This window comes from Vibrio sp. V04_P4A5T148 (assembly GCF_963875605.1).
Lineage (GTDB): Bacteria > Pseudomonadota > Gammaproteobacteria > Enterobacterales > Vibrionaceae > Vibrio > Vibrio anguillarum.
In genome coordinates this window covers 1-57,671 of sequence record NZ_CAWNMS010000017.1, presented here as the reverse complement: position 1 = coordinate 57,671, position 57,671 = coordinate 1, and the positions used below count along the sequence as shown (strand labels likewise).

Here is a 57,671-nt window from a genome sequence, read left to right as displayed (position 1 = left end):
ATTTGATACCGCAATATCCATTAATTCGCCATCAGAAGAGAGTGCTTGGCTATGTGAGGCGGCTTGCTCCTTTTCACGAGCAAGAGAACTGGTTGCGAGCAATGCATCCAATCCTTTTCCTAAACCACGTTTAGTCATGTAGACGAATTCCTTTAGTTGAGATTATGCGGGTATTTCTTCTCGACGAAGCATTTCGCCAGCTAAGGCGAGATACGCTTTTGCCCCAGCTGAATACTTGTCGTAGTACATTGCTGGCTTGCCATAACTTGGCGCTTCAGCAAGACGGACATTACGAGGAATAACGGTGCGATAGACTTTGTTTCCAAAGTGCTTTTTCAGTTGATCGGATACTTCATTGGCTAGGCGATTACGCGGATCGTACATCGTTCGAAGTAACCCTTCGATTTTCAGGTTTTCGTTGACTACCGCGGCTAACTTGCTGATGGTATCCATTAACGCCGTTAAACCTTCTAATGCAAAATACTCACATTGCATTGGCACTAACACAGAATCCGCTGCGGCCATGGCGTTGATTGTAAGAAGATTTAAAGAAGGAGGACAATCAATAAAGATGAAATCATAGTTATCACGAACTGGCGCGAGGGCATTTTTCAAACGCACTTCGCGAGCAAAGACTTCCATTAATTTGATTTCAGCGGCTGTCACGTCTCCGTTCGCCGCAATCAAATCGTAGTGTCCCGTTGTTTTGCGACACACGACTTCATCAAAAGGGGTGTCTTCGACCAACAATTCGTACGCGGTTGCATCTACTTGATACTTATCAACACCACTGGCCATCGTTGCATTGCCTTGTGGGTCGAGATCGATCACTAAAACTTTACGCTTAGTCGCCGCCATAGAGGCCGCTAAGTTAATGCACGTTGTTGTTTTTCCTACGCCACCTTTCTGGTTGGCGATTGCTACGATTTTGCCCACGGTATGCCTCGCTGTTATCCCTTGCGAGATAAGATTACAAGATGACGGTCACCTTCCAACTCAGGAACTTTCAAAGCTTTGACATCAGTCACAGAACACCACTCAGGTAGTGTGGCTATTTCCTCATCTGGCCGTTGTCCTTTCAGGGCTAAAAATCGGCCCGATGTTTCTTTTAGTAAATGGTGACACCATTCCACCATATCGAGCATTGAAGCAAACGCACGGCTCAGTACGCCATCAAATTTTACTTCCGGCTGAAACTCTTCGACTCGACTTTGAATCGTGGTCACATTTTTAATACCAAGCTCATGCAGAACTTGTTTAATAAAACGAATGCGCTTACCTAAACTATCGAGTAAGTAAAAGGTTTTATCAGGATTCATAATAGCGAGAGGTATACCAGGTAAACCAGGCCCAGTACCAACGTCGATAAAACGCTCACCCTGTAAGTGAGGACTTACCACTATACTATCTAAAATATGTTTCACCAACATATCCATAGGATCGCGCACAGAGGTGAGATTGTAGGCTTTGTTCCATTTATTCAGCAGTTCCACGTAACCGACTAATTGGCTACGTTGCTGCTCATTGACCTCGAGATCGGTTTGACCAATTAAATCATCGAGACGCGTTCTTAACTCGCTCATGCGGCGTCTTCCCCTTTCTTCAGTACACCTTGCTTTTTCAAATAAACCAATAAGATAGAAATAGCAGCTGGTGTAATACCAGAAATACGAGAGGCAATACCAACTGTTTCAGGCTTGGCATTGTTAAGCTTAAGGATCACTTCGTTGGACAAGCCTTTGACCTGTTTATAGTCAAGATCCAGCGGCAATTTAGTGTGCTCATGGCGCAATGATTTGTCGATCTCATCTTGCTGACGCTGAATATAACCATCGTATTTGATTTGAATTTCAACTTGCTCAGCCGCTTCACTATCGGTCAATGCTGGTGCAAATGACTCAAGCGACGTGAGCTGTTGATAGGTGATTTCAGGTCGACGTAGTAGATCTTCACCACTTGCTTCACGAGACATGGGTGTTTTGAGCAACGCATTCAGTGCATCAACACCGACGGAGTTCGGGTTCATCCACGTTTGTTTCAAACGTTGACGCTCGATTTCCATGTTTTCCATTTTTTGATTAAAACGCGCCCAGCGCGCATCATCGACTAAACCTAACTCTCTGGCTTTTTCGGTTAAACGCAAATCGGCGTTATCTTCGCGTAGCAGTAAGCGATATTCAGCGCGAGAGGTAAACATGCGATAAGGTTCTTTGGTACCCATAGTGGAAAGATCATCGATCAACACGCCCATGTAAGCTTGATCACGGCGTGGACTCCAGCCTTCTTTTTCTTGGCTAAATAAGCTTGCATTCAAACCAGCCATTAACCCTTGCGCTGCCGCTTCTTCGTATCCGGTGGTGCCGTTGATTTGACCAGCAAAGAACAAACCACTGATGAATTTGGTTTCGTAGGTTTGTTTTAAATCTTGTGGATTGAAAAAATCGTACTCAATGGCGTAACCCGGACGAACAATATGTGCGTTTTCAAACCCTTTCATTGAGCGAACGATCTGCACTTGTACATCAAACGGTAAGCTGGTGGAAATACCGTTAGGGTAGAGTTCTGTCGTGGTCAAACCTTCAGGCTCGATAAAAATTTGATGGCTATTTTTGTCAGCAAAACGCATGACTTTGTCTTCGATCGATGGGCAGTAGCGTGGGCCGATACCTTCGATGACACCTGCGTACATCGGACTACGATCAAGATTGGCACGGATCACATCATGCGTTTTATCGTTGGTATGCGTGATGTAGCATGGTATTTGACGTGGATGCTGTTCACGTTGTCCCATGAAGGAAAAAACAGGCGTTGGGTTATCACCGTGTTGTGTTTCTAACACTGAGAAGTCCACGCTACGGGCATCGATCCTTGGTGGCGTACCCGTTTTTAAACGATCGACTCGAAACGGCAGTTCACGTAAACGTTGCGCTAATGCGATCGATGGAGGATCTCCTGCGCGGCCTCCTGAGAAGTTTTCAAGACCAATGTGGATCTTTCCACCAAGGAAGGTGCCTACCGTCAATACCACCGCTTTGGCGTGGAATTTGAGGCCCATTTGAGTCACAACGCCCACTACACGATCATTTTCAACGATAAGATCATCGACCGCTTGTTGGAACAAAGTTAAGTTTGGCGTGTTTTCAAGCACATCACGCACATACGATTTGTAAAGCGCACGATCTGCTTGGGCTCGAGTCGCTCGAACCGCTGGCCCTTTTGAGGCATTGAGTGTTCTAAATTGAATACCTGCATGATCAATCGCTTGTGCCATTAGACCGCCCATGGCATCGACTTCTTTAACCAGATGTCCTTTACCAATTCCGCCGATCGCAGGATTGCACGACATCTGTCCTAGAGTCTCAATGTTATGGGTAAGCAATAGCGTACTTTGACCAGTACGAGCTGCAGCGAGAGCGGCTTCCGTTCCAGCATGGCCACCACCGACCACAATGACGTCAAATTTTTCGTGATAAAGCATGAACCGACCTCAGGTATTCAATGAAGCATGGACTGACAAAAGAGGCGTATTCTACCTGCTTTCCACTGGCTAGAAAATCGCTTTTCTGCTTTTTTAATCTGAGCTTGGTAAGTTAATAATATATAAGATCTATATAGAGATCTTTTATTAGATCTATTATTAGGATCGAGCATATCTGTGGATAACCGATAAATGATCAACAAGATCATGGTTTTTAAGAGGATCACAAGCTGTGATCCTGACATGATCTAATCGTGTATTAGCTGGGATCAAAAAGGCTAGTTATACACAGGGTCGTAAAATGAATAAGTTATTAATTGGATAACTATAGGTTAATCACCGAATAACAGCATAGTTATACACATTAAAATATTTAAAATGGACTTAACTTTTCTATGGCGAGTATTGAGACAGTTATACACAGAGCTTAAGGGTACAAAAAAAAGCGGCTCACAGGCCGCTTGGTGACTTTATGCTATTCGCTAGAATTGTTCGATGCGCTGTTTGAGCCATACTTCAGCGGCATCTTCAGGAACGGAATATTCTAATATATCTATGGTGAAACAGTCGCTAATTGGCGTTGCACCTATATCCTCAAGCAGTTGATATGCATGCTTACCTGCTGCGCAAAACGTGTCATAGCTTGAATCGCCAAGTGCTACCACGGCATATTTTAACTCGCTCGTGTTCGGTGGTGTTGATTGCAAAGAAGCGATAAAAGGTTGGATATTGTCTGGGTAGTCACCCGCTCCATGCGTGGAGGTGACAATGAGCCAAGTCCCTTGTGAGGGTATATCACTTAAGTTGGGTTGGTTGTGGATAGTCGTAGTATAACCTTGCTCTTGCAGTAGATCGTTGAGATGATCGGCGACATATTCAGCGCCTCCTAAGGTGCTGCCAGTGATGATATGGATCATGAGATATTCCTATAATTAAGAGTGATCAAGCTTCTCACTGCGATCATTTGCCAATACAGAACGACGAAAAGATGCGCCCTAACAAGTCATCGGAGCTAAATTCGCCCGTTATCTCGTTTAGATGTTGCTGCGATAAACGCAGTTCTTCCGCTAAGATTTCACCAGCCATGTAGCCTTCGAGCTGCTGCTGACCAATCATGAGGTGCTGTGCGGCGCGCTCTAGCGCGTCCAAATGGCGTCGTCTGGCCATAAAGCCGCCTTCATTGCCCCCAGCAAAGCCCATGCACTCTTTGAGATGAGTACGCAGAGCATCAACGCCCTCTCCAGTTTTTGCCGACAGGCGGATTAAGGTTGGAGAATTAACATGACAGATACCGAGCGATTCTTTGGTTTGATCGACTTTGTTGCGGATCACCGTCATGCCGATGTTTTCAGGCAATCGATCGACAAAATCTGGCCAGATTTCTTTCGGATCGGTGGCATCGGTGGTGGTGCCGTCAACCATAAAGAGCACACGATCTGCTTTTGCTATTTCATCCCAAGCACGCTCAATACCTATTCTTTCGACTTCGTCATTGGCATCACGTAAGCCAGCGGTATCGATGATATGCAGTGGCATGCCATCGATGTGGATGTGCTCTCGCAGCACGTCACGTGTGGTTCCTGCGATGTCTGTAACGATGGCTGAATCTTTGCCTGAAAGCGCATTCAATAGACTCGATTTGCCCGCGTTAGGACGCCCTGCTATCACCACTTTCATCCCTTCGCGTAAAATGGCCCCTTGATTGGCCTCTTTGCGCACGGCGTCTAAGTTGTCGATGATATTTTGCAGATCTGCGGCAACTTTACCATCGGCAAGAAAATCGATCTCCTCTTCAGGAAAATCAATCGCTGCTTCAACGTAAATTCGCAGGTGGATTAGGGAATCGACCAAGGTGTGAATGCGTTTGGAAAATTGACCTTGCAATGAATGCAGGGCGGATTTGGCCGCTTCTTCAGAGCTGGCATCAATCAAATCGGCAATCGCTTCCGCTTGGGTTAAATCCATTTTGTCGTTTAAAAACGCACGCTCAGAAAATTCACCCGGGCGCGCTGCGCGCAAGCCACTGATAGCCAAAATGCGTTTGATCAGCATATCCATGACGACCGGGCCGCCGTGTCCTTGTAGTTCGAGCACATCTTCGCCGGTAAAGGAGTGAGGGTTAGGAAAATAGATCGCGATGCCTTGGTCAAGTTCGGTGCCATCTTGATGCTTAAAAGGCAAGTATTCCGCATAACGGGGTTTTAGCGTTTTCCCGGTTACTTCAAGCGCGACTTGAGCGGCTTTCGGGCCTGAGACGCGAATAATCCCCACGCCACCTCGGCCTGGAGCGGTTGCTTGAGCAACAATGGTGTCTGTAGACATAAGGGTACCTAACATAGGGGTGTATGAGCGCAATTGTAATCAGCCAAAAACAAAAAGGCGACCTTTTGGTCGCCTTTGTTTCACTTGTCAGTGTGACTTCTTGCTGAAGTGGCTACTTAGAGTGTAAGCCTTTTTTCTCCAGCGCTTTGTAAATCAAGGTTTGCTGGATCAAGGTAACGATGTTCGATACCAACCAGTAAATCACTAAACCTGATGGGAAGAACAAGAAGAAGAATGTAAACATAACCGGCATAAAGGTCATGATCTTCTGTTGCATCGGGTCAGTGACTGTCGTCGGGCTCATTTTCTGGATCATAAACATACTCACACCCATCAGCAGTGGCAAGATGTAGTATGGGTCTTGTGCTGAAAGGTCATGAATCCAACCAAAGAAAGGTGAATGACGCAGTTCAACCGATTCCATTAATGACCAGTAAAGCGCAATGAAGATAGGCATTTGCAGGAAGATAGGTAAACAACCACCGAGTGGGTTTACTTTCTCTTTCTTATACAGCTCCATCATTTCTTGGCTCATGCGTTGGCGGTCATCGCCGATGCGCTCACGCATTGCTTGCAGCTTAGGTTGCAGCATGCGCATTTTTGCCATAGAGGTGTATTGTGCTTTGGTCAGTGGGTACATAGCACCACGAACAATGAAGGTTAAGCAGATGATTGCTACACCCCAGTTGCTAACGAAGCTTTGAATGAATGAAAGCAACATGTGCAGTGGTTTTGCAATAAACCATAACCAGCCGTAGTCGACAACTAGATCAAGATTTGGCGCAACAGCAGCCATCTCATCTTGCAGTTTTGGACCGACCCAAAGTGTGGCTAAGAATGTTGCTTTTTCACCGTTGGCGATGGTTTTATTTGGCATGCGAACACCAATATCACCTAAGTTGCCAATCACGCGAGTGTATAAGTTTGACCCTGCTGCATCACGTGGGATCCACGCGCTGGCAAAGTAGTGTTGGATCATCGCCGCCCAACCTTCACCGTTAACTAAAGGCAGTGACAAGTTACGATCTTGCATATCATCGAAACTGTATTTCTTATAACGTGTATCTTGTGTTGAGTAAGCACCGCCACGGTAAGTTGGCATAGCCAAGCTGCCACCAGCGTCCAATAAATTTTGGCGTAGGTGTGCGTACATACCCAGTGTCGCGTTATTACCAGATTGGTTGACTACATCAAATTCAACATCCAAGGCGTAGCTGCCACGTTTAAGGATGAAGGTTTTGGTGTATTCAAGGCCATTGGCTTGATAAGTCATGGGAATGCGCAGTTCGTCTTGACCATCCGCTAGAGCAAAGGTGTCGGCGCTAACAGTATAGTTTGGACGATTGTTGCTGCTTAAATCGATCCCTTGCGGTCCCACTAAACCACTTTGCGCGATAAACTGGTGACCAGGAATGTCTTTAAGTAGCACAAATGGGTCTTCTGAATTGAGTTCAGCATCGTACTTATTCAGCTCGGCCTTCACTACATCACCACCTACCGTGTCAATTGACAGAGTCAGTACATCAGTCTTGACGGTGATGGTTTTTGCAGACGCATTGGTTACTGCTGGTGCTGGGTCTAACTCATCAGCCATAGATGGTGCAGTTAAAGTGCTGCTATTTTGTGCCTGCTCAACCGCTTGAGGTGCTGGGTTCTTTGCTACTTGCCATTGCTGGAAAAGTAAAAAAGAAACGAGTGCCAAGGCGATTAACAGGATATTACGTTGAGAATCCATCGTTAATTATCTCTGTCTTGTTTTTGGACTGGTGGCGGAACGGGGTCAAAACCCCCTTCGTTCAAAGGGTGGCATTTTAATAGACGTTTGCCTGATAACCAACACCCTTTTACAAAACCGTGAGCTTTCAACGCTTCTATCGCATAGTTTGAACAGGTTGGAGTAAAACGACAGCGTGGTCCAAGCAGAGGACTGATGATTCCTTGGTAAAGGCGGACGAATCCGATTGCTAACCACGCGAAGGGCGAGACAGGCGATGCCATAATTTTTCAAATAGTTTGAACATTTCTTCATTGCTTAAATCTTGCGCGCTCTTTTTCGCAATCACAACAAAATCTTTGTTAGGAAGTTGATGCTGTTTATTACGGAAGCTTTCGCGAGCGAGGCGTTTGAAGCGATTACGGCCAACAGCTGTTTTGATCTGTTTTTTGGGGACGGCCAACCCTAACCTTGGGTGGGTAAGAGCGTTTTCGCGAGCAATGATAGTGAAATGGGGGGAGCCTGCGCTGTGCGCTTGCTGGAAGACTTTTTTATAATGTTCGGGAGTTAACAAACGTAACTCCCGATTGAACGCGTACGTATTCAAAATAATCGCGAATTATTTTGACAGGCGCGCGCGGCCTTTAGCACGACGTGCATTAATAACCTTACGGCCATTCTTAGTTGCCATGCGTGCACGGAAACCGTGAGTACGCTTGCGCTTTAGAACGGTAGGTTGAAAAGTGCGTTTAGACATGTGTAATTACCTTACTGATCAGTAGTTTTTAGGTTCAAATAAACCCGGCGTGGGCATATTTTCGCTTCTTTAAATAGAAAGAAAGGAATCCGACGCCTCTCAACAAAGAGGCGGAATTGTAATCACTGTCACAATAAGTGTCAACGATTGGGTTCACTAAAATTCCGGTCGGGGGATTATACGCAGTCTCCTTTAAATCACAAGGATCCTTCGTCGATCCCCACCTGATTTAAAAATTTCTTGAGCTTAGGATCCTGTGGATTACCAAAGATATCCTGTGGAGAGCCTTGCTCTACAATTTGCCCATCGGCCATGAAGATCACGCGATCGGCTACCTCCTTTGCAAACTGCATCTCATGGGTAACCACCAGCATTGTTTGGTGATGAGTGGCTAATTTCTTCATTAAAGCAAGCACTTCGCCAACCCATTCAGGATCGAGTGCTGACGTAGGTTCATCAAATAGCAGCAATTCTGGTTGTAGCGCCATCGCACGACCGATCCCAACGCGCTGCTGCTGGCCACCAGAAAGCGCTGCGGGATAACTATCTCCTTTATCCCCAAGACCGATGTCATCCAAAATCTGCTGCGCACGGGTCAGGGCGAGATCTTTTTTCCAACCGTGCACCGTAATGAGCCCTTCGGCGACATTTTGCCTCGCCGTCATATGAGCAAACAGCGCGTAGTTTTGAAAAACAAAGCCTGTTTTTCTGCGCAGTGCTAATACATCTGCTTTGGTCTGTTGCTGGGTGTCGACGGTGACATCATCAATAGTAATGGAGCCTTGGTCTGCGCGTTCTAGGAAGTTGACGCAGCGCAGTAAGGTCGATTTACCTGTACCGCTTGAACCAATAATGACGATGATTTCACCTTTTTCTATTGCTAAGCTGATTCCTTTGAGCACTTCAGTATCGCCAAAGCGCTTATGAATATTATCGAGTTTAATCATCGTACATACGCCTTATTGAGTCTCTCTTCAGCCCAAATTTGTACCCGAGTCAGTACCACCACTACGGCCCAGTAAATTAATGCAACGGCGAGGAAAGCTTCAAAGAAGCGAAAGCTTGACGAAGCTTCCATCTGCGCTCTGGCCATGATCTCAGCGACTCCTAATGTAAAAGCTAATGAGGTCGATTTGATCATATCAATGAAGTAATTCATTAATGATGGCAACGCGATACGCGTAGCTTGCGGCAAAATAATGCGGCGCATTGCTTGGCTTGTGGTCATACCCACAGACAAACTCGCTTCCATTTGGCTGCGATCAATACCCAAAATGGCGGCGCGAATACTTTCTGCCATATAAGCGGCGAAGTGAAGAGTTAGCCCGATCACCGCGGCGCTAAATGCATTTAAACCGACCATCCACGGTAACACTTGCGGCAGACCATAGTAGAGTAGAAAGAGTTGTACCAGCAGGGGAGTACCGCGGAAAAAGCTGATGTACAGCTGGCTTAGCGGATCCAAAATGGGCACTTTGAACACACGAATATTGGCTAAAATGACCGACAGGATCAAAGCAAACACTAAGCCCCAAGTCGCCATCTCCATGGTGGTGCCTAAATACCTGAGCAGTATTGGCATCAGCTCAAGCATATAGTGAAAATCAAATCCCATCGGCTTACCTTTTTAAAACAAAAAGGTGGAATGTGTGGTTCCACCTCAATCCTATCTTTTGATAATAGGGGAATTTACTTATTGGTGATATCGGCAGCAAACCATTTTTCAGAAATCGCACTCAGTGTGCCATCAGCGCGCATCGAGGCTAACGCTTGATTCACTTCAGCTTGCAGTTTTTGGCCTTGCTCGTTGTTAACAAACGGCCAAGCGTTTTCAATGGTTTCAAAAGGGTGACCAGCCAATTGTAACGGTAAGCCCGTTGTTTTAATCAATTCCAGAGCCGAAAGGCGATCCATCACAAACGCATCGGCACGGCCAAGAGCAACGTCATGTTCAATGCCAGTATCGTAAGTTTTGATGATGATTTTATTGTCTTTGTCAAAGCTGCGCAGTAGCTGCTCGAAGTTTGAACCTAAATTGACCGCGACCGTTTTGCCGGCAAGATCGTCAATCCCTTTAATGCTGTCATTACCTTTGCGAACGGTAATTTGTGCACCGTCGATGACATACGGGTCAGCAAATAAGTATTTCGCTTTACGTGCTTCTGTGACGGTGATTTGGTTTGAAATGGTATCAATTCGGCCAGTTTCAAGTAGGCCAAAGAGACCGGAGAAATTAGCAGTAACATATTTTACATCGTAATCATTGCGTTTACCTATCTCATCCCAAACATCCACTTCAAAGCCTTGCAGCTTGTCTTGTTTGACAAAAGTGAATGGAAAATAGCGCCCTGACATGCCGACTTTTATTTCCGTTGCCGCGTGTACGCTTGCAGCGGATAGTGCAATTGCAGTAATGGCGACTTTAACCCAGTTTTTCATCTTGAAACTCCTTATATTTATAGAGAGGGATGTTACTGGTAAAGCACTCAATAGAATAAATAACCAGTAGTTATTAACCATAACCGAACATAGTGACACAATTGGGGATAAGTATAGAGGATCCTTGTATATGTGGATCATCGTGTGGGTAAAGTGGTGCTAATTGTGAAGATCGACAAAAATCAAGCGCAAATTGTGTGAATAACTTCGATCTTATTCACTGGATCACGGATCAATCGCTGGCGATCTTGGTTATCAACAGGTAAAATCGCCAGTCTTTTCGATCATTTACTTAGGGTGAGGGCAACCGTGTCATCTTCGCTTTGGTTGCAATGTTTGCAACAGCTTCAAGAAGAGTTACCAGCAGCGGAATTCAGCATGTGGGTACGTCCGTTACAAGCGGAGCTCAATGACAATACTCTCACTTTATTCGCCCCAAACCGATTTGTGCTTGATTGGGTGCGCGATAAATACATCAACAGCATTAACCGACTACTGCAAGAGCATTGTGGCCACGATACCCCGAACCTGCGTTTTGAAGTGGGTAGTCGCCGGGTCAGCGCGCCTAAAGCTGCTCCCGTTCGTACTCAAGCGGATGTCGCGGCTGAATCTTCAGCTCCTGCACAGTTACAAGCGCGTAAACCAGTACATCGTACGTGGGAAAACGACACGGTTGTGGCAGACATTAATCACAGATCAAACGTTAACCCTAAACATAAGTTCAATAACTTCGTTGAAGGTAAATCGAACCAACTTGGTTTGGCTGCAGCGCGTCAAGTTTCCGATAACCCCGGCGCGGCCTATAACCCACTCTTCTTATACGGTGGTACAGGGCTAGGTAAAACACACTTATTGCACGCAGTTGGTAATGCGATTGTTGATAACAACCCGAATGCGAAAGTGATTTACATGCACTCAGAGCGTTTCGTGCAAGATATGGTGAAAGCGCTGCAAAATAATGCGATTGAAGAGTTCAAACGCTATTACCGCAGTGTCGATGCACTCTTGATCGATGATATTCAATTCTTTGCCAATAAAGAGCGTTCGCAAGAAGAGTTCTTTCATACCTTTAACGCATTGCTTGAAGGTAACCAACAAATCATTTTGACTTCCGACCGCTATCCGAAAGAGATCAATGGGGTGGAAGATCGCCTGAAATCTCGTTTTGGTTGGGGTTTGACGGTTGCGATTGAGCCACCAGAGCTAGAAACGCGTGTCGCGATCTTAATGAAGAAGGCAGAAGATCACCAAATTCATCTCGCCGATGAAGTTGCCTTTTTTATTGCCAAACGCTTACGTTCCAACGTGCGTGAATTGGAAGGTGCACTAAACCGTGTTATCGCCAACGCTAACTTTACTGGCCGCCCTATCACCATCGATTTTGTACGTGAAGCGCTGCGTGACTTATTAGCTTTGCAAGAAAAATTGGTCACCATTGATAATATTCAAAAGACCGTGGCGGAATACTACAAAATTAAAGTGGCGGATTTGCTTTCTAAACGCCGCTCTCGCTCGGTTGCTCGTCCACGCCAGTTGGCGATGGCACTGGCTAAAGAGCTGACTAACCACAGCTTGCCTGAAATTGGTGATGCGTTTGGTGGTCGAGATCATACCACTGTGCTGCACGCTTGCCGTAAAATCCAGCAGTTACGTGAAGAGAGCCACGACATCAAAGAAGACTATTCGAATTTAATTCGTACCCTGTCTTCTTGATGCACAACCTTCTTATATCAGCTATTTTAACCCTCACATTTGGGGTCGCCCGATAACATCGTAAGAGCTAACTATGAAATTTACTATTGAACGTAGCCACTTCATTAAGCCACTTCAGCAAGTATCTGGAACATTAGGCGGACGTGCGACTTTGCCAATTCTTGGTAATTTGTTGCTCAAAGTGGAAGAGAACGAGCTGTCGATGACGGCGACCGATCTTGAAGTCGAACTGATTAGCCGCGTGACACTTGAAGGTGAGTGCGAAGCAGGAAGCATCACTGTCCCTGCGCGTAAATTTTTAGATATTTGTCGTGGCTTGCCCGATAGCGCCGTGATCACTGTGGTATTGGAAGGCGATCGCATTCAGATGCGTTCTGGCCGTAGCCGTTTCTCTCTGGCAACCTTACCTGCCAGTGACTTTCCTAATATTGAAGATTGGCAAAGTGAAGTAGAGGTGTCGCTCACTCAGGCAGAACTGCGCAGTTTAATTGAGAAAACCCAGTTTTCGATGGCTAACCAAGATGTGCGTTATTACCTGAACGGTATGCTATTTGAAATCGACGGTTCAACCTTGCGCTCTGTGGCAACCGATGGACACCGTATGGCGGTTTCGCAAACGGCACTCAGCGCGGATTTTGCCAACAAACAGATCATCGTGCCGCGTAAAGGGGTACAGGAACTGGTCAAGTTACTTGATACGCCAGAACAGCCGGTTGTGCTGCAAATTGGTAGCTCAAATTTGCGCGCCCAAGTGAATAATTTCATCTTCACTTCTAAGCTGGTTGATGGCCGTTTCCCTGATTATCGCCGCGTTATGCCGCAGCAAACCACCAAAACCTTAGAAACGGGTTGTGATGAGTTACGTCAGGCATTTTCTCGTGCTGCGATTCTCTCAAATGAAAAGTTTCGCGGTGTACGGGTTAATCTTGCGGATAATGAAATGCGCATTACCGCCAACAACCCAGAGCAAGAAGAAGCGGAAGAGTTGTTGGATGTCACCTTTGAAGGCGACGCCATCGAAATCGGTTTTAACGTCAGCTATGTGCTCGATGTACTGAATACATTACGTTGTGAACAAGTTCGTGTATCGATGTCTGATGCCAACGCCAGCGCGCTGATTGAAAATCGCGATGACGACAGCGCGATGTATGTCGTCATGCCGATCCGACTTTAAGTTTGCGCAATGCCGCTGACTCGTTTAATCGTCCAACAATTTCGCAATATTAAAGCCTGTGATATCCCATTATCATCAGGCTTTAACTTTCTTATTGGCCCTAATGGCAGCGGCAAAACCAGTGTACTGGAAGCGATTTACCTGCTGGGTCATGGCCGCTCGTTCAAAAGCGCCTTAACCGGACGCGTCATACAAAATGAGTGTCAGGAGCTGTTTGTGCATGGGCGTTTTTTGACCTCGGATCAATTTGAGCTACCGATTGGCATTAATAAGCAGCGTGACGGTTCAACAGAGGTTAAAATAGGCGGTCAATCTGGACAAAAACTGGCGCAACTGGCACAAGTTTTACCTTTGCAATTGATTCATCCGGAAGGGTTTGATCTGCTCACCGATGGACCAAAACAACGACGTGCATTTATTGATTGGGGGGTATTTCATAGTGAACCTGCCTTTTATGATGCATGGGGGCGTTTTAAGCGCCTCAATAAGCAGCGCAATGCGTTGTTAAAAACGGCAACCCATTATCGTGAACTCAGTTATTGGGATCAGGAGATGGCGCGCTTGGCTGAACAAATCGATGCATGGCGCACACATTATGTGACGCAAATGAAGTGTGTTGCCGAGGCGTTGTGTCGCAGTTTTTTGCCAGAATTTGATGTGCAAATGAAGTATTATCGTGGTTGGGAAAAAGAGACGCCCTATCAACAAATCCTCGAGAAAAACTTCGAACGCGATCAATCGCTAGGCTACACATTCAGTGGCCCGAATAAAGCGGATTTAAAAATAAAGGTCAATGGAACACCGGTTGAAGATGTTCTATCACGCGGTCAGCTTAAATTAATGGTGTGTGCACTGCGCGTCGCACAAGGACAACACTTAACCGAGCTGACAGGTAAGCAATGCATCTATTTAATTGATGACTTTGCTTCCGAATTAGATAGCCATCGTCGTAAGCGTTTAGCGGATTGCTTAAAATCGACGGGGGCACAAGTTTTTGTAAGTTCTATTACGCAAGGCCAAGTTGCAGACATGATTGAGTCAAACAGCAAGATGTTTCATGTGGAACATGGCACAATAGAGCACGGATAAAATAGTGAGAGAGTAACTCATGTCGAATAATTACGATTCATCGAGTATTAAGGTACTGAAGGGTCTGGACGCGGTTCGTAAACGTCCAGGAATGTACATCGGCGACACGGATGATGGCACCGGTCTGCACCACATGGTTTTTGAGGTGGTGGATAACTCAATTGATGAAGCGTTGGCAGGTCACTGTAAAGACATCGTAGTGACTATTCACGAAGACAATTCAGTTTCAGTTAGCGATGATGGCCGTGGTATTCCTACCGACCTTCACGAAGAAGAACAAGTTTCTGCCGCGGAAGTTATTATGACGGTTCTGCATGCGGGCGGTAAATTTGATGACAACTCATACAAGGTTTCGGGTGGTCTGCATGGTGTCGGTGTGTCCGTCGTCAACGCGCTGTCTGAAAAAGTGCTACTGACTATCTATCGTAACGGCGCTATTCACACACAAACTTATTGTCACGGTGTGCCACAAGCACCGTTGGCTGTGGTGGGTGAAACCGATAAAACCGGGACAACCCTGCGTTTTTGGCCAAGTGCTGAAACCTTTACCAACATTGAATTCCATTACGATATTTTAGCTAAGCGTCTGCGTGAGCTCTCTTTCCTAAACTCTGGTGTATCCATCAAACTGTTTGATGAACGCGAAGAAGACAAAAAAGACCACTTCAGATATGAAGGTGGTATTAAAGCGTTTGTTGGCCATTTAAACCGCAATAAAACGCCGATCCATGAAAAAGTATTCCATTTCAGCTCTGAGCGTGACGATGGGATTACCGTGGAAGTGGCGATGCAGTGGAACGATGGTTTCCAAGAAAACATTTACTGCTTTACCAACAATATTCCTCAACGTGATGGTGGTGCCCACTTAGCGGGTTTCCGTGGGGCGTTAACTCGTACCCTAAACACCTTCATGGATAAAGAAGGCTTCTCGAAAAAAGCGCAAGCGGCGACCTCGGGTGATGATGCCCGTGAAGGCTTAACCGCGGTGGTTTCAGTGAAAGTGCCGGATCCTAAGTTCTCTAGCCAAACTAAAGATAAATTGGTTTCATCCGAGGTTAAATCTGCGGTTGAGTCAGCAATGGGTGAGAAATTGGCGGAGTTTTTGGCTGAAAACCCAAGTGAAGCCAAAATGGTCTGTTCAAAAATCATTGATGCGGCTCGTGCTCGTGAAGCGGCGCGTAAAGCGCGTGAAATGACACGTCGTAAAGGTGCGTTAGATCTTGCTGGTTTGCCGGGTAAACTCGCCGATTGCCAAGAAAAAGATCCTGCACTATCTGAACTGTACATAGTGGAAGGGGACTCTGCTGGCGGTTCTGCCAAGCAGGGACGTAACCGTAAAAACCAAGCGATTTTGCCACTGAAAGGTAAAATTCTTAACGTTGAAAAAGCACGTTTCGACAAAATGCTTTCTTCGCAAGAAGTCGCAACGCTTATCACCGCATTAGGCTGTGGCATTGGCCGTGATGAATATAACCCAGACAAACTGCGTTATCACAACATCATCATCATGACCGATGCGGACGTCGACGGTTCGCACATCCGTACGCTACTGTTGACCTTCTTCTATCGTCAAATGCCTGAGCTGATTGAGCGTGGCTACATCTACATTGCTCAACCGCCTTTGTATAAAGTGAAAAAAGGCAAGCAAGAGCAGTACATCAAAGATGAAGATGCGATGAACCAATACCAAGTTGCTTTGGCATTGGATGGTGCCTCACTGCATGTTAACCCTCAAGCGCCAGCATTAGCAGGCGAAGCGTTAGAAACCTTGGTTAAGCAATACAATGTCGCCATTAAGCTGGTGGAGCGCATGAGCCGCCGCTACCCTTACGCCTTGATCCATGAATTCATCTATATGCCGCGTATCATTGTTGATCAATGCGCTGATTCTGCAGTAGTAGAAGCGTGGGGCAAACAGCTGGTGGAGCAGTTAAATGCGAAAGAAGTTGGCGCAAGCCAATACAGCATTGAAACTGAGCACAATGCAGAGCTTGGTATTTATCAGCCTAAGATAGTAGTGCGCACTCATGGTGTAACGCACCAACATCTATTAAGTGCTGATTTGCTCAATTCGAAAGAGTACAGCAAGCTGGCGGACCTTTCTGAAGCACTTTATGGCTTAGTTGAAGAAGGGGCTTACATTCAACGTGGCGAGCGTATTCAACCTGTCGATAACTTTGTTGATGCGTTGAACTGGTTAATTAAAGAGTCTCGTCGTGGCCTAAGCCTACAACGCTACAAAGGTCTAGGTGAAATGAACCCAGATCAGTTGTGGGAAACGACGATGGATCCTGAATCTCGCCGTATGTTGCAAGTCACGATTGAAGATGCTGTTGGTGCTGATGAACTGTTTACCACCTTGATGGGTGATCAAGTTGAGCCGCGTCGCGCATTCATCGAAGAGAACGCCTTAAAAGTTGCCAACCTCGATGTCTAAGTCGTTGCTATAAAGCAAATCCCAAAAACACCGTTTCGCAAGAGCGGTGTTTTTTTATGGTCAATACAAAGTCACCCAACGTGGGAGCAACCATTTTTAGTATCAACACTTTCTACTTATCTTAGGTTGTCTTCAAGGATAAAAGGTCATAAACGTTTTTTTATTGGGATTTTCTCTCAATAAAAAAAAGTATCTACTATTTTATTTTATTCCATGTTTTTAGAGGTTTTTATAAGCTTGAATTATATTTTTTGGCCGATATAGTATTCATTAATTACTTTTTAGGAGATGTGGGTTTGTTATTTATCTTACAGTAATAAATCCGAAGGTCTAACTTTCGGATATTATCTAATCTATTTTTGGAATTATTGTAAGGAGTAATAAATATCAACTTATTTAAGTGTTGGCTTGTTTTTTTTAAAAGTAAAATAATAACAAGCTTATTTGTTACCTATCAGTCTCCACTGATTTTACTGACTCTTTTCGAGAGAATAGAAGCAGAATCATTGGCCAGATATTCTACGGCAGAGCGCCGAGTCAACGTTGGAGATAGGGTCAGCTTTGTTGATACAGAAAAGTGTCAACCTTATCAAATTATTATAGTGCTTGGTGAGCGGAACAACCCTAATGATGGTCTCGTATCACTTTACTCTTATTTAGGCGCTTCTATTTTTGGATTACGTGAACAAGAGTGTTTTAAATTATATATTTTAGGAAAAGAGCGAGAATATAAAGTGGTTAATATTCTTCCTGAAAAGTCACTAACGTGTGTAAATTAAATTTCTTCGTTAAAATAAGGAGATTACTATGAGTAAGAAAGATATGAAAAAAGCGCAACTTAGCCTAAAAGAAAAGCGGAAATTAAAGCAAGAAAAAATGGAAGAAAGCAGTGTAATTAAAGAAAGGAAAAAACGCGGAAAATAAAATAAGTTTTCATCGGTTAAAGTGCAAAATAAAGCCTAATGATATCGTTAGGCTTTTTTATGTCTCTGTATTGACTCTATATCCTGCTAATGAAGGCTTTGTAACTCTACGGAGTATCAGTTTGATTCGATGTCCTCTTTCTAGTTTCTGTTCGCTTTAGCGGGAACTAAAAAATTTTTCAAAAAATCCTTGAAAAGAATTTTAGTGCCCCTATATCTATCAATGAAGAGGATGCCGTAAGGACCTCTGGAATGGCGACACAGGTTTGCTCTCTTAAGAGGAGCCTTGTGTTGTGATTATTAAATGTGTTGTTAGCTCCATGTTGAAAGAATGGCTGCTAACGGCTTAGCGTCTATGCGCTAAGGCTATTGCTTATGATGAGGATAGTATGATGAGAACAGTAGATTTCACTCCTTTATACCGCAACGCAATTGGTTTTGACCGTCTATTAAACATGATGGAATCCAGTTCAGCGAAGAATAGCTCTGCGGGTTACCCTCCGTACAATATTGAACAGCAAGACGACGATAAATATCGCATCACGATGGCGGTAGCTGGTTTTTCTGAAGAGCAGATTGAGATTACTCAACAAGAAAATACGCTGATTGTGCGTGGCGAACGTAAACCCGAAGAGAATAAAAACTACGTCTACCAAGGTATTGCTGAGCGCGATTTTGAACGTAAATTCCAATTGGCCGACTATGTCAAAGTACTCGGAGCCACAATGGAAAATGGCTTGCTACACGTGGATCTTGAACGTGAAACACCTGAAGCGATGCAACCACGTAAAATTGCGATTAATGGTAAAAACTTAATTGAGAACAATTAAGTTACTGGCCACATTAAAGTAGTGAAAGAGCGCCTTTTGGCGCTCTTTTTCATGGCAGAAAGGATGAATTACTGTTGATAAGCTAATGCCACTTCTTGAGCAATAATTTGAATGCCCTTTTGCATGGCTTCATCATCTTGCACGTAGTTCATGCGCAGACACTGATGCGCGTGTTGCCAATCGTCTTGTTGACCAATAAAGAAATATTCACCCGGTACAATCAATACTCCTCTGGCTTTTAGACGTTGGTAAAGTTCCATGGTGGTTATAGGGAGCTCATCAAACCAGAGCCATAAAAAGATCGCCCCTTCTGGTTTATGGATACGAAAGCGCGGGTCGCTAATGGCTTGCTTGAGTAACTCGACTGCTCTTTGTGATTTCTGCTGGTAGAAGGGCTTGATCACATCGCGACTGAGCCTTAATAGATCGCCTTTTTCAATCATATGATGAGCAATGGCTGGGCCGATGCTGCCTGGCGCTAAGCTAATGATGCCATTCATGTTGGTTAATGCTTGGGTAATGGTTTCGTTGGCAATGACGATACCGCAGCGCACACCGGGTAAACCCAGTTTCGAAAGGCTCATGCATAAAATGGTGTTGTCATTCCAAAAGGGTTCAATCTCTTCAAAAATGATGTTGGGAAATGGAACGCCGTATGCATTGTCGATAATCAGTGGGATATTGTTCTCTCTAGCCAGCTTATCGAGCTTGTGGATCTCTTGTTCTGTGAGCACATTTCCCGTCGGATTGGTTGGACGGGAAGCACAAATGGCGGCTACCGACGAATCCACGCTCAAGGTTTCAAAATCCACGTGGTATTTGAATAAGCCATTGTCGAGTAGTTCTATTTCTGGGCGATAGGAGACAAAAATATCTTCATCTATCCCGGCATCACCATAACCAATATATTCAGGCGCTAATGGCAGTAAAATTTTCTTATGTGAACCATCAGCTTGCTGGCCAGCAAACAGATTAAATAGATAGAAAAATCCACTCTGGCTGCCATTGGTTAAGCTGATGTTCTTTTCACTGATTTCCCAGCCATAGGTTTCTTTGAGCAGTTTTGCGAGAGATTTAACGAACAGATCTTTACCTTGTGGGCCATCATAGTTGGCGAGGGCTGCGATCAGTTCACCACTGCTAAGCATGTCAGCACTGGTTTGATGAAAGTAGTCAATCATGGCGGGAATGGCGGCTGGGTTACCACCGCCGAGCATAATGGCTCCGGGAGTGCGCAGGCCATCATTGAGATCGTCCATTAACTGGGTAATACCGGAATACTGATTAAATTTTTCACCAAATTTCGAAAACTGCATTGCTGACTGCCTAATTCATTCTTGTATTTGCTTGCATAAAGGGGCATGAAACGATGCCACGCCCATCGAGTAATCCTTGAACATACCCCAATGTTTTTGCGAGTCAAAGCACTATTTTTCGCCAAATAACACACTGCGGTCAGATAAAACAAAAAGCCCAGCGGATGGCCGCTGGGCTTTGATAGATTAATTTGTGTGCCGAAATATCAGCGACTACTTTTGCAGCAGTGAAATATCAGCAATTTGTAGGAACAGATTACGCAAGTTGTTGAGCAGCGTTAAACGGTTTTGTTTTAATGCTTCATCGTCTGCCATCACCATGACATTATCAAAGAAAGCATCAACAGGTTCACGTAGTGCTGCCAGCTTGCTCAATGCTTGTTGGTAATCACCGGTAGCGAAAGCAGGTTCTAGTGCTTCGGTCATCACTTCCACTTCTTCCGCTAAGGCTTTTTCGGCCGCTTCTTGAAGAAGTGTTAGGTTGATTTCTGCAGCCAGTTCACCGTCAAATTTCGCTAAAATGTTACCGACACGCTTGTTTGCCGCCGCTAGGGCTTCAGCCGCTTCCAGTTCACGGAAGTGGGAAACCGCTTTAACACGTTTGTCAAAATCAGCGGGTTTGGTTGGACGACGAGCAAGTACCGCTTGGATGATGTCGACGCTAAAACCTTCATCTTGATACCAAGCACGGAAACGGCCAAGCATAAACTCAATTACATCGTGCTCAACGTTGTCGTTGGTAAGGCGATCACCAAACAGCGATTTCGCTTTTGCTACGAGGTCAACTAAGTCCAAGTTATAGCCGTATTCAACGATGATGCGCAGTACACCCAGTGATGCGCGACGCAGAGCAAAGGGATCCGAGCCTTTTGGTGCTTGGCCAATACCGAAGATGCCGACTATGGTGTCTAGCTTGTCTGCGATTGCCACAGCGGCGGAAACGCCATTGGTTGGCAGAGCATCGCCAGCAAAGCGTGGCATGTACTGTTCGTTTAGTGCAACGGCGACTTCTTCTGCTTCTCCGTCATGGCGAGCATAATGCATACCCATCACGCCTTGCGTGTCGGTAAATTCAAACACCATTGAGGTCATCAAATCGCATTTAGCCAGTAAGCCCGCACGTTTTGATTTTTCTACATCCGCGCCAATCTGTTCTGCAATGTAACCAGCCAGTTCAGTAATACGGTCAGTTTTATCTTTAATCGTACCCAACTGCTGCTGGAAAATCGCGGTTTCTAGTCGTGGTAGACGATCGACTAATTTGCTTTTGAGATCGGTATTAAAGAAGAATTCCGCGTCCGCTAAGCGTGGACGAACGACTTTCTCGTTGCCTTCGATAACATGGCGAGGCTCTTTCGACTCGATGTTAGAGACGAAAATAAAGTTAGGCAGCAATTGCTTATTCGCGTCGCTCATCTGATGAGAATAAACCGGGAAGTATTTTTGGTCACCTTTCATGGTGTAAACCAAAGCTTCTGACGGTACTTTAAGGAATTTTTCTTCAAATTTCGCCGTCAGCACCACTGGCCATTCAACCAGTGAGGTCACTTCTTCAACCAAGTCATCGTCAAGATCGGCAACACCGCCAACCTGTAGCGCTGCTTTTTGTGCATCCGCAATAATTATCGCTTTACGCGCATCGTAATCGGCGATCACTTTACCGCGCTGTTCTAAAATCGCTGGGTATTGTTCTGCTGAATCGATGGTGAACTCTTTTTCGCCCATAAAGCGGTGACCACGAATGGTGCGCGCAGAAGCTACGCCTAAGATCTCACCTTCGATCAGTTCATCACCCATCAAAATAGTCAGAGTTTTTACTGGGCGGATAAATTGTGTTTCTTTATCACCCCAGCGCATGGGTTTGGCGATAGGCAAGTTTGCTAACGCTTTGGCGGCAAGTTCAACCACAATGGCTTTGGCATCTTGGCCTTTGACTTCCTGTTTGAACAGTAGCCATTCACCTTGTTCTGTTGTTAGGCGATCCGCTTGCTCAACAGTAATGCCGTTACCACGCGCCCAGCCTTGTGCTGCTTTGGTTGGATTGCCATCGGCATCAAAAGCAACAGAAATAGCGGGGCCACGTTTTTCGACCACTTTATCCGCTTGACCTTGGGCCAAGTTGGTCACTTTCAGTGCTAAACGGCGAGGGGTTGCAAACCATTTGATGCCTTCGTGTGCCAGTTCAGCGGTTTTCAATTCTGCGGCAAAGTTAGCCGCAAACGCTTCAGCCAAAGTGCGAAGTTGTTTTGGTGGTAGCTCTTCTGTGCCTAATTCAATTAGAAATTCTTTTGCCATCTTATTTGTCCTCACCCTTTTTACACATAGGGAAGCCGAGTGCTTCACGAGATGCGTAGTACGCTTCTGCAACCGCTTTGGTCAGGTTACGGATGCGTAGGATGTAACGTTGACGTTCTGTCACCGAAATCGCTTTACGCGCGTCCAATAGGTTAAAGGCATGGCCCGCTTTCAAAATACGCTCATAGGCAGGAAGTGGCAGCGGTTTTTCTAGTTCAAGTAGATGCTTACACTCTTTTTCGCACTGGTCGAAGAAAGTGAAAAGAAAATCGACATCCGCGTGTTCGAAGTTGTAAGTGGATTGTTCGACTTCATTTTGATGGTAAATGTCACCATAGGTGACTTTACCTAATGGGCCATCTGTCCAGACTAAGTCATACACTGAATCCACGCCTTGAATATACATGGCAAGACGTTCAATACCGTAAGTGATTTCGCCGGTGACAGGCTTGCACTCAAGGCCACCGACTTGTTGGAAGTAAGTAAATTGAGTTACTTCCATACCGTTTAGCCACACTTCCCAGCCAAGACCCCAAGCACCTAAGGTTGGGTTTTCCCAGTTATCTTCCACGAAACGAATATCGTGTACTAGTGGGTCAACACCGAGCACCTCTAAAGACCCTAAATACAACTCTTGAATGTTGTCTGGTGAAGGTTTGATGATGACTTGGAATTGGTAATAGTGTTGCAGGCGGTTTGGGTTTTCACCATAACGACCGTCCGTTGGACGACGAGAGGGTTGAACATACGCCGTTGCAATGGGCTCTGGGCCTAAAGCTCGCAGGCATGTCATTGGGTGAGAGGTTCCTGCACCAACTTCCATGTCTAATGGTTGAACAATGGTACAGCCTTGTTGGGCCCAATAATCCTGCAGCGCGAGGATCATACCCTGAAAGGTTTTGATATCGTATTTTTGCATAGTCAGGTTCGCGCGATTCTTCTGTCTGAATGGATGAAAATAACGAACAAGTATACCCAGATATTCGCTCAGCGAGTAGGGGTAATCTTGCTTAATTAATGGTCGAAAATCCGTTTTGGTCGAATTTATCGCATCGATTGTGCCAAATTCCTGCACATGAACGATTTTGACTTATTTCTAACTTGAGATTTTCACTCGGCCTGATTAGAATTGCGCCGTCTTTGGGGAGTAGCTTACCAGTGAGATTTCTTATCTTAACGGTTCGTTCGTCAACATAATTGGTGCCAAATCACCGTGGCGTTCGAGGCTAAAGTCATTTTAGCTTAGCAAGACCTTAGACAAACATCACAAACCGGGGTGGGGAGTGGCGTTTGTCTATGGTTATTATAATTATCCCGCCCCATTGAGCCTGTCGTGAGCGTATTAGCTATTTCAATTACTACCGTCGCCTTAGCTGAAATTGGCGATAAAACCCAACTGCTTTCTCTGCTGCTAGCCAGTCGTTATCGTAAACCTTTGCCTATTATTGCCGCCATTTTTGTCGCAACGATGGTTAACCATGCACTCGCTGCTTGGCTGGGCGTGGTCGTTGCCGATTACCTGTCACCAGAAATCCTTAAATGGGTGTTGGTCGCCAGCTTCCTTGCCATGGCGGGTTGGGTATTAATTCCAGACAAACTCGACGGTGATGAAAAGATTACCAATCGAGGTCCTTTTGTCGCCAGTTTTATTGCTTTTTTTGTCGCTGAAATTGGCGATAAAACCCAAATAGCAACGTCTATTCTTGGTGCGCAGTATGCGGATGCTCTACTGTGGGTGGTGCTCGGAACGACAATTGGTATGTTGCTGGCTAACGTACCTGTGGTGCTGATTGGTAAATTATCCGCCGATAAAATGCCGCTAGGACTTATTCGTAAAATCACGGCGGTACTCTTTTTGATATTAGCGATCGGCGCGGCGATTTGGTAATTCCAATCGATTAGATGATTGGGCGAGTGAGCGTGACACAATTTATTACTCAACTTGTCGCCCAACGTCTACGGTTGCGTGATGAGTGACAAATTTATGCCATACTGGTCATGTTACTGTAGTGCTAGATGATGCAAGTCTAAGAGGGAATGCATATGCTGACACGTTATATGGGAATGACCGCCAAGAGCCAAAGTTACTTGTTTACGTTCGGTTTTGTGCTGACGTTGTTGGGTATGGCGTTGACGGAAATGTGGCTACCCATGGTGGCCGGCGCAATCATATTGTGTGGCTTAATGGTGGAATCTTGGATCCGAGTTGCGCACATTATCCCGATGCACGATGAAATTCGAACCCTGCAAAAGCAGATAACAAAACTGCAATCAGAGATCCGCACCATCGAGTTTAATGAGTAGTGTGCAGCGCAATGAATCAATGAATCAATAGCAAAAGGCGGCCTTTTTGAGGTCGCCTTTTCTTTTGCGTACGCATTACTTAGATCGAGGCTTAACTCAATCCTTTCTTAATCAAATAGAGATAGGGCAATGTGTCCACTTTCTCCGCAATTAACTGATGATCCATAAAGCGGCAAAAACTGGGAATGTCTCGAGTGGTTGACGGGTCATCGGCTTTCACTAGTAAAATTTCGCCATCTTGCATGGTTCGAATGGTTTTTCTGACCATCATTACAGGCTCGGGACAGCGCAATCCTTCGGCTTCGAGTGTTTGTGTGGCAAGTGCCGGATCAAATGTCATATTCAAACCTAATCGATGTTATCGCAAGGCGTAGATAATACTGGCGAGGAAAAAATATTCAATAACCACTTGGCAAAGTGATCTTTTTGTTTTAACTTACTTAACAAGTTGATAACAATTTAGTGAGGCACTTATGTTAACAGCGCTTGATAGGTTAACCATTTATTCGGTTCTCTGCTTTATCTCATTTTGTGCCTTAGTGATGCGAACGCCTGCAGAAACGTCATGGATGCCACTTTTTGGTGTCAGTGCGTCACTGGTTGGGATCTGGCTTGAGATGCATCTTTGGAAAGGCATCTCAGAAGAGCAGAATCACTAATCCATCACATATTGATCAACGCATTGCACTAATACGACACGTAACACATTCCGACACTATCCCCATTTTCTTGGGCTTCCCCGCTGAAAGGCGGGATTTTTTTTGCCTAACGCGTACACTGAGCCTATTTACCAATGACAAAAGTGGGGTTATTGCATGGAGTTGGAAGATATCTATCGTCGCGATCTGAATTTATTGATTGCACTGAGAGTGTTGATAGAAGAGAGCAGTGTCAGTAAAGCGGCCCAGCGTTTAAATCTTAGCCAGTCAGCCATGAGCCGTGTATTAGGTCGGTTACGTGATCTGCTCAATGATCCTCTTTTTACGCGCCAAGGTCAGCATCTCATTCCGACTGAAAAAGCGCTGGAGCTTAATCGCGCCTTAGGCGAGCCATTGGAGTCTCTACGTCAAATCCTTTCACCTATTGAATTTGACCCCCAGCAATGTGAACAAACCTTCACCATTGCCACGACAGATTACGCAATGCAGACCATCTTACCGTTTGCTTTACCAAGGATATATCAAGAGGCACCAAACGTGTCGTTTGAGTTTTTACCTTTGCAGCATGATAGGTTGGCCGATCAACTGACTTATGAAGGAGCTGATTTAGCGATTTGTCGCCCAACGTCGCCAGTAGCACCGTTGATGAGTGAGGTGCTTGGGCGAGTCGGTGTGCTTTGTTTGCTCTCCCAACACCATCCGTTGGCGAATCGGCAGATCTCTTTAGCGGATTACCTGACATACCCTCATGCGATGATTGCGATCAGTGATGGTGTTAATGCCTTAATTGAACAAGCATTAAGTGGGCAGCCTAAACGGAAAATGGTGCTCAGAGCCTATCATTTAGAAGCTGCGCTAGCGATTGTTGATACCATGCCATTGATTATTACGGTGCCTGCGGATCTGGCCTATTTAGTGGCAGAACGTTACGCATTAGTGGTGAAGCTGTTACCGTTTCAGTTTACGCCGTTTGACTACTCTATGATTTGGCACTCGCGATGTGAGCATTCTCCTGCCCAAGAATGGTTAAGGCAGATCGTCAAACAAGAGTGCAGCCGGTTGATTGCTAAGCGTATTGAAGAGATGCAGTTAGAGGGATAAAAATCATCAAGCTTTGAGTAAGACCAAAGCTTGATGAATGAATGGTTTAAAGCTTAATCACCACGCGACCAGTCACTTGACCATTGGTGATCGTTTCAGCGTACTGCGCTGTTTGTTCGAGGGTGATTTCCTCACACGCTTGCTCAAAGTAGCTTGCAGGTAGCAGTTTCGCTAAGCTTTCCCATGCTGCCATGCGTTTTTCTAGCGGGCAAGAGACGGAGTCGACACCTTGCAGGCGTACATTGCGCAAAATGAACGGCATGACGGTGGTGGGTAAATCAAAACCACCCGCTAAACCACACGCGGCAACTGTGCTGTTGTAGTCCATTTGGGCTAACACTTTGGCTAACATTTTGCTGCCTACTGTATCGACCGCGCCAGCCCAAATCTGTTTTTCCAGCGGACGAGCTGGCTCTTCAAATTCGCTGCGATCAATAACGCGGCTTGCTCCTAGTTTTTCTAGCAGTGGACCATTTTGTTCAACACGACCAGTTACCGCAGCAACTGTATAACCTAGCTTAGCTAATAGTGTTACAGCAACTGAACCCACGCCGCCACTGGCACCCGTCACCAATATTTCACCCTTTTCCGGTTGAATACCCGCATCTAAAATGGCTTGCACGCAAAGCATGGCGGTAAAGCCAGCAGTGCCAATCATCATCGCTTTTTTGCTATCAAGGCCGTGCGCGAGTGGCACTAACCAATCGGCTTTCAAGCGTGCTTTTTGCGCCATACCACCCCAATGGTTTTCACCCACTCCCCAACCGGTTAGTACAACTTTATCACCGGTTTGGTAGCGAGTATCTTGGGATTCAAGTACGGTTCCCGCAAGATCAATGCCCGGTACCATAGGGAAATTGCGAATGATTTTGCCTTTACCTGTAATGGCTAAACCATCTTTGTAATTCAATGATGAGTAATCGACCGCGACTAAAACTTCACCTTGCGGTAATTGTGATTCGTCGATTTGTTCAATGGTGGCAACTGTGTTTTTTTCTTGTTGATTAAGGATTAACGCTTTAAACATTCGGATCTCCAGATTGGCACAGCAAGCATAAGATGTCGCTAAGTGTAGTACTGAATTAACTATGACTAAAATGAAACTTTAGCATTGGTTCTATGCGTATTATGCATCACTCATAAAAAATGCCAGTCGTGGGACTGGCATTGAGCTTTAGGATAAGAAGAACTGGTATGAAGGATTGTCCGTCTCATCTTTGCATTGGTAACCCAATTCTCTAAGGTGAGCGGAGAAGCGGTTTAAATCGCTCTCTTCGAGTTCAAAACCACACAATACGCGGCCATAATCGGCGCCATGATTGCGGTAATTAAACAAGCTAATGTTCCAGTGTGTGCCAAGCGTGCTGAGAAATTTCAGCAGAGCGCCCGGATATTCCGGAAATTCGAAGCTGTATAATCGCTCTTTTAGCGGCTTAGAGGGTTTGCCTCCAATCATATAACGGACATGCAGTTTGGCCATTTCATCATCCGATAGATCCACCACAGGGTAGCCACCTTGGCGTAAATCGTGAATGATGTTGTCGAGCTCTTCTTGCCCACTTAACAGGCGTACACCGACGAAAATGTTGGCCAGCTTGTCATCGTTATAGCGATAGTTGAACTCGGTGACCGCGCGACCGCCAATGATATTACAAAACTCAAAAAACGCGCCTTGACGTTCAGGTATGGTCACCGCCAAAAGCCCTTCACGTTTTTCGCCTAGCTCACATCGCTCCGACACGTAACGCAAGCCGTGGAAATTGGTGTTAGCCCCTGAAAGTACGGTGCCTAACTGTTTATCCACCAGCTTATGTTTTTCCGCGAATTTCTTCAGACCAGCCAGAGCAAGCGCTCCAGAAGGTTCGGCAATCGCACGCGTGTCTTCGAAGATATCTTTAACCGCCGAGCAGATTTCATCGCTTGATACCGTGATGTGGCCATCAATGTATTGCTGACACAAACGGAAGGTTTCATCACCAATACGTTTTACCGCGACACCGTCGGCAAACATGCTGACTTGGTCAAGCACCACGGGTTTACCTGCCTCGAGTGCTGCTTTTAAACAAGCAGAATCTTCAGGTTCAACCGCAATGACTTTGATTTCTGGCATCAGCTGTTTGATGAGCACCGCGACCCCAGCGGCTAAACCGCCACCGCCGACCGGTACAAAAATGTAATCAAGGTGGCCATTTTGTTGCAGCATTTCCATGCCAATCGTGCCTTGCCCTGCAATGACCAGTGGGTGATCGAACGGTGGGACAAACGTATAACCTTGCTCGTGAGCCAAGCGTTCCGCTTCGGCTTTGGCTTCATCAAAGTTGTTGCCATGCAAAATCACCAAACCGCCAAAACCGCGCACCGCTTCGACTTTGATATCAGGGGTAGTTTTAGGCATCACAATGGTGGTTTTAATGCCTAATTTTGTTCCCGATAGAGCCATTCCCTGCGCGTGGTTGCCTGCTGACGCGGCAATCACCCCAGCTTGTTTTTGCACCTCAGATAAACTCGACACCATATTATAAGCGCCGCGTAATTTAAAAGAGTGCACAGGCTGGCGATCTTCACGCTTGAGCTGAACGCGATTTTTGATGCGCGCCGATAAGCGAGGCATATCCTGCAGTGGCGTCACCGTTGCGACGTCATACACGGGGGCGCGCAGGATCTGGCGCAGATAATCTGCGCCAGTTTGAGTTGCGTTACCTGAGTCGCTCATCCGCTAGCCCTCTAGCTTAGATTTGTCTCGAACAGCCCCTTTATCAGCGCTGGTGGCCATACTGGCGTAGGCTTTCAATGCCAAAGAGACTTCACGCTGGCGATTGACAGGTTTCCAACCGAGCTGGTCTTGTTTTACGCGGCGCTCAGCCAGTTCAGCTTCTGAAACGTTGAGCGTAATGGAGCGGTTTGGAATATCGATGGCGATAATATCCCCAGAGTTCACCAAACCTATCGTTCCGCCGTTTGCAGCTTCTGGAGAAACGTGACCAATTGATAAACCGGAAGTCCCCCCAGAGAAACGACCGTCAGTCAGTAGCGCGCACTCTTTGCCTAGCCCCATTGATTTGAGGTACGTGGTTGGGTAAAGCATTTCTTGCATACCCGGGCCGCCTTTCGGGCCTTCATAGCGGATGACGACAACATCACCGGCCTTCACTTTACCGCCTAAAATACCTTCAACGGCACTTTCTTGGCTTTCAAAGACCACGGCTGGGCCTGCAAATTTCAGGCTACCTTCATCAACCCCTGCTGTTTTTACAATACAGCCGTCAACAGCAATGTTGCCTGATAGCACTGCTAGGCCACCATCTTGGCTAAAAGCATGCTCTTTGGTACGAATACAGCCTTCTTTGCGATCGTCATCGAGGCGATCCCATCGGCATTGTTGTGAGAAGGCTTTAGTGGTACGAATACCCGCAGGACCGGCACGGAAAAAGGTTAAGACGTCTTCATCTTGCGTTTGCATGATGTCGTATTGAGCCAGCTGCTCTTTCATCGACAAACCCAACACGGTGCGAGTTTGATTGTTGATGAGACCGGCGCGATCCAGTTCACCAAGAATCGCCATCACGCCACCCGCGCGGTGTACATCTTCCATATGATATTTTTGAGTCGATGGCGCGACTTTACACAGATGAGGTACGCGGCGTGACATGCGGTCGATATCACTCATGTCAAAATCGATTTCACCTTCTTGAGCGCCTGCTAATAGGTGCAATACCGTGTTGGTTGAGCCGCCCATGGCAATATCGAGCGCCATCGCATTTTCGAACGCGGCTTTGTTGGCAATATTACGCGGTAAGGCGGATGCATCATCTTGCTCGTAATAACGCTTGGTTAATTCAACAATGCGTTTACCTGCGTTGATGAAGAGCGCCTCACGATCGGCATGCGTGGCCAACATCGAACCATTACCTGGTTGAGAAAGCCCCAACGCTTCGGTGAGACAGTTCATCGAGTTGGCGGTAAACATGCCAGAACAAGAACCACAGGTTGGGCAGGCCGAGCGTTCAATTTGTTCACTTTGTGCATCGGAGACTTTAGGGTCAGCGCCTTGGATCATCGCATCGACTAAATCGAGTTTGATGATTTGATCAGAAAGCTTGGTTTTACCCGCTTCCATTGGCCCGCCAGAAACAAAGATGACGGGAATATTAATGCGCAGTGCCGCCATCATCATCCCAGGGGTGATTTTGTCGCAGTTGGAAATGCAGACCATCGCGTCAGCGCAGTGCGCATTAACCATGTACTCGACAGAGTCTGCGATCAACTCGCGTGAGGGCAGTGAGTACAGCATGCCGCCATGCCCCATGGCGATACCATCATCTACCGCGATGGTATTAAATTCTTTGGCGATGCCGCCGGCTTTTTCGATTTCACCCGCAACCAATTGACCCATATCTTTGAGGTGCACGTGGCCCGGTACGAATTGAGTGAACGAGTTAACCACCGCAATAATCGGCTTACCGAAATCTTCATCTTTGACGCCAGTGGCGCGCCATAATGCGCGCGCTCCAGCCATATTACGTCCGTGTGTCGTTGTTGCGGATCTATACTTTGGCATTGTCTATCGTCCTCTATTACTTCGGTTGTGGGTACACGTAATCCAACCAGCCCCACTTGTCTTCAGTGGTGCCGTTAAATAGGCCAAAGTAAGCTTCTTGCATCACTTTCGTGATTGGCCCACGTTTACCCTCTCCAACCGTAATTTGGTCTACGCTCCGTACAGGGACGATTTCGGCGGCGGTGCCAGTCATAAAAATTTCGTCAGCAAGGTAGAGTGCTTCACGCGCAATGTTCACTTCACGCACTTCGTAACCCATTTCTTTAGCCAGCGTCATGATCGAATCACGCGTGATACCCGGCAAGATGGAGCTGGTGGTTGGTGGCGTGAGCAGCACACCGTTTTTGATGACGAAAATGTTTTCGCCTGCACCTTCAGATAAATAACCATCCACGCTTAAGGCGATACCTTCGGCATAGCCATGACGACGAGCTTCACCACCGACAAGCAGAGACGATAAATAGTTACCACCCGCTTTGGCTGCGGTTGGAATGGTGTTTGGCGCAGCGCGATGCCAGCTAGAAACCATCGCATCCACACCATTTTCTAGCGCTTCATCACCTAAGTAAGCACCCCAAGGGAAGGCGGCAATGATTAACTCCATTTCAGTGTTCACTGGGGGGCAAACGCCAAGGCCGACGTTGCCAACAAAGCCAAGTGGGCGAATGTAGGCTGAATCCAGTTTATTGACGCGCAATGTTTCACGTGTCGCTTCCATGATCTCTTCTATCGTATAGGGGATAGGGAAACGGTAAATTTTTGCTGAATCTTTTAGGCGTTGAGCGTGCTCTTTATGACGGAAGACGATTGGACCTTTAGGAGTGTTATAACAACGCACACCTTCAAACACCGAGGTGCCGTAGTGCATTGCGTGTGTCAGTACATGAACGTTTGCATTTGCCCACGGAACCATTTCACCGTTGAACCAAATGTAATCTGCAGTTTTTGTTGCCATTTATTGCCTTCCTTATGCACAAATCTTTTGTTGTAAATTGTTATTCGGTAGTTCGTTATTTTTTATTGGGGTGACATCGACACTGCGAATATCCCATAATTTTTCAATTTGATTGATCAGTGTGCTGATGGGGCGATCACTATCAACAATGATTTCAACACTGGCGACTTTGCTGGAATGATTTTGCGTTGCGGCCACTTGTTTTATCACAAAACCACGGTGGCGAATCACGCGCAGAACACGCTCTAATAGCACCGGTTTATCATCGGCTTTGATGTCTAATAGGTATCTATCCATTAGGTGTTCTCCAACATATCACTATTTGAGGCGCCCGGTGGTACAAGCGGCCATACGTTTTCTTCTTCATCAATCAAAACGTGAAGCAGATAAGCTGTTTTGCTGGCCAGCATTTCTTTAAGTGCCGGTTCAACTTCTTCTTTTTTGGTGATGGTTTTGCCAGGAATATCGAACGCCTTAGCTAGCATCACGAAATCTGGGTTGTCATCCAAAATCGTTTCACTATGGCGGCCATCAAAGAACAGCGATTGCCATTGGCGCACCATACCCAAACGGTGGTTGTTCAGTAGTACCATCTTGACCGGGATTTGGCGGCGCTTGAGCGTACCAAGTTCTTGAACATTCATCATGAACGAGCCATCCCCAGAAATGAGAATGGATTGATCATCTGGGCGAGCAACGGCAGCGCCCATTGAGGCGGGCAACCCAAAGCCCATAGTTCCAAGGCCTGCTGAGGTGATGAAGTTCTGTGGAGCACGCGGCTGAATGTGCTGCGCGGCCCACATTTGATGTTGGCCAACGTCGGTTGAGACGATGGCTGAATCGGGCATCATGTCGGACAGTTGTTTGAGTAACAATGGTGCAAAAATGAGATCGCCCGGGTGGTCATAGCGCCACTTAAAGCCACTGCGCAAACTTTCACTGTGGTGAACCCACGGTGCGATATCACGCGTCAGTTCCAGTTGTGGAAGAATGAGATTGATGTCACCACGTAGTGACGCATTGGCGATCCGGAGTTTATTAAACTCGGCCGCATCGATATCGATATGAATCACTTTGGCGTGTGGTGCAAAAGTATCCAGTTTTCCCGTTACTCGGTCATCAAAGCGCGCTCCAACCACAATCAACAAATCACACTCTTGAACGACCAAGTTTGCCGCCTTAGTCCCGTGCATACCAAGCATGCCAAGGTAATGCGGGTCATGGCGCTCAATCGTGCCCAAGCCTTTTAAAGTGCTTACTGATGGCATCGGATTGAGGCGTAAAAACTCGCGTACGGAATCGGTCGCTTTGGCCAGTTGAACGCCACCGCCAACATACAATACAGGACGAGAGCTTTGTGAAAGCAGTTGTTGCGCTGCGTGAAGCTGCTCTTGGCTGGCAACTGGCATGGCTGGCGCAGTGAATGCAGGTAGCTCAGTCACGGGGGTTTTTGCCAGTTGTACATCTTTAGCGATATCCACAATCACCGGGCCGGGGCGACCCGCTTTTGCTACCTCAAAGGCTTCGGCAAGGGTGGGTGCGAGATCGTGGATATCGGTAACGAGGTAGCTGTGTTTGGTGCAAGAGAGTGACATACCAATCACGTCCATCTCTTGAAAAGCATCGGTACCAATGTGTGAGCTTGCGACTTGGCCGGTGATGGCGACAAGGGGGATTGAGTCAAGAAATGCATCGGCAAGACCGGTGACCAAATTGGTCGCTCCTGGTCCTGAGGTGGCCATGCACACCGCGACATTTTGTGTCGAGCGCGCCATGCCAATCGCCGCCATGGCTGCACCTTGTTCGTGGCGACAGAGGATGTGTTCTACACCGCCATCGTATAATGCATCATAGATTGGCATGATAGCACCGCCGGGATAACCAAAAACGGTTTTGATTCCCTGCTGCTTTAATGCGGCTACAACCAGTTGTGCTCCTGTCATCGTAACCCTCCCAAACTGTGTATGGCACAGTAAACCATGTTGTGTTTGCACTTCATGTGCGCTCCCATTCTTCCTGCCATATCGGGTTGGATAATCGCCAACCAGTATGAACTTTTTAGTTTAATAGTTGTAAAAAAACCCCCGGACTTTTCAGTGCGGGGGTCTTTTGAATCTGGTGGTTATTTTGCGCCCACTAGCCCCCGCGCGGAATCAATAATGACCACGATAATCAGGCTTAGCAGTAGGTTAATGTGAGCGTTCAAATTCATCACTTAATTCTTAAAATAGTTGGCGTAATATCTTACGAAATTGTTTGCGTCTCTAGTGGTAACACACAATTCCGTTAAATGACAAGCAAAAACTCATTCTTTTTTCACATTCTTTCAGCATCACAACAAGCTATATAACAATCTCTCGTGTGCAAATAAGGGCGCAGAAACAGAACGAACACTTTTTAAACAACCACAAAGGAATGAAATGGGACTCGCAATTATTCACAGCCGAGCCAGTGTTGGCGTGCAAGCACCGACAGTGACAGTTGAAGTGCATATTAGCAATGGTATGCCCGGTTTTACGTTGGTCGGCTTGCCAGAAACGACGGTCAAAGAGTCTCGTGATCGCGTGCGCAGCGCTATCATTAATTCCCGCTTTGAGTTTCCCGCCAAGCGTATTACGGTCAATCTAGCCCCTGCGGATCTCCCCAAAGAGGGTGGTCGATTTGATTTACCGATCGCGTTGGGTATTTTGGCGGCCTCACAGCAGATAGCGCTAACGAAGTTAGATGGGTATGAGTTTATTGGTGAATTAGCCTTATCTGGTGAGTTGCGTCCTGTTAAAGGTGTATTACCCGCCGCTTTAGCTGCGAATCGAGCCAAGCGCTGTTTGGTGGTGCCTCATGGTAATGGTGATCAAGCCGCGTTAGTGGCAAAGGATCAGCATAAATCGGCGCAAACGCTGCTTGAGGTGTGCGCTGATTTGTGTGGCCAGCAAACCCTCTCTCTTTTTCAAACCGAACCTAAACCATGCCGAGCGAAAAATACTCGCGATCTGCAAGATATCATTGGTCAACAGCAAGGAAAGCGAGCGTTAGAAATCGCAGCTGCGGGCAACCATAACCTGCTTTTTCTCGGTCCACCCGGAACGGGTAAAACCATGCTTGCCTCTCGGTTGTGTGATTTATTACCAGAAATGAATGAAGATGAAGCGATGGAAACTGCTTCGGTTGCTTCTCTGACTCCACAAGACATTAACCAGCACAACTGGAAGCAAAGGCCATTTCGCTCGCCGCATCATTCCAGTTCAATGGCGGCGCTGGTCGGTGGCGGTTCTATTCCGAGGCCGGGGGAAATTTCTTTGGCACACAATGGGTTATTGTTTCTTGATGAAATGCCGGAATTTGAACGAAAAGTGCTCGACTCATTGCGTGAGCCATTAGAGTCAGGTGAAATTATTATTTCAAGAGCGCAAGGCAAAACGCGTTTTCCAGCTCGCTTTCAATTAGTGGGGGCGTTGAACCCCAGCCCAACCGGCTATTACGAAGGCACGCAAGCCAGAGCCAACCCGCAGAGTATTTTGCGCTATTTGGGACGCTTATCGGGGCCACTGCTTGATCGTTTTGACATGTCGATAGAAATCCCCTCGCTTCCCAAAGGGATGTTGGCAAATGGCGGCGAAAGAGGTGAAGCAACGGCTGTGGTTAAAGAAAGAGTGCTGATTGCTCGTGAACGGATGGTGATTCGTAATGGCAAGGTTAATGCTTTGTTGGGGAGCCGAGAAATTGAACAGTATTGCCCTTTAACTAAGGCTGACGCCGAATTTTTGGAAAATGCACTGCACCGCCTAGGGCTCTCCATCCGCGCGTATCATCGCATTATCAAAGTGGCACGTACGATTGCTGATTTAGAAGGGGCCGAGCAGATTGCTAAGCCCCATTTAGCGGAAGCGCTCGGCTATCGAGCGATGGACCGCTTGTTGAAACAACTGACCGCACAAGCGGTGTAATGAACTTAAAATTGGTAATTTAACCCTAGCGCTGTAAAGAGAGACGATTCGTCGTAAAACGAGAGGTTTGAGCTCGATTGGTTATAACCGGCTAAAGCGATTAATGACCAATCATCCCAATCCATAAATTGGCTGTATTCGTACGCGAAGAATAGGCTCAGTTCATCGTCATTACGCACAGTGTGATTAAACAGTGAATTTCCACCTTGATAGTCGCGCTTGGTATAACCAGCGGTCAGCGCCAGTTTATGGCGATTGATAAACGTGAAGTAGGAGAGATCGGCGGCGTAAGAGTGATGAGTATTGGCGTCGCCATCCGCTTGGTGGTTGATATAAGTGATGGAGGGCTGTAACAAACTGGTTGGGCTCAGAGAGTAACGGTACTGCCCTTTTAGGTAGTAACTTTTACCATCACGAGCCAGTTCAGGGCTTGGAAACTGATCGTTGTCGATCTCTTTGGTCGCGTAAGCGACATCGATAGTCCATGGGCTGCCTTGAATACTATTGAATGTTAATCGGTAGGCATTTCCTGACTCATCGGTTTCTTGGCGCTGACTGTTTAGTTGGTAAGGGTTAGCCCAGGTTTTTCCAGACATCACGGTCGGCAAAAAAGCCACATCAACCACGGTACCTGTCTCCATCTCATATTGATAGCCCAGCTGAAGCGCTAAAGTACCGACGGCAATATCATCACGTGAGGTGCCTAGATAAACCTGTTGTTGACGCTTGTCCCCGAAGGTGTAAGCAAGGTTACCCAAAGGCCCAACGGCAAAGTTTGACTGCCGGCTACTCTTTGTTTCGAGTGATGTAATACGCTCATCTCCACCCGTATCAAATGATGATTGGGAAGATGCAAAAATAGTATTAATGGCAATCTCACCACTTAAACCTGTTTCTGGAGCCAGTTCGGCAGATACATGAAAAGCCAGAGCGCTAGCAAGCGTCATGGACAGGTATTTATTCATTAGGAGTTTCCATACTTTGATTCAATAGTGGTTAAGTATATGAATAAACTTGGATGACGACACGATAAAACTAATCTGACCGTTTTATGAATGAAGGGTGAGCTTTGTCTTAGGCATACACAGTTTTGTGCTGCGATGGCTTGTGTTTCAAGATTGGTTGTATGAGAAAGCGCTGCAAGGTTGAACTTGATTAAGTAAAAATGAGGAGCCGTTGTGCTCCTCATTTGGGAATGATTACTTGGTCAGTAGGTAATTGACCAGTTCGAAGTATTCATTGGTCGATTTAACACCTTGTCCCTGCACCAAATAATGATTGTTAACCACGACAGCAGGCACACCTGAAAGGCCGCTTTCTTGGAACTGTTTGTCAAAGCGGCGCACCATTGAATCGACGGCAAAACCATTAAAGGCGGCATCAAATTTTGCTACATCAATACCTTCGTCTAGGAAGATTTGGCGTAGATCCGCATCATCTCTTGGTGGTTTACGCATCGTGTGGATGCGGTTAAACATCACGGGCACCATTTTGTCTTCAACTTTGAGGGCAAGCATGGTGGCGTAAGCTTTACTCATTGATTTACCCATAGAGCCACCCATAAAAGAAACATGGTTTTTCTGCAGAGTAACCCCTTGTGGGAGCTGCTTTTTCAGTTGGGCGATGATCGGCTCAAAGGTATTGCAGTGTGGGCAGTAAAAGGAGAAAAACTCCGTCACGGTTGGATTTTTAGAGGGTTCAAGATCAAGCACTTTATAATGCTCACCTTCTTTAAATTGGGCTGCATGAGCCGATAAGCTCAGCAGTAAGGTTGCAACCAGTGCAAAAAGCTTTTTCATTGTGTACTCCATTTATTGCTTCAAGGTGACTTACCATTGTGGCATTAGTGAGAGCGTAGGCTCGTCTAATGCTGCTATTTGTTCTTTAAACGCAAGCACTTGGCTTTCCCAATATTTAGGGTCATTAAACCAAGGGAAGGCGAGTGGAAAAGCAGGGTCCTGCCATCGTTTGGCCAACCATGCCATGTAATGCACCATTCGTAGACCGCGTAACGGTTCAATTAGTTTCAATTCGGCTGGATTAAAATCGTGAAACTCTTGATACGACTCTAAGATAATGTCCAACTGCATTCGCTTATCTTGCAATTCGCCATTGAGTAGCATCCACAAATCCTGTACTGCTGGTCCATTGCGAGCATCGTCTAAATCGACAAACATAGGCCCATCTCGCCACAAAATATTGCCTGGATGGCAATCACCATGCAAGCGGATGGCCGCGGATTTTGCTGGCCATTGCTGTTCAATTTTGTTGATCAATAACGATAAGTCACTGAAAAAGGTATTTTGCAAGTGCTGAGGTATAAAGGACGCATTTTCCAATAGCTGTTTGGGTTGATAAAGATACTCATCTAAGCTGATGGTCGGGCGATGAACAAATGTACGAGTGGCACTTATGTGATGAATGCGTCCAAGAAATCGGCCCACGCCTTCTAATTGGTCCATATTGTCCACTTCAAACTGCCGCCCACCCACACTGTTAAACAGCGCGAAATGATAGCCCTGATAGTGATGTAAGGTTGCACCGTTGATGAGTAATGGCTCAGCAATCGGAATTTCCGCCGCGTACAGCTCGCGTGTGAAATCGTGCTCCTCTTGAATTTGCTCAACACTCCAGCGCTGAGGTCGATAGAATTTCACCACATAGCGTTGGCGTTCTTCATCGATGAATTGATAAACGCGGTTTTCGTAACTGTTGAGTGCCAGAAATCCTGATTCAGCACGAATGCCGATGCTTTCTAAGGCATACCACATGGTATCAGGGGTGAGTGCATCAAAATGGAAAGAAGCTTTGGTCATGATTAAAAAGGGCCCATTACTGAGCCCTTTTCCATTCGTTACGAAGTTAGAGTTTATTAATAAACCGGCTCTCAACTTCTATCGTGAATTGGTTACTGTCCGTGAGTATAAACTGAATCGTCGCTATAGGAGAGCTGAGTTTGTCAGGAGCGACGCCAAGGCTGGTTGGTAGGTTCAATACCTCTCCTGGTTTGACTTGAATGGTTTGTTTACCATACCAAGAGACGTCCGATAGTCCTTTCACGTCAAGCTTATACTCTTGCGTTTGCTGAGTTTTGTTGATGACTTTCAAGGTGTAAGTGTTCTCAATTTCACCATTGCTGTTGGTTTTAAATAGCTGGTTTCTATCACGCAATACACTTAAGCCGACCGGATCAACGCTGGCTACTTGAGCGATGAATAAGCCAAACATCACCAGCAGTACCGTGCCATAACCGAGCAATTTAGGCCTGAGTATTTTGGTGTGGTGGCCGGAGAGGCGGTGCTCCGTGGTATAGCTGATGAGCCCTTTTTCATAGCCCATACGTTCCATCGTGGTATCGCACGAATCAATACAAGCGCCGCAGTTAATGCATTCGTACTGCAAGCCATCACGAATATCGATGCCAGTCGGACACACTTGTACGCACAAATCACAATCAATGCAGTCACCTAAACCGAGTGCTTTGTGATCGGCTTTACGAGCGCGTGGCCCGCGAGTTTCACCGCGTTTGCTGTCATAGCCAACAATAAAGGTATCTTTGTCAAACATCGCAGACTGAAAGCGAGCATAAGGACACATATGGATGCAGACGATCGAACGCATCCAGCCTGCATTTCCGTAAGTACAAAGGGTGAAAAAGAGTACCCAGAAGACGGGCCAGAAACTTTCATCGAGTGTGAAAAAGTTCACCACGAGTTCGCGTACCGGGACGAAATAGCCGACAAAAGTAAAACCAGTACCGAGTGCAATCGCCAGCCAAGCAATGTGTTTGATGGCTTTTCTTATAGCAAGATTAGCTGTGAGTTTTCCTGAGTCCTGCTTGCGGCGTTTATTGGCGGCGCCTTCGAGTTTTTCTTCAAACCAAATGTAGATAAATGTCCACACAGTTTGCGGGCACAGATAGCCACACCAGACACGGCCAAGAAAAGTGGTAATAAAAAACAGGCCGAATGCCGCAATCATAAACAACAGGGCCAGTAGAGTTAGGTCTTGTGGGTAAAGTGTGGTGCCGAAAAAGTTAAATTGCTGGTGGCCGATGTCGAGCAAAATCGCTTGGCGATCACCATAAGAGATCCACGGTACTAAAGTAAAAAGCAGCAGTAAAAACCAGCCACCATAGCGGCGGAGTTGTTGATAAGTACCTTTACTTTCGCGCACATAAATACGGTTGCTAGGGTTAAAACGGTCACCGTTGCCTTTGTGAGTTTTGGGGTTGAATATTTTAGGAGTCACATCCTTTATATCGATTTTGTCCTGACTCATGAAATGATCCTTGTTGGGCTGTAAGGTGTGATTTCTTTTAGTTCACACTCTGCGACATTGCTGTTTTCTCTTTGGGTACAATACCAAGATGAGAAATTATCATTGTTCAATCTTTATTTATTAAGCGGCAAGTATAACGCCAATAACAATTTTATTTCTTTAACACTATCAACCTTTAACAATAAAGCCTCAACTCGTGAGGCTTATCGCTAATAATAAAAAAGCGACCTAATAAGGCCGCTATCTTGATCACTATCACAGGGGCTACATCATTTTATGATGCCACGCGCGCGTAAAATGGCTGTTTTAAAATCATCTTCCTGATCTTTCTTCAGGCCAGGAATCATTTCGTCTTTGGCGCTGTTGCGCATTTTTAGATGGTAGATCAATACATCATCCGTGAGTGCTTCTAAAGGTCCTTTATAACCCGCTTCTTGAGCCAGTTTGGTGATGAATTGCATTAAGTTGAGCTGCTGATCTTTTTGCCATTCAGGCGCAAGTAGTTCAATTAGCTCTTCAATTCGATGACATTGCATTCTCTTTTCCCCAATTTTTATAAGTATTTTGAGTAAAGGTATCAAATTGCGGATTGAAGTCCAATTGAGCGCAAAGAAAAAGCGCAGGGTTTAGCTGCGCTTTTTAATTATGCTGCCTGAACAACATTAGTTGTGCTCGATGCAGTAAGGGCATTTTTTTCAACTAAAGTCATTGCTGGAGCGACTTTTTTTGCAGTCGGAGCAGCAGCAAAACCACTACGACGACGCATTGCACTACGGTTTGTGTGCGAAAACCTGACAGCTGTTGGGCGCATTCATTAACCTAACGGTCAGGCACATCCATTGCCAATCTAATGGCCTGAATCACCATGAGTTGAGCTTCATAATTGAAGGGTGGCTCTTCTGGCTCTCGCCAATCCAAATAATGATTCAGGAATAACGATATGCTTTCATATCGTAGTTAGATTAGCACCAAGTTTTGAATTGATCGATAGTTGAACGATTGTTGAGATGAATATTCTTGCAAATAAAGCTTAAAATTGTGTGAGATGCTTGGTTGAGTTTGTCATCTGATCGGCATTGCATCGCGTTTTGTTAAATAGGAGGTACCTATGTCGTTTACAAAAAACTCGCGATTTATCGCTCTCCTTGATACCCGTTCGTTATGAAATCTTCATTTAGGCTTACAACTGTAAGCTGAGGTGTGCAATACTAAGCCTACATTTTGTTGCTTTTGGTATGGTGTTTATGTCTGCTGTTGACAATGACGGCTATGGTGCTGGTGAAGAACGGGCGAATGCACTGAGTCATGGTTTGGGGCTATTGCTTAGTTTTGTTGGTTTAGTCTTGCTGCTGATCAAGGCAACAAGTGCGCAGGCCGATGCATTGACTTATATCAGCATGAGTCTCTATGGTGGCAGCATGATAGCGTTATTCCTTGCTTCAACGCTGTATCACTCCGTTGCGACACCGAAAGCCAAACGCTGGCTAAAAACGTTCGACCACTGTGCCATTTATCTACTGATTGCCGGAAGTTACACTCCCTTTTTGTTGGTTAGCCTTCGCACTCCTTTGGCGATAGGTCTTATGGTGGTGATCTGGCTGCTGGCGCTGCTCGGTATCATCATGAAAATTGCCTTTGTCTATCGTTTTAAAAAGTTCTCACTAGTGACTTATTTGGCGATGGGGTGGTTATCCTTGGTTGTGATCTACCAACTGGCTCTCAATATCGAGGTCGGTGGTTTGGTGCTACTTGCTGTTGGTGGTTTGGTCTATTCGCTCGGGGTGATTTTTTATGTAGCGAAACGCATTCCCTATAACCATGCGATTTGGCATTTATTCGTGCTAGGTGGCAGTGCTTGTCACTTTTTTGCGGTTTACCTTTTTGTTCACCCAGTAAGTGCTTAACGCATTTCGACCCGCTCAATGTTGGCCGAAATTTGATAGCCTTGCTGGCGATCAACCTGAAGGGGAATCGGCTTTCCTTGCGCTTGAGTTTGTGGGCGTAAATAGCTATCAGCCATCCGTTTAATGGATTGCCAAATGGGTAACTGCTGAGTGAGCAGTGGTTGACCTTGCTCGTCATAAAGAATGATGCTGAGCACTACCGCAATGACAGATTGCGAGCTTTGATTGGTGATGGCTGTTGGGATAACGAGTGTATCTCCTTGGTAGTAAGCCGCGCCGAGTACCACTTCCACTCCAGAATCTGACAGTTGTAAAATCGGTTTTTCACTCCCCATCTCAAAGGTGGTTGCTCGGGCTTTTTGAGCAATAGGGGCCGCGTGAATGACGGTTTCCGGCGACATTGATTGCGGTTCAACATATTGCCATGTGAAATCATCATTGAGTTTCACCTGGCGGCCATCTTCTAAGGTCAGAACTTGCGCGCAAGATACGGCGCTTGCTGTCATGCTTAACAGCATCATTATCACAGGTATTGTCTTCATCTTAACGTCGCCAAAATGCAGGGAAAAACAGAACGATAATCGTCAAAATTTCTAAACGCCCCATCAACATCCCTAAGCTCAGAACCCACTTTGCTGCGTCAGGCAGTGGTGCGAAGTTGCCCGTTGGACCAATCACCGAGCCCATTCCGGGACCAACGTTGGCGACGGCGGTGATGGAACCTGAAATGCTGGTGACAGGGTCAAGCCCCATTGCACTGAGCGCGCCTGCGATAGCAATGACAGTGATGAAAAAGGTTAAACCAAAAGCGACGACTGAGCGGACAATATCATCATTAACCGGACGATGATTATAGCGCTGTACGAAGATGCCTGATGGATGGACCAACTTCATAATTTGTTTATTGAGCAGCGTCATCGCAATTTGGAAGCGGAACACTTTAATCCCACCAGAGGTTGAGCCGGAACAAGCTCCTGCTGCCATTAAGAAGATGAACAGCGTGCTTGGCAGTGCGCCCCAGGCGGTGAAATCTTCCAAACCAAAACCAGTAGTCGTGACCACTGAAACGATATTAAACATCGCCACTCGCAGAGCGTCCAACCAGTAGTAGCCTAGTTTGAGATTCAGCCACAACGCAATGATGAGACTGGCAATTAGGAAAAGATAAGCAAATCCGCGAACTTGTGCGTCTTTTATGATCACTTTGATATTTTGTTTTCGGGCCGCAGCGACAAACAGTAGAAAGGGCAAGCCCCCCAAAAACATAAACAGCGTTGCTACCCAATGTGCACCGTTTGAGAAGTGGTTCATCGAACCGTCGGAGGTGGAATATCCACCAGTCGACAAGGTGGTGAATGAGTGGTTGATCGCTTCAAAAAGCGTCATGCCAGTGAGGATGTAGCCAATCAAGCACAGTAAGGTCAGTACCAAATAGACCAGCACAATATTTTTCGCGACAGTTTTGGCGCGTGGGCTACTTTTATCGGACCAATCAGACGATTCGGTTTGGAACAATTTCATCCCACCCACATTGAGCATTGGTAATACCGCTACTGCCATTACGATAAACCCAACCCCACCAAGCCATTGCAGAATAGAACGCCACAACAAGATGCTGGGCGGCATATTATCAAGGCCACTGAGCACGGTTGAGCCTGTAGTGGTTAACCCTGACATGGTTTCAAAGTAGGCGTCGGTAAAGCTGATGTGGTTGATAAAGACGAAAGGGAGCGCCGCGAAAGCGCTGGCAACCGTCCACACTAAGCTGGTGATGAGAAACATATCGCGCACGCTGAGCTTAAAGTGCGCGGTACGCCCCAAGCTTAAGCAGATAAAGGCGACAATATGAGTGATGATGACCGCTTGAGCAAAATCAAGGAAGCCACCCGTACCGGTAAAAAAAGCAACCAGTGTCGGCACATACATAAATAGGGCGAGCTTAGACAGCACGAGTCCTATAACGAATGAAATGGGGCGTAAATTCAGCATGACGCCAATGACCTATAGGAAAAATGGGCTAGGTTGGAACAAGGCTTCCACATCGGGCACGTACTTTTTATCCACTAAGAACATCACCACGTGATCATCTTGCTCGATAATAGTGCGGTCATGGGCGATTAACACTTCTTCACCACGCACAATCGCGCCAATGGTTGTGCCCGGTGGCAGTTTAATATCACCCACTGCGCGTCCCACCACTTTAGAGGTGTTTTGGTCGCCATGTGCAATTGCTTCAATCGCTTCTGCCGCGCCACGGCGTAGCGAAGAGACGTTAACGATATCGGCACGACGTACGTGAGTCAGCAGTGCGGAAATGGTGGCTTGTTGGGGTGAAATCGCGACATCAATCACGCCGCCTTGTACGAGGTCGACATACGCGCCACGCTGGATAAGCACCATCACTTTTTTCGCACCCATACGCTTGGCGAGCATGGCGGACATGATGTTGGTTTCATCTTCGTTGGTGAGCGCAATAAATACATCGACTTGGTCGATGTTCTCTTCGGCTAGCAGCTCTTGGTCCGCCGCATCACCACAAAATACTATGGTGTTTTCTAACTCTTCCGATAACTGCTCTGCACGTGGGTAATTACGCTCAATCAGTTTAACGCTGTAGCTGTGCTCTAAACGTTTGGCTAAGCTTGCCCCAATGTTACCCCCGCCAACAATCATGATACGGCGATAGGTTTTTTCCAGCCGCTGTAGCTCACTCATGACCGAGCGAATATGATTACTGGCTGCCACGAAGAACACTTCATCGTCAGCTTCAATAATGGTGGTGCCTTGCGGGCGAATCGGCCGACCTTGGCGGAAAATGGCCGCGACGCGGGTATCAATGTGCGGCATGTGTTCACGCAGCGCTGAAAGAGCATTACCCACCAATGGCCCGCCGTAGTAAGCTTTCACAGCCACTAGGCTCACTTTCTCTTCGGCAAAACTCACTACTTGCAGTGCGCCGGGGTATTGGATCAACCGTTCAATATAGCTCGTCACTAGCTCTTCAGGAGCGATGAGGTGATCCACCGGGATCGCGCCTGACTGAAACAAAGTCTCTTTTTCAAGCAGATATTCAGGAGAACGAATACGCGCAATTCGGTTGGGCGTATTAAACAAAGAGAACGCCACCTGGCATGCCGCCATGTTGGTTTCGTCGGTATTGGTGACCGCAACCAGCATGTCCGCGTCCTGTGCGCCCGCTTCACGCAGTACATCAGGGTGGCTGGCGTGGCCATGAATCACCCGCAAATCGTACTTGTCTTGCAGCTCGCGCAAGCGGTCACTATTTTTGTCGACAATGGTGATGTCATTGTTCTCGCCGACCAAGTTTTCGGCCAGTGTGCCACCGACCTGACCTGCACCAAGAATAATGATTTTCATACTCTGTTCTCTTTCTACCTGCCGAATATCGGCCACTGAAAAGGCAGCAATAATGCTGCCAATGTGCGTCGAATTTACGCTTGTTTGGTTAATACTGCGTAGTAAAAACCGTCCATATCTTCTTCTCCGGGGAGTATCTGACGCCCCGGCTGCTCACGATCGGAACCCACTAATTGAGCGTTATGAGTTCGTTCTAAGAAGGCTTTGACCTGCAAGCTGTTTTCTTGTGGAGTGACTGAGCAGGTTGCGTAAACCATAGTGCCACCGACTTTTAATTGCTTCCACATTGCGTCCAGTATTTCGCTTTGTAATTGAGCCAATGCCTCAATATCGCTACCACGACGTAGCCATTTGATGTCTGGATGACGGCGAATAACCCCAGTGGCAGAGCAAGGTGCATCTAATAAAATTCGGTCAAACTGTTCGCCATGCCACCACTCTTCAGGGTAACGAGCATCACCGCAGATCACATCAGCGCGAAGTTGCAGGCGTTCTAAGTTGTCATAGACGCGTTCAAGGCGGGTTGCATCGCTGTCAATCGCAACCACTTCAGTATCGTGTGTGTGCTCTAGGATATGCGCGGTTTTACCCCCTGGGGCGGCGCAGCAATCTAAAATCAGCTCGCCTGCTTTAGGTTGAAGGTAGTCAATCGCTAACTGCGCAGCGGCATCTTGCACCGATACCCAACCACGATCAAAACCGGGTAAAAGCGTTACATCGCAAGGTGCAGCGAGTTTTATTGCGTCGGCGGCGTGAGAGTGCACGCTGCACTCGATATTTTCGCTAGCTAGTAGTGCAAGATATTCATCACGAGTGTGGTGCTGACGGTTGACGCGCAACCACATTGGCGCTTTTTGATTGTTCGCTTGCACAACCGTTTCCCACTGTTCTGGGTACGCTTGTTGTAACAGTTTAAGTAGCCAACTTGGGTGGCCATATTTGCCTGCGTTGTGGCTAACGGCGATAGCGTCCAGTGCTTCTTGATCGCGCAAGTAGCTGCGCAATACGGCGTTGATTAGTCCACCTAAATTTTCACCGCGCAATGTTTTGGTGCCTTCAACCGTCTCGGCTACTGCGGCGTGAGCGGGAATGCGCATAAAGCTCAATTGGTAGATACCAACTAAAATAAGATGGTGAAAAACCCGCTTTTTCCCTTTCAGTGGGTTGTCCATTAGCTCATTGGCAATTGATTCCAAACGAGGCAAATAACGCAAAGCCCCATAGCAGATCTCTTGCAACAGAGCGTGGTCTCTTGGGCGGATGGTTTTTTGCGCCGCAGGAAGTGCGTGAGAAAGTGAGTGGCCTTTATCAACCACTTGAAACAACACGTTAGCCGCAGCTGCGCGAACATTCATAGAAGTACCGACTTTAAATAAATGAAAATCAATGAGGGCATCTCTGCCCTCGTTAAGGTTTAGCTAAGTTGTGTACCGACTTCAAACCAGCTTGCGCGCGAATTGAGAATGTCTTGCACTGACATCGCTTTTTTGCCCGGCACCTGCAACTGCTCAAGCACCAGTAAGCCGTTGCCGGTTGCCACATAAATACCCGATTTATCGGCTTGAACAATCGTGCCTGCAGGGTGGTCGCTGGTTTGTGCTTCAACGCGACTTTGCCACACTTTAATGCTGTTCTCAGCCACATCAAAATGGCTCATTGGCCATGGATTGAAAGCGCGCACGCAGCGTTCAATAAAAGCAGCATCCGCTGACCAATCGATTTTGGCTTCTTCTTTGCTAAGTTTTTGTGCGTAGTTGGCCAATGTATCATCTTGTTGAGTGGCAATCGCTTTGCCACTGGCGATATCGGCGATGCATTCTACCAACGCTTGTGGGCCTAACTCGGCCAGTTTGTCATACATAGAAGCGCTGGTGTCTGTTGCCTCAATCGGCAGCTTAGCAATTTTGAGCATATCGCCCGTATCTAGGCCAACATCCATTTGCATGATGGTTACACCCGTTTCACTGTCTCCCGCCCAGATCGAGCGTTGGATCGGTGCGGCACCACGCCACCGTGGCAGAATGGAACCGTGTACGTTAATACAGCCAAGTCTTGGCATATCAAGTACGGCCTTCGGTAGCAGTAATCCGTAAGCGACCACTACCATTAAATCTGCGTTGAGATCGGCGAGCGCTTGCTTGGCTTCGTCGCTCTTAAAGTTCTCTGGTTGATACACAGCAATATCGTGCTCAACGGCCATCTGTTTCACTGGACTGGCGGTCAGTTTTTTACCGCGTCCTGCCGGGCTATCTGGTTTAGTGTACACCGCGATAACCTCATGCTCCGAAGACAACAACGCCGCCAAATGACGGGCGGCGAAGTCCGGAGTACCTGCAAACACAATGCGTAATGATTGGCTCAAGGTAACCTCACTTAAGTTAGTTTTTTTCGTTATAGCGTTTGATTTTCTCTAGCTTATCTCTAATACGCTTACGCTTTAATGGCGAAAGGTAATCCACAAACAATTTGCCTTGTAAGTGATCAAGCTCGTGTTGAACACAAATGGCTAAAAGGTCATCCGCTTCAAATGAGAATTCGTTGCCATCACGATCTAACGCTTTGACTGTGACTTCTGCTGCGCGAGGAACAAGGGCGCGTGAGCCCGGGACCGACAGACAGCCTTCTTCAATGCCATCTTCACCGCGTTTCTCTAAAATTTCAGGGTTAATCAGAACCATTGGCTGGTCGCGACTCTCTGAAATATCGATCACAACGATGCGTTGGTGAATATCGACTTGCGTTGCGGCAAGGCCGATACCGTCCTCGTCGTACATAGTCTCAATCATGTCATCGACGATTTTTTGGATCTCAGGTGTCACTTTCTCTACCGGTTTTGCCACGGTACGAAGACGATCATCTGGGAATGTTAATACTTGTAATACAGACATATACACTCGAAATATTGAACTGTGCCGAAACAGCTTAAAGCTTGTTGGCTCAATTCTAGACATTTTATGACCCAAATGACAGCATCCAAATGTTAATAATCTGATTCATCCTTACTTATTTCGGCCAAGGAACAGAGGTCATGTTACGATTTATTCGTTATTTAGTGTGTGTGTTTTTACCGTTGTCATTGGCCGTTAATGCGTTGGCGGCGGAGGATATGGCGCTCACCGTCAAAGCAAATGCCCCGCAGACATACACGGTCGTCAAAGGAGATACCTTGTGGGGTATTTCTGCGCTCTATCTTGATAACCCGTGGTTGTGGCCACGTTTATGGCAAATTAACCCAGAGATCGATAACCCGCATTTGATTTATCCCGGCGATAAGCTGACCTTAGTCTGGCGTAACGGACAGCCGGTGTTGAGTTTAAAACCTATGGTCAAGTTGAGTCCGAAAGTGCGTGTGCTTGAGAAAAAAGCGGTTCCGACGGTGCAAGAGGGATTAGTGTTGCCGTATCTGCATACGGATCGCTTACTGGATAAGCAAACATTACAAGAAAGCCAGCGTGTGCTCGGTGCCAGCGACGGTAAACAATACCTGACGGCGCAAGATACGCTCTACATAAGCGGGCAACAGACTCACCCCAAATGGGGTATTTATCGTGAAATCGCTGAGTTTTCTCGTCGTGATGCCGCCGCGAAAAATAAAACCATGGTTGCTTTGCGTTTGATTGCTACTGGTGAATTGGTCTCCGCTGATGAGGCTTTTAGCGGGCTAACCATCACCGCACAGCAACAAGAGATAAGAGTCAATGATATTGCCCTGCCTGAAGTGGGCGTCGAAACCTTAACGCTTTCAACTACTTTTTTCCCATCGCCATCGCGACTACAAGCTGAAACGCATATCCTAGGATCGTTGGAGGGTAGTGAGTATTCGGCGCAGAATCAGGTAGTTGTGATCGATAAAGGCCTTGCAGATCAACTGCGTCAAGGGACGATGTTTGATTTGATTCAAGCCGGTTCTAAAGTGTCTGGAAAAAAAGGACAGCACCAACAGAACCTTGATGAAACCCTGCAATTACCAAGCAGCTTGGTGGGCAGTTTGATGGTCATTCGACCTTATGAATATTTTAGCTTGGCTTTGATTACCGATAGCCTCGTGCCGATTGGTAAAAGTGTAATCGCGGTTTCGCCGCTCAAACCAGAGCTAACAATCGAGCTAAATGAACAAGCCGATACGGATTCGATGGTTAAGGATGATACTGCAAGCTGATGGAGCAGAACGAATTAGCGGCGTGGCTAGCATTCAGCTTTGTGCCAAAATTGGGTGGCAAGAAACTTTCTCGTCTTGCTAGCGTCGCTTCTCTTGCTCATTTAATTGACTATTCCGAGCGGGAGTTAGCCGCGTTGGGTCTAGTTCAAGATCAAATCCGTTATCTGCGCGAGACGGCCCCTCAAGAAGTTGAAGAATGTTTAAGTTGGCAGCAAGCTAATGAGTCTCATCACATCCTTACTCCATTTTGCGATGGTTACCCTTCGTTACTAAAAGAAATTGCTACCGCACCTCCGGTTTTATTTGTCAAAGGACGAATAACAGCACTCTCTGATCCGCAAATGGCGATCGTCGGCAGTCGTAATGCGAGCCCTGATGGCCAACGAGTTGCTCATCAGTTTGCGCGAGAATTTGTGCAACAGGGCTTACTTGTCACCAGTGGTTTGGCATTAGGTATTGATGGACATGCTCATGACGGTGCGTTGCAAGCGGGTGGTGAGACGATAGCCGTGCTCGGTTCGGGCCTTGAATCTATTTACCCAGCGCGACATAAAAAATTAGCACAACGGGTGATGGAAAGCGGAGCATTAGTCTCGGAATTTCGTCCCCAAGCCAAACCAAGACCGGATAACTTTCCGCGGCGAAATCGCATTATCAGCGGGTTAGCTGTTGGTGTTTTAGTGGTGGAAGCGGCGGAGAAAAGTGGTTCGTTGATCACGGCGCGCTATGCGGCTGAGCAAGGGCGAGATGTGTTTGTTATTCCGGGCTCCATTGCTAACCCAAATTGCCACGGTAGTAATCAACTTATTCGTTGTGGGGCGTGCTTGGTGCAAAACAGTGAACAAGTATTATCTGAAATCGGCACCTTAGTAGACTGGTCATTGCGCCAAAAGCAGCCTCAACCTGATTTATTTTCTGTACAGAGCGATCAGCAATTGCCATTTGCTGAACTGTTAGCTAACGTAGGAGTAGAGGCTACGCCTGTTGATATTCTTGCGAGCAGGACCCATATACCTGTCCATGAAGTCATGATGCAGCTTTTAGAACTTGAGCTTTCAGGTCATGTTGTTGCCGTTTCTGGCGGCTATATTCGTAAGGGGAAGGGTTAGCTATGATGATGGATATATTGATGTATCTATTTGAAACCTACGTCCATAGCGATGTAGATTTGCAAGTCGATCAAGATGAGCTTGAAGATGAATTGCTTCGAGCCGGTTTTCACCAGAAAGATATCTATAAGGCCCTGAATTGGTTAGAAGAGCTTGCGGCATTGCAACAAACCGATGCTCATTCAGCGATGGCAACCAGTGCTGCGACTTCGATGCGGATGTACACAGCACAAGAGATGGACAGGCTGGATCTTGAAAGCCGAGGTTTTTTATTGTTCCTTGAACAAGTGAAAGTATTAACTCCTGAAATTCGTGAAATGGTGATTGATCGAGTGATGGGTTTAGAAACCAATGAATTTGAATTGGATGACTTAAAGTGGATCATTTTGATGGTGCTATTTAATGTACCGGGAAATGAAAATGCTTACACGCTTATGGAAGAGCTGCTATACACCAAAGATCAAGGTATTTTGCATTGATTGCAGCCGTTCGTTTAGTTGAGCATTATGAGTCGTAAAACCGAGTCCCCCCTTTTTTCTGCGCATGGACAAGCGCTGCAGCATGAGCCTTGTCCGCAATGTGGTGGCCAATTACAGCTTCGTCGGGGTAAGCATGGGCTGTTTTTAGGCTGTAACCATTATCCCAATTGTGACTATATTAAGCCGCTGCAGCAAAATGATGGTCATATCGTTAAGGAGTTGGGTGTGCCATGCCCAGAGTGTGGCCATGAATTAGTGTTACGCCAAGGTCGTTATGGCATGTTTATCGGGTGTAGTCATTATCCGCATTGCCACCATATCCAAGATACAGATTCCCCTGCAGACAATGTTCCTCAGTCAAAACAGCTTTGTCCTGAATGTTTGAAAGGCCATTTAGTGGAGCGAAAAACGCGCCATGGTAAAACTTTTCATGCTTGCGATAATTACCCTAAATGCAAGTTTGCCGTTAATCAGCAACCTGTTGCCGGTAAATGCGAAAAATGTGGGTTTGAATTATTGATAGAGAAAAAACTCGCCAGTGGTATCAAGCTGCAATGTGCTGATCGAAAATGTGGTCATATTCAATCCGCCACAGAGTAAAGTGACGGCATATGAAAATGGCACATTGAACGTGCCATTTTTTATCCGTATTTATCGTCAATTAGGTTTGTTTTAGAGAGTCGGCTTGAGCGCTTGAACAAAATGGTGCAAGGCTGGATACGTTGTCGCATCAAGCACTTCAGCCAAGCGACAGAGCGTTCGTTGCAACTGCGCGTTGTAATCTGCACTGACATTAATATGGCCCATTTTGCGCCCAGCACGTTTCTCTTTGCCATACCAATGAATGTGGCAGCCTTCAATCGCCATCACGGCTTCTGGTAAATTGTCCTCACCCAAAATATTAATCATCGCGGTTGGGCGAAGTAACTTCGTGCTGCCTAAAGGTAAGCCACATACTGCGCGAAGGTGATTCTCAAATTGACAGGTTTCTGCGCCTTGCTGTGTCCAGTGACCAGAGTTATGGACTCGTGGTGCAATTTCATTCACCAACAATGTTCCCTGCACATCAAAAAACTCGAGCGCTAGCACACCGACATAATTGAGACGAGCGGCAACCGAGGTAAACATCGACAGTGCTTGCTCTTGCAAGGCAGGGTCATCTATCGCCGTTGATAAACTTAGTACACCGTTGATGTGCACATTTTCTGCCAGCGGGTAAACCGCGATGCTGCCATCTTTGGCACGCGCGCCGACTAACGAGACTTCACGATCAAAGGGGACAAACTGCTCTGCCACTATCGCTTGAGTCGGAGTGGCTTGGATACAGGCTTCCATTTCTGGCCAAATGAGCTCTGCTTGTGAAGCTTCTTTTAAACGCCATTGACCCTTTCCGTCATAGCCACCCAGTGCACTTTTTAGAACTATAGGTAGGCCGATGTTGGTTATCGCGGCATCTAAATCTTCACGAGTATTAATCACAAAGTATTGGCCATTTTTTGCGTTGGCTTCATCGAGTAGCGCTTTTTCAAGACGGCGATCGCCTCCGGCTTTAATGGCTTCGACGCTAGGAAGAAACTTACCACTTTGCTCACAAACAGTGAGGATTTCATGGGGAATATGCTCAAATTCAGCGGTAATGACATCCGCTTGTTTGATCGCATTGTCTAAACCATGACCAGTGATGTGTAATGTCAAAGGATGGACGATGTTACCGCTGCCCACATCAAAAGCGGAGATTTGAATGTTCAGCGGAGCGCCAGCCAGCGCCATCATGCGTGCCAGTTGCCCAGCGCCCAAGACTAAAACGTGCATAGTATCAATCCTCTGCAGGGTTAGGGTGGCTCAACACCGCTTCAGTTTGTGCTAAACGAAATGCTTCCACTTTTGCCATGACGGCCTCATCACTGGTGCCGATGATTTGCGCGGCAAGCAGCCCAGCATTGGCCGCGCCTGCTTCTCCAATAGCTAAGGTGCCCACCGCAATCCCTTTTGGCATTTGCACAATCGAGAGTAAAGAGTCCATCCCTTTGAGTGCCTTTGACTGAACGGGAACGCCAAGTACCGGCAAGCTAGTAAACGCTGCTGTCATGCCCGGCAGGTGTGCGGCTCCGCCTGCGCCAGCTATGATGACTTTAAGGCCGCGTTCTCTTGCGCTGGTGGCGTAATCGGCAAGAAGTTGAGGTGTGCGGTGAGCAGAGACAACTTTGGTTTCGTATGCCACACCAAATTGATCCAACATGTCAGCAGCTAGCTTCATTGTGGGCCAATCGGATTTTGAACCCATGATAATTCCGACTTTCATCTCAAACTCCTTAATACTTCTAAAAATGGGGTGAGCGGGATAATTTGCGCGCATTATACGAGTATTTTTTCCTTAGGAAAACGTTTGCGTCAGCTTAATTGTGCAATTGATACATTTTATAAACAAATAGCTTTAGCCAGTTTTCAACGAAGTTTGTACACTTAGCCGCACTGTATTAAAGAAACCGATGGACAGTTTTTGTGAATAACTTTGAACACACTTTGCAGGCTCTACGTGACGGTGAAGTAATTGCCTACCCAACGGAAGGCGTGTTTGGGGTTGGGTGTGACCCAGATAACCCGCAAGCCATTCAGAAGCTCTTAGCGCTCAAGCAGCGTCCTGTGGAAAAGGGGTTGATTTTAATTGCGGCCTCTTACGAACAATTGCTTCCTTATATTGATGAGAGCCAGTTGACATCAGAGCAGCTTGCACGAGTACATGCCACCTGGCCTGGCCCTGTAACATGGATAATGCCGACCAGTGATAAAGTCTCTACTTGGGTGAGTGGGCAATTTGATTCGATAGCCGTACGTGTGACAGATCATCCTTTAGTGCAAAAGCTATGCAATGCGTTTGGAAAACCATTAACCTCGACCAGTGCGAATTTAAGTGGTCTTGCACCTTGCCTGACAACGGAAGAAGTTGAATCGCAACTGGGTGAGCAACTGGTTGCGATTTTAGATGGTCAAACCGGTGGTCGAAATAAGCCCAGTGAAATTCGTGACGCGAAAACCTCACAAGTATTAAGACAGGGTTAACCCTGCTAAGGAAGCAAGCGATGCCAACCATTGATAAGCAAGCCGTCAAACAATTTTTGCTTGAGCTGCAAGATTCCATTTGCCAGCAACTTGAACAAGCGGATGGCCAAGCACTGTTTGAAGAAGATGCATGGCATCGCGAACCGAGTGAGCGTTTGGGAGGCGGTGGGCGAACTCGAGTGATGAAAGAAGGCCGTGTTTTTGAACAAGGCGGCGTGAATTTCTCGCATGTGCAAGGGCAGCAAATGCCCGCTTCAGCGACCGCGCATCGCCCTGAATTAGCTGGACGTCATTTTGAAGCGATGGGGGTTTCTTTGGTGATGCATCCAAACAATCCCTATGTTCCGACTTCTCATGCCAATGTTCGTTTCTTCATCGCTGAAAAAGAAGGCGAAGATCCTATCTGGTGGTTTGGCGGAGGATTTGACTTAACGCCTTTCTATCCGTTTGAAGAAGATGCTCAATCATGGCATGCCACAGCGAAAGCACTGTGTGTTCCTTTTGGTGAAAAAGTGTATGCCGAACATAAATCGTGGTGCGATGAGTATTTCTTCCTCCCTCATCGCAATGAAACGCGCGGTATTGGTGGCCTATTTTTCGATGATTTAAACGCTTGGGGATTTGAGCGCTGTTTTGCTTATATGCAAGCTGTCGGTAAAGGATACACCGCTGCGTATTTGCCGATTGTTGAACGTCGCCAAGCGATGGAGTACGGTGACAGAGAGCGCCAGTTTCAACTTTATCGCCGTGGTCGCTATGTAGAGTTCAACTTAGTGTATGATCGCGGCACATTGTTTGGTTTGCAAAGTGGCGGTCGAACGGAATCGATTTTAATGTCGATGCCGCCATTAGCTCGTTGGCAATATCGTTATCAAGCGGAAGAGGGCAGCGCAGAGGCGAAATTAAACACCTTCTTGCTGCCGAGGGAGTGGTGACAGCGGTACATTTTCAATGATAGGGGCGCCGAGGTGGCCCTGTTAATTATCGAGAGGCAAGGATATGGCTCAGCACATTGATCAATATGCAGTATTTGGTAATCCGATTGGGCACAGTAAGTCGCCGATGATCCACACACTTTTTGCACGGCAAACCAGTCAGGAAATGCACTATACCGCTCAACTCGCGGCTCTAGATGGCTTTAAACAAGCGGCTGAAACCTTTTTTGCCTCCGGTGGCCGAGGGTGCAACATTACCGTGCCTTTTAAAGAAGAAGCGTATCAGTTTGCGGATCGATTAACCGAGCGAGCTCAACTTGCAGGCGCGGTCAATACACTGAAAAAATTAGATGATGGCGAAATTATCGGTGATAACACCGATGGTGAAGGGCTGGTTCAAGATTTGCTTCAGTACCAAGTGCCACTACGAGACGCTTCTATTTTAGTGATTGGTGCTGGCGGCGCGGCGCGCGGCGTGATTAAGCCCTTACTCGATCAGCACCCTACAAGTCTTGTGATTACCAACCGTACCTTTGCAAAAGCCGAGCAGCTCGCCACGCTTTTTAGTCCCTTTGGCGCGGTAAAAGCAATCGCGTTGGAAGAGATTAATCAACATTTTGACCTCATCATTAACTCGACCTCGGCTAGTTTAGATGGTGAATTGCCAAATATCGCTCCGACGATCTTCAGTAAGAGCAGTGTGGCCTATGACATGATGTATGGCAAAGGATTAACAACATTCAATCAGTGGGCATTAAGTCATCATTGCGCTCATGCTTATGATGGTTTGGGGATGTTGGTTGGGCAAGCTGCGGAGAGCTTTATGCTATGGCGCGGACTCAGGCCGGGTTCTCGACAAATATTGAGAGAACTGAGAAAAAATCTAGAAGGCTAATCATGAACCAAGCGATTTTATTTCCTGACCGACAAACGTGGCACTCGGCAAGCCAAAGCGTACTTTTTCCTGCTCAACACGCGGGAGCTCTGCTCGAGTGTACGGTACACAAGTCAGTACTGAGCCATCTGTCTGGTGAAATGATTACTAACGGTGAGCAAGCTATTCAAGTTTTTGAACAATGGCGATTTGACCTTGAAGAGCTTGCTGAAAGCTTGATTGAAGATGAAGCGTTCAATTTAGATGGACAAATAGAGATTAAAGCTTAGTTAATGGCTTTCTTTGACACTCGTAAGATAGTCATTTTTGTTCTGCACATAGTTGTCGGAAGATTTAAGCAAAAAAGCTCGCTCTTTATCTGTTAGCGGGCGGATCTGTTTCACTGGGGATCCTACATAAAGATAGCCGCTGGCCAATACCTTGTTTGGTGGCACTAAACTGCCAGCTCCAACCATCACCTCCGATTCAACGACTACGCCATCGAGCACAATTGCTCCCATGCCAATTAAGACTCGATCATGGATTACGCAACCATGCAGCATCACTTTATGGCCAATTGTGACGTCATCGCCAATAATAAGTGGAAAACCATCCGGGTTTTCGGTGTTTTTATGAGTCACGTGCAGTACGCTGCCATCTTGAATGTTGCTACGTTGGCCAATGTGAATATGGTTTACATCGCCTCTGGCTGCAACCAATGGCCATATGCTGGAATCATCGCCTAAAACAATATCGCCAACCAACACTGAGCTACTATCTATATAGACGCGCTGTCCGATTTGTGGGGATATTCCTTTATAACTACGAATTGATGACATGCTCGTCTCCTTTAATAACTGACGCCATAAGATAAATTAAACAGAAATAGCGTCAAAACAACTCTTTTTGAATAAAAATTATCCCAACGAACAGAAAATCAAAAAAAAACAGCAAAAAGGGGTTGCCAACGTGACGGCGATCTCTATAATGCCGCCTCACTGACACGGCACAGCCAGTAAGGGTTCAAGCCCAACCAGCCAGCCAATCAGTAGGTCAAATCAGTAAGACGAAATAATTTAATAAAGTGTTTGACACTTTTCATTATCTCGCTAGAATGGCCGCCTCTTCAAAGGAAGCCTCGGCAACCCAGCGAAGAATGCTCTTTAACAATATAAACCTATCAATCTGTGTGGGCACTCGTTGATGATAATCAAAAAAGATTTATCAATGAACTGAGTGACCAATAAGAATCAAGTTTACTTGATTTTGGCACAGTCAATTCATTGTTGTTCTGTTGGAACAACAATAGCTTTAAAATTACTTTTTTACTTTCGAGTAAGAGCAGTTTTGAAGTCAGTATTCATTGAGCCGGTCTTAGGACCAACAAAACTTTAATTGAAGAGTTTGATCATGGCTCAGATTGAACGCTGGCGGCAGGCCTAACACATGCAAGTCGAGCGGCAGCACAGAGGAACTTGTTCCTT

General features: G+C 46.5%; 58 protein-coding genes and 1 rRNA gene (1 of these 59 running past the window's edge). 21 read left to right on the top strand and 38 right to left on the bottom strand.

Annotated elements, in window-relative coordinates:
- The 13 genes from AACT18_RS01250 to AACT18_RS01190 all read right to left on the bottom strand — a co-directional run.
- On the bottom strand, window positions 1-138 hold the start of the coding sequence (locus AACT18_RS01250; protein ID WP_017044113.1) for a ParB/RepB/Spo0J family partition protein. 744 nt of this gene lie to the left of the window's left edge; 138 of the gene's 882 nt are visible here — the first part of the coding sequence; it begins with the start codon at window positions 136-138; its stop codon lies beyond the left edge, outside the window.
- A 24-nt stretch (window positions 139-162) separates the two neighbouring features.
- A complete protein-coding gene (locus AACT18_RS01245; protein ID WP_013855586.1) occupies window positions 163-936 on the bottom strand; it encodes a ParA family protein in 774 nt (257 codons plus the stop codon).
- A gap of 14 nt (window positions 937-950) precedes the next feature.
- The gene (rsmG, locus tag AACT18_RS01240) at window positions 951-1,583 is read right to left on the bottom strand and encodes a 16S rRNA (guanine(527)-N(7))-methyltransferase RsmG (RefSeq protein WP_094125306.1); all 633 of its coding nucleotides are present in this window, start codon (window positions 1,581-1,583) and stop codon (window positions 951-953) included.
- A complete protein-coding gene (gene mnmG / locus AACT18_RS01235; RefSeq protein ID WP_094125307.1) occupies window positions 1,580-3,478 on the bottom strand; it encodes a tRNA uridine-5-carboxymethylaminomethyl(34) synthesis enzyme MnmG in 1,899 nt (632 codons plus the stop codon). The genes rsmG and mnmG overlap by 4 nt, the downstream gene beginning before the upstream one ends.
- Window positions 3,479-3,960: 482 nt before the next feature.
- Complete coding sequence (gene mioC, locus AACT18_RS01230; RefSeq protein WP_094124619.1) at window positions 3,961-4,395, bottom strand: FMN-binding protein MioC; 435 nt, start codon at window positions 4,393-4,395, stop codon at window positions 3,961-3,963.
- Window positions 4,396-4,438: 43 nt separating this feature from the next.
- The gene (mnmE, locus tag AACT18_RS01225) at window positions 4,439-5,800 is read right to left on the bottom strand and encodes a tRNA uridine-5-carboxymethylaminomethyl(34) synthesis GTPase MnmE (RefSeq protein ID WP_029189865.1); all 1,362 of its coding nucleotides are present in this window, start codon (window positions 5,798-5,800) and stop codon (window positions 4,439-4,441) included.
- 112 nt (window positions 5,801-5,912) lie between these two features.
- Window positions 5,913-7,535, bottom strand: a complete 1,623-nt coding sequence (gene yidC / locus AACT18_RS01220) for a membrane protein insertase YidC (protein ID WP_017046370.1) — start codon at window positions 7,533-7,535, stop codon at window positions 5,913-5,915.
- A gap of 2 nt (window positions 7,536-7,537) precedes the next feature.
- On the bottom strand, window positions 7,538-7,798 hold the full coding sequence (gene yidD / locus AACT18_RS01215; RefSeq protein WP_010319953.1) for a membrane protein insertion efficiency factor YidD: 261 nt from the start codon (window positions 7,796-7,798) through the stop codon (window positions 7,538-7,540).
- Complete coding sequence (gene rnpA / locus AACT18_RS01210; RefSeq protein ID WP_026027667.1) at window positions 7,765-8,121, bottom strand: ribonuclease P protein component; 357 nt, start codon at window positions 8,119-8,121, stop codon at window positions 7,765-7,767. Before rnpA ends, yidD begins: the two co-directional genes overlap by 34 nt.
- Window positions 8,122-8,133: 12 nt before the next feature.
- Complete coding sequence (gene rpmH, locus AACT18_RS01205; RefSeq protein ID WP_010319951.1) at window positions 8,134-8,271, bottom strand: 50S ribosomal protein L34; 138 nt, start codon at window positions 8,269-8,271, stop codon at window positions 8,134-8,136.
- A 197-nt stretch (window positions 8,272-8,468) separates the two neighbouring features.
- Entirely contained in the window at window positions 8,469-9,218 is a 750-nt protein-coding gene (locus tag AACT18_RS01200) for an amino acid ABC transporter ATP-binding protein (protein WP_017047819.1), read from the bottom strand.
- Entirely contained in the window at window positions 9,215-9,886 is a 672-nt protein-coding gene (locus AACT18_RS01195; protein ID WP_010319949.1) for an amino acid ABC transporter permease, read from the bottom strand. Before AACT18_RS01195 ends, AACT18_RS01200 begins: the two co-directional genes overlap by 4 nt.
- 74 nt (window positions 9,887-9,960) lie before the next feature.
- Window positions 9,961-10,710, bottom strand: coding sequence for an amino acid ABC transporter substrate-binding protein (locus tag AACT18_RS01190; RefSeq protein ID WP_026027668.1), 750 nt, complete (start codon window positions 10,708-10,710; stop codon window positions 9,961-9,963).
- A gap of 309 nt (window positions 10,711-11,019) precedes the next feature.
- Between AACT18_RS01190 and dnaA the strand changes: the two genes are divergently transcribed.
- The 6 genes from dnaA (at window position 11,020) to AACT18_RS01160 (ending at window position 18,876) form a co-directional block, all read left to right on the top strand.
- On the top strand, window positions 11,020-12,423 hold the full coding sequence (gene dnaA / locus AACT18_RS01185; protein ID WP_010319947.1) for a chromosomal replication initiator protein DnaA: 1,404 nt from the start codon (window positions 11,020-11,022) through the stop codon (window positions 12,421-12,423).
- A gap of 73 nt (window positions 12,424-12,496) precedes the next feature.
- Window positions 12,497-13,597 carry a DNA polymerase III subunit beta gene (gene dnaN, locus AACT18_RS01180; RefSeq protein ID WP_094125652.1) on the top strand — a complete coding sequence of 367 codons (1,101 nt, stop codon included), beginning with the start codon at window positions 12,497-12,499 and terminating at the stop codon, window positions 13,595-13,597.
- Between the two features lie 9 nt (window positions 13,598-13,606).
- The gene (gene recF, locus AACT18_RS01175; protein WP_013855575.1) at window positions 13,607-14,686 is read left to right on the top strand and encodes a DNA replication/repair protein RecF; all 1,080 of its coding nucleotides are present in this window, start codon (window positions 13,607-13,609) and stop codon (window positions 14,684-14,686) included.
- Between the two features lie 19 nt (window positions 14,687-14,705).
- Entirely contained in the window at window positions 14,706-17,123 is a 2,418-nt protein-coding gene (gene gyrB / locus AACT18_RS01170) for a DNA topoisomerase (ATP-hydrolyzing) subunit B (RefSeq protein WP_013855574.1), read from the top strand.
- Window positions 17,124-17,629: 506 nt separating this feature from the next.
- On the top strand, window positions 17,630-17,902 hold the full coding sequence (locus AACT18_RS01165; protein ID WP_017046366.1) for a GreA/GreB family elongation factor: 273 nt from the start codon (window positions 17,630-17,632) through the stop codon (window positions 17,900-17,902).
- A gap of 536 nt (window positions 17,903-18,438) precedes the next feature.
- Complete coding sequence (locus AACT18_RS01160) at window positions 18,439-18,876, top strand: Hsp20 family protein (RefSeq protein ID WP_088731324.1); 438 nt, start codon at window positions 18,439-18,441, stop codon at window positions 18,874-18,876.
- A 68-nt stretch (window positions 18,877-18,944) separates the two neighbouring features.
- Here the strand turns inward: AACT18_RS01160 and AACT18_RS01155 are convergent, their stop codons facing one another.
- The 3 genes from AACT18_RS01155 to glyQ form a co-directional block, all read right to left on the bottom strand.
- Window positions 18,945-20,192, bottom strand: a complete 1,248-nt coding sequence (locus AACT18_RS01155; RefSeq protein ID WP_010319942.1) for a valine--pyruvate transaminase — start codon at window positions 20,190-20,192, stop codon at window positions 18,945-18,947.
- A 213-nt stretch (window positions 20,193-20,405) separates the two neighbouring features.
- Window positions 20,406-22,487, bottom strand: a complete 2,082-nt coding sequence (gene glyS / locus AACT18_RS01150; RefSeq protein ID WP_019281084.1) for a glycine--tRNA ligase subunit beta — start codon at window positions 22,485-22,487, stop codon at window positions 20,406-20,408.
- A 1-nt stretch (window position 22,488) separates the two neighbouring features.
- Entirely contained in the window at window positions 22,489-23,406 is a 918-nt protein-coding gene (gene glyQ / locus AACT18_RS01145; protein ID WP_013855568.1) for a glycine--tRNA ligase subunit alpha, read from the bottom strand.
- 414 nt (window positions 23,407-23,820) lie between these two features.
- Between glyQ and AACT18_RS01140 the strand changes: the two genes are divergently transcribed.
- Both AACT18_RS01140 and AACT18_RS01135 read left to right on the top strand, forming a co-directional pair.
- On the top strand, window positions 23,821-24,375 hold the full coding sequence (locus AACT18_RS01140) for a TMEM165/GDT1 family protein (RefSeq protein WP_017046363.1): 555 nt from the start codon (window positions 23,821-23,823) through the stop codon (window positions 24,373-24,375).
- 155 nt (window positions 24,376-24,530) lie between these two features.
- Entirely contained in the window at window positions 24,531-24,791 is a 261-nt protein-coding gene (locus AACT18_RS01135) for a hypothetical protein (RefSeq protein ID WP_010319938.1), read from the top strand.
- Between the two features lie 91 nt (window positions 24,792-24,882).
- Here the strand turns inward: AACT18_RS01135 and tusA are convergent, their stop codons facing one another.
- On the bottom strand, window positions 24,883-25,131 hold the full coding sequence (tusA, locus tag AACT18_RS01130; RefSeq protein WP_010319937.1) for a sulfurtransferase TusA: 249 nt from the start codon (window positions 25,129-25,131) through the stop codon (window positions 24,883-24,885).
- A gap of 133 nt (window positions 25,132-25,264) precedes the next feature.
- Between tusA and AACT18_RS01125 the strand changes: the two genes are divergently transcribed.
- Window positions 25,265-25,450: a hypothetical protein gene (locus AACT18_RS01125; RefSeq protein ID WP_010319936.1), complete on the top strand. Its 186-nt coding sequence runs from the start codon at window positions 25,265-25,267 to the stop codon at window positions 25,448-25,450.
- Window positions 25,451-25,606: 156 nt separating this feature from the next.
- Window positions 25,607-26,551, top strand: a complete 945-nt coding sequence (locus AACT18_RS01120; protein ID WP_019281698.1) for a LysR family transcriptional regulator — start codon at window positions 25,607-25,609, stop codon at window positions 26,549-26,551.
- 46 nt (window positions 26,552-26,597) lie between these two features.
- Here AACT18_RS01120 and acuI read toward each other — a convergent pair whose 3' ends face one another.
- The 6 genes from acuI to ilvG form a co-directional block, all read right to left on the bottom strand.
- Entirely contained in the window at window positions 26,598-27,578 is a 981-nt protein-coding gene (gene acuI, locus AACT18_RS01115) for an acrylyl-CoA reductase (NADPH) (RefSeq protein WP_017047824.1), read from the bottom strand.
- Window positions 27,579-27,725: 147 nt separating this feature from the next.
- On the bottom strand, window positions 27,726-29,264 hold the full coding sequence (gene ilvA / locus AACT18_RS01110) for a threonine ammonia-lyase, biosynthetic (protein WP_017046359.1): 1,539 nt from the start codon (window positions 29,262-29,264) through the stop codon (window positions 27,726-27,728).
- Between the two features lie 3 nt (window positions 29,265-29,267).
- Entirely contained in the window at window positions 29,268-31,109 is a 1,842-nt protein-coding gene (gene ilvD, locus AACT18_RS01105) for a dihydroxy-acid dehydratase (RefSeq protein WP_094125651.1), read from the bottom strand.
- Between the two features lie 16 nt (window positions 31,110-31,125).
- Window positions 31,126-32,064 (bottom strand): branched-chain-amino-acid transaminase, encoded by a 939-nt coding sequence (gene ilvE, locus AACT18_RS01100; RefSeq protein ID WP_010319931.1) that lies wholly within the window; start codon window positions 32,062-32,064, stop codon window positions 31,126-31,128.
- Window positions 32,065-32,076: 12 nt separating this feature from the next.
- The gene (gene ilvM, locus AACT18_RS01095; protein ID WP_094125650.1) at window positions 32,077-32,361 is read right to left on the bottom strand and encodes an acetolactate synthase 2 small subunit; all 285 of its coding nucleotides are present in this window, start codon (window positions 32,359-32,361) and stop codon (window positions 32,077-32,079) included.
- Window positions 32,361-34,007, bottom strand: coding sequence for an acetolactate synthase 2 catalytic subunit (ilvG, locus tag AACT18_RS01090; RefSeq protein ID WP_094125649.1), 1,647 nt, complete (start codon window positions 34,005-34,007; stop codon window positions 32,361-32,363). The genes ilvM and ilvG overlap by 1 nt, the downstream gene beginning before the upstream one ends.
- Before the next feature lie 477 nt (window positions 34,008-34,484).
- Here ilvG and AACT18_RS01085 point away from each other — a divergent pair, with 477 nt between their 5' ends.
- A complete protein-coding gene (locus AACT18_RS01085; protein ID WP_094125648.1) occupies window positions 34,485-36,008 on the top strand; it encodes a YifB family Mg chelatase-like AAA ATPase in 1,524 nt (507 codons plus the stop codon).
- A 5-nt stretch (window positions 36,009-36,013) separates the two neighbouring features.
- Here AACT18_RS01085 and AACT18_RS01080 read toward each other — a convergent pair whose 3' ends face one another.
- The 6 genes from AACT18_RS01080 to AACT18_RS01055 form a co-directional block, all read right to left on the bottom strand.
- On the bottom strand, window positions 36,014-36,973 hold the full coding sequence (locus tag AACT18_RS01080; protein ID WP_094125647.1) for a DUF2860 domain-containing protein: 960 nt from the start codon (window positions 36,971-36,973) through the stop codon (window positions 36,014-36,016).
- A gap of 234 nt (window positions 36,974-37,207) precedes the next feature.
- Window positions 37,208-37,807, bottom strand: coding sequence for a thiol:disulfide interchange protein DsbA/DsbL (locus AACT18_RS01075; protein ID WP_094125646.1), 600 nt, complete (start codon window positions 37,805-37,807; stop codon window positions 37,208-37,210).
- Window positions 37,808-37,837: 30 nt separating this feature from the next.
- A complete protein-coding gene (locus AACT18_RS01070; RefSeq protein ID WP_026028515.1) occupies window positions 37,838-38,824 on the bottom strand; it encodes a serine/threonine protein kinase in 987 nt (328 codons plus the stop codon).
- A 46-nt stretch (window positions 38,825-38,870) separates the two neighbouring features.
- On the bottom strand, window positions 38,871-40,289 hold the full coding sequence (gene ccoG, locus AACT18_RS01065; RefSeq protein ID WP_094125645.1) for a cytochrome c oxidase accessory protein CcoG: 1,419 nt from the start codon (window positions 40,287-40,289) through the stop codon (window positions 38,871-38,873).
- A gap of 269 nt (window positions 40,290-40,558) precedes the next feature.
- Window positions 40,559-40,825: a YihD family protein gene (locus AACT18_RS01060; protein ID WP_029189868.1), complete on the bottom strand. Its 267-nt coding sequence runs from the start codon at window positions 40,823-40,825 to the stop codon at window positions 40,559-40,561.
- 107 nt (window positions 40,826-40,932) lie between these two features.
- Window positions 40,933-41,100: a hypothetical protein gene (locus tag AACT18_RS01055; protein WP_010319922.1), complete on the bottom strand. Its 168-nt coding sequence runs from the start codon at window positions 41,098-41,100 to the stop codon at window positions 40,933-40,935.
- A gap of 433 nt (window positions 41,101-41,533) precedes the next feature.
- Between AACT18_RS01055 and trhA the strand changes: the two genes are divergently transcribed.
- Window positions 41,534-42,193, top strand: coding sequence for a PAQR family membrane homeostasis protein TrhA (trhA, locus tag AACT18_RS01050; RefSeq protein ID WP_088720688.1), 660 nt, complete (start codon window positions 41,534-41,536; stop codon window positions 42,191-42,193).
- Here the strand turns inward: trhA and AACT18_RS01045 are convergent.
- From AACT18_RS01045 to def, 6 genes are all read right to left on the bottom strand, one after another.
- The gene (locus AACT18_RS01045) at window positions 42,190-42,735 is read right to left on the bottom strand and encodes a DUF3157 family protein (protein WP_094125644.1); all 546 of its coding nucleotides are present in this window, start codon (window positions 42,733-42,735) and stop codon (window positions 42,190-42,192) included. The genes trhA and AACT18_RS01045 overlap by 4 nt on opposite strands.
- 1 nt (window position 42,736) lies before the next feature.
- The gene (locus AACT18_RS01040; RefSeq protein WP_017043680.1) at window positions 42,737-44,182 is read right to left on the bottom strand and encodes a TrkH family potassium uptake protein; all 1,446 of its coding nucleotides are present in this window, start codon (window positions 44,180-44,182) and stop codon (window positions 42,737-42,739) included.
- Window positions 44,183-44,194: 12 nt separating this feature from the next.
- Window positions 44,195-45,571: a Trk system potassium transporter TrkA gene (trkA, locus tag AACT18_RS01035; protein ID WP_026027554.1), complete on the bottom strand. Its 1,377-nt coding sequence runs from the start codon at window positions 45,569-45,571 to the stop codon at window positions 44,195-44,197.
- Window positions 45,572-45,645: 74 nt separating this feature from the next.
- A complete protein-coding gene (gene rsmB, locus AACT18_RS01030) occupies window positions 45,646-46,926 on the bottom strand; it encodes a 16S rRNA (cytosine(967)-C(5))-methyltransferase RsmB (protein WP_094125643.1) in 1,281 nt (426 codons plus the stop codon).
- Between the two features lie 59 nt (window positions 46,927-46,985).
- The gene (fmt, locus tag AACT18_RS01025) at window positions 46,986-47,933 is read right to left on the bottom strand and encodes a methionyl-tRNA formyltransferase (protein ID WP_094125642.1); all 948 of its coding nucleotides are present in this window, start codon (window positions 47,931-47,933) and stop codon (window positions 46,986-46,988) included.
- 16 nt (window positions 47,934-47,949) lie between these two features.
- A complete protein-coding gene (def, locus tag AACT18_RS01020; protein WP_038148727.1) occupies window positions 47,950-48,459 on the bottom strand; it encodes a peptide deformylase in 510 nt (169 codons plus the stop codon).
- A gap of 140 nt (window positions 48,460-48,599) precedes the next feature.
- Here def and AACT18_RS01015 point away from each other — a divergent pair, with 140 nt between their 5' ends.
- From AACT18_RS01015 to AACT18_RS01000, 4 genes are read left to right on the top strand one after another with little or no spacing between them, the layout of a single operon-like run.
- Window positions 48,600-49,730, top strand: coding sequence for a LysM peptidoglycan-binding domain-containing protein (locus AACT18_RS01015; protein WP_094125641.1), 1,131 nt, complete (start codon window positions 48,600-48,602; stop codon window positions 49,728-49,730).
- Window positions 49,730-50,839 carry a DNA-processing protein DprA gene (gene dprA, locus AACT18_RS01010; protein ID WP_094125640.1) on the top strand — a complete coding sequence of 370 codons (1,110 nt, stop codon included), beginning with the start codon at window positions 49,730-49,732 and terminating at the stop codon, window positions 50,837-50,839. The genes AACT18_RS01015 and dprA overlap by 1 nt, the downstream gene beginning before the upstream one ends.
- Before the next feature lie 2 nt (window positions 50,840-50,841).
- Window positions 50,842-51,318, top strand: coding sequence for a DUF494 family protein (locus AACT18_RS01005; protein ID WP_013855530.1), 477 nt, complete (start codon window positions 50,842-50,844; stop codon window positions 51,316-51,318).
- A 27-nt stretch (window positions 51,319-51,345) separates the two neighbouring features.
- Window positions 51,346-51,918 carry a DNA topoisomerase family protein gene (locus AACT18_RS01000; protein ID WP_176428318.1) on the top strand — a complete coding sequence of 191 codons (573 nt, stop codon included), beginning with the start codon at window positions 51,346-51,348 and terminating at the stop codon, window positions 51,916-51,918.
- Window positions 51,919-51,990: 72 nt separating this feature from the next.
- On the opposite strand, the gene AACT18_RS00995 is transcribed toward AACT18_RS01000, so the two are convergent.
- Entirely contained in the window at window positions 51,991-53,130 is a 1,140-nt protein-coding gene (locus tag AACT18_RS00995; protein ID WP_094125638.1) for a 5-(carboxyamino)imidazole ribonucleotide synthase, read from the bottom strand.
- Window positions 53,131-53,134: 4 nt separating this feature from the next.
- Window positions 53,135-53,620 (bottom strand): 5-(carboxyamino)imidazole ribonucleotide mutase, encoded by a 486-nt coding sequence (gene purE, locus AACT18_RS00990; RefSeq protein WP_010319910.1) that lies wholly within the window; start codon window positions 53,618-53,620, stop codon window positions 53,135-53,137.
- A gap of 200 nt (window positions 53,621-53,820) precedes the next feature.
- Here purE and AACT18_RS00985 point away from each other — a divergent pair, with 200 nt between their 5' ends.
- From AACT18_RS00985 to AACT18_RS00970, 4 genes are all read left to right on the top strand, one after another.
- Entirely contained in the window at window positions 53,821-54,378 is a 558-nt protein-coding gene (locus AACT18_RS00985; protein WP_017043689.1) for an L-threonylcarbamoyladenylate synthase, read from the top strand.
- Between the two features lie 20 nt (window positions 54,379-54,398).
- Entirely contained in the window at window positions 54,399-55,313 is a 915-nt protein-coding gene (gene hemF / locus AACT18_RS00980) for an oxygen-dependent coproporphyrinogen oxidase (protein ID WP_010319908.1), read from the top strand.
- A 64-nt stretch (window positions 55,314-55,377) separates the two neighbouring features.
- Window positions 55,378-56,208 (top strand): shikimate dehydrogenase, encoded by an 831-nt coding sequence (aroE, locus tag AACT18_RS00975; RefSeq protein ID WP_064624069.1) that lies wholly within the window; start codon window positions 55,378-55,380, stop codon window positions 56,206-56,208.
- A 2-nt stretch (window positions 56,209-56,210) separates the two neighbouring features.
- Window positions 56,211-56,477 carry a DUF1488 family protein gene (locus AACT18_RS00970; RefSeq protein WP_010319906.1) on the top strand — a complete coding sequence of 89 codons (267 nt, stop codon included), beginning with the start codon at window positions 56,211-56,213 and terminating at the stop codon, window positions 56,475-56,477.
- Here the strand turns inward: AACT18_RS00970 and AACT18_RS00965 are convergent, their stop codons facing one another.
- Complete coding sequence (locus AACT18_RS00965) at window positions 56,478-57,026, bottom strand: gamma carbonic anhydrase family protein (protein WP_069212092.1); 549 nt, start codon at window positions 57,024-57,026, stop codon at window positions 56,478-56,480.
- Between the two features lie 553 nt (window positions 57,027-57,579).
- Here AACT18_RS00965 and AACT18_RS00960 point away from each other — a divergent pair.
- Window positions 57,580-57,671, top strand: a 16S ribosomal RNA gene (locus AACT18_RS00960); the annotation flags it as partial.

Excerpts from the sequence above, each read along its gene's own strand:
- rsmG (WP_094125306.1), bottom strand. The coding sequence starts at position 1,583 with ATGAGCGAGTTAAGAACGCGTCTCGATGATTTAATTGGTCAAACCGAT.
- mnmG (WP_094125307.1), bottom strand. The coding sequence starts at position 3,478 with ATGCTTTATCACGAAAAATTTGACGTCATTGTGGTCGGTGGTGGCCAT.
- mioC (WP_094124619.1), bottom strand. The coding sequence starts at position 4,395 with ATGATCCATATCATCACTGGCAGCACCTTAGGAGGCGCTGAATATGTC.
- mnmE (WP_029189865.1), bottom strand. The coding sequence starts at position 5,800 with ATGTCTACAGACACCATTGTTGCTCAAGCAACCGCTCCAGGCCGAGGT.
- yidC (WP_017046370.1), bottom strand. The coding sequence starts at position 7,535 with ATGGATTCTCAACGTAATATCCTGTTAATCGCCTTGGCACTCGTTTCT.
- yidD (WP_010319953.1), bottom strand. The coding sequence starts at position 7,798 with ATGGCATCGCCTGTCTCGCCCTTCGCGTGGTTAGCAATCGGATTCGTC.
- rpmH (WP_010319951.1), bottom strand. The coding sequence starts at position 8,271 with ATGTCTAAACGCACTTTTCAACCTACCGTTCTAAAGCGCAAGCGTACT.
- AACT18_RS01200 (WP_017047819.1), bottom strand. The coding sequence starts at position 9,218 with ATGATTAAACTCGATAATATTCATAAGCGCTTTGGCGATACTGAAGTG.
- AACT18_RS01195 (WP_010319949.1), bottom strand. The coding sequence starts at position 9,886 with ATGGGATTTGATTTTCACTATATGCTTGAGCTGATGCCAATACTGCTC.
- AACT18_RS01190 (WP_026027668.1), bottom strand. The coding sequence starts at position 10,710 with ATGAAAAACTGGGTTAAAGTCGCCATTACTGCAATTGCACTATCCGCT.
- dnaN (WP_094125652.1), top strand. The coding sequence starts at position 12,497 with ATGAAATTTACTATTGAACGTAGCCACTTCATTAAGCCACTTCAGCAA.
- recF (WP_013855575.1), top strand. The coding sequence starts at position 13,607 with ATGCCGCTGACTCGTTTAATCGTCCAACAATTTCGCAATATTAAAGCC.
- gyrB (WP_013855574.1), top strand. The coding sequence starts at position 14,706 with ATGTCGAATAATTACGATTCATCGAGTATTAAGGTACTGAAGGGTCTG.
- AACT18_RS01160 (WP_088731324.1), top strand. The coding sequence starts at position 18,439 with ATGAGAACAGTAGATTTCACTCCTTTATACCGCAACGCAATTGGTTTT.
- AACT18_RS01155 (WP_010319942.1), bottom strand. The coding sequence starts at position 20,192 with ATGCAGTTTTCGAAATTTGGTGAAAAATTTAATCAGTATTCCGGTATT.
- glyS (WP_019281084.1), bottom strand. The coding sequence starts at position 22,487 with ATGGCAAAAGAATTTCTAATTGAATTAGGCACAGAAGAGCTACCACCA.
- glyQ (WP_013855568.1), bottom strand. The coding sequence starts at position 23,406 with ATGCAAAAATACGATATCAAAACCTTTCAGGGTATGATCCTCGCGCTG.
- AACT18_RS01135 (WP_010319938.1), top strand. The coding sequence starts at position 24,531 with ATGCTGACACGTTATATGGGAATGACCGCCAAGAGCCAAAGTTACTTG.
- tusA (WP_010319937.1), bottom strand. The coding sequence starts at position 25,131 with ATGACATTTGATCCGGCACTTGCCACACAAACACTCGAAGCCGAAGGA.
- AACT18_RS01125 (WP_010319936.1), top strand. The coding sequence starts at position 25,265 with ATGTTAACAGCGCTTGATAGGTTAACCATTTATTCGGTTCTCTGCTTT.
- AACT18_RS01120 (WP_019281698.1), top strand. The coding sequence starts at position 25,607 with ATGGAGTTGGAAGATATCTATCGTCGCGATCTGAATTTATTGATTGCA.
- acuI (WP_017047824.1), bottom strand. The coding sequence starts at position 27,578 with ATGTTTAAAGCGTTAATCCTTAATCAACAAGAAAAAAACACAGTTGCC.
- ilvA (WP_017046359.1), bottom strand. The coding sequence starts at position 29,264 with ATGAGCGACTCAGGTAACGCAACTCAAACTGGCGCAGATTATCTGCGC.
- ilvD (WP_094125651.1), bottom strand. The coding sequence starts at position 31,109 with ATGCCAAAGTATAGATCCGCAACAACGACACACGGACGTAATATGGCT.
- ilvE (WP_010319931.1), bottom strand. The coding sequence starts at position 32,064 with ATGGCAACAAAAACTGCAGATTACATTTGGTTCAACGGTGAAATGGTT.
- ilvM (WP_094125650.1), bottom strand. The coding sequence starts at position 32,361 with ATGGATAGATACCTATTAGACATCAAAGCCGATGATAAACCGGTGCTA.
- ilvG (WP_094125649.1), bottom strand. The coding sequence starts at position 34,007 with ATGACAGGAGCACAACTGGTTGTAGCCGCATTAAAGCAGCAGGGAATC.
- AACT18_RS01085 (WP_094125648.1), top strand. The coding sequence starts at position 34,485 with ATGGGACTCGCAATTATTCACAGCCGAGCCAGTGTTGGCGTGCAAGCA.
- AACT18_RS01080 (WP_094125647.1), bottom strand. The coding sequence starts at position 36,973 with ATGAATAAATACCTGTCCATGACGCTTGCTAGCGCTCTGGCTTTTCAT.
- AACT18_RS01075 (WP_094125646.1), bottom strand. The coding sequence starts at position 37,807 with ATGAAAAAGCTTTTTGCACTGGTTGCAACCTTACTGCTGAGCTTATCG.
- AACT18_RS01070 (WP_026028515.1), bottom strand. The coding sequence starts at position 38,824 with ATGACCAAAGCTTCTTTCCATTTTGATGCACTCACCCCTGATACCATG.
- ccoG (WP_094125645.1), bottom strand. The coding sequence starts at position 40,289 with ATGAGTCAGGACAAAATCGATATAAAGGATGTGACTCCTAAAATATTC.
- AACT18_RS01060 (WP_029189868.1), bottom strand. The coding sequence starts at position 40,825 with ATGCAATGTCATCGAATTGAAGAGCTAATTGAACTACTTGCGCCTGAA.
- AACT18_RS01055 (WP_010319922.1), bottom strand. The coding sequence starts at position 41,100 with ATGCGCCCAACAGCTGTCAGGTTTTCGCACACAAACCGTAGTGCAATG.
- trhA (WP_088720688.1), top strand. The coding sequence starts at position 41,534 with ATGTCTGCTGTTGACAATGACGGCTATGGTGCTGGTGAAGAACGGGCG.
- AACT18_RS01045 (WP_094125644.1), bottom strand. The coding sequence starts at position 42,735 with ATGAAGACAATACCTGTGATAATGATGCTGTTAAGCATGACAGCAAGC.
- AACT18_RS01040 (WP_017043680.1), bottom strand. The coding sequence starts at position 44,182 with ATGCTGAATTTACGCCCCATTTCATTCGTTATAGGACTCGTGCTGTCT.
- trkA (WP_026027554.1), bottom strand. The coding sequence starts at position 45,571 with ATGAAAATCATTATTCTTGGTGCAGGTCAGGTCGGTGGCACACTGGCC.
- rsmB (WP_094125643.1), bottom strand. The coding sequence starts at position 46,926 with ATGAATGTTCGCGCAGCTGCGGCTAACGTGTTGTTTCAAGTGGTTGAT.
- def (WP_038148727.1), bottom strand. The coding sequence starts at position 48,459 with ATGTCTGTATTACAAGTATTAACATTCCCAGATGATCGTCTTCGTACC.
- AACT18_RS01015 (WP_094125641.1), top strand. The coding sequence starts at position 48,600 with ATGTTACGATTTATTCGTTATTTAGTGTGTGTGTTTTTACCGTTGTCA.
- dprA (WP_094125640.1), top strand. The coding sequence starts at position 49,730 with ATGGAGCAGAACGAATTAGCGGCGTGGCTAGCATTCAGCTTTGTGCCA.
- AACT18_RS01005 (WP_013855530.1), top strand. The coding sequence starts at position 50,842 with ATGATGATGGATATATTGATGTATCTATTTGAAACCTACGTCCATAGC.
- AACT18_RS01000 (WP_176428318.1), top strand. The coding sequence starts at position 51,346 with ATGAGTCGTAAAACCGAGTCCCCCCTTTTTTCTGCGCATGGACAAGCG.
- AACT18_RS00995 (WP_094125638.1), bottom strand. The coding sequence starts at position 53,130 with ATGCACGTTTTAGTCTTGGGCGCTGGGCAACTGGCACGCATGATGGCG.
- purE (WP_010319910.1), bottom strand. The coding sequence starts at position 53,620 with ATGAAAGTCGGAATTATCATGGGTTCAAAATCCGATTGGCCCACAATG.
- hemF (WP_010319908.1), top strand. The coding sequence starts at position 54,399 with ATGCCAACCATTGATAAGCAAGCCGTCAAACAATTTTTGCTTGAGCTG.
- aroE (WP_064624069.1), top strand. The coding sequence starts at position 55,378 with ATGGCTCAGCACATTGATCAATATGCAGTATTTGGTAATCCGATTGGG.
- AACT18_RS00970 (WP_010319906.1), top strand. The coding sequence starts at position 56,211 with ATGAACCAAGCGATTTTATTTCCTGACCGACAAACGTGGCACTCGGCA.
- AACT18_RS00965 (WP_069212092.1), bottom strand. The coding sequence starts at position 57,026 with ATGTCATCAATTCGTAGTTATAAAGGAATATCCCCACAAATCGGACAG.